Raw genomic sequence first — 57188 nt, 5'->3', positions numbered from 1 at the left:
AACGCCTTTCGCACCGACTCCATCGACCAGCTTCCCCTCGACGACGACGAGCGCGGCTCGACCCTGAGCGACCGGCTCGGCCGCGAGGAGGGTTGCTACCGGCTCATCGAACGCTCCTCGGTGGCCCGCCCGCTCATCGCCCGGCTGCCCGCCGCGGACCGGGAACTGCTGTGCTGGCGCTACTTCGAGTCGCTGTCGCAGAGCCAGATCGCCGAGCGACTGGGCTGCTCGCAGATGCAGGTCTCGCGACTGCTGACCCGCGTCCTCGAGCGGCTGCGCGAACAGGCCGATCTCACCCCCGCCGGACTGCCGAAAGCTGCCAGCTGAAAGTAAACATTTGTAAAGTGCCGGAGAACCACCCGTTTCGGAAGGTTCACCGGCGCCCCGGCACCCCGCTCCCCGAGCGGGGCTTTCCGGCGTCGGCGCAGGTCGAATCGGCACCGCGCGTCCCGCACAGCCCGACTGTGGTGAACGTGAGGTTTCTCCGCCCTCACAGCTCACCCCCGCGCCGGGAGCGTTGTGAGAGAGGGGTTTTGCGCTGCTCGGGGGCGTCCTTACTGTCGAGACCGACAGCATGGTGGCACTCTCGTCTGGGGGCGTTGTGGTTAGTTCTCCATCCCGTGGTTCGGCGCCCTCCGATCCCTCCGCCGGGGACGCGTTGCTGCGTCTGGGCCGCTACTTCGCGCGCGGCGAGGTGTCGGAGGATCTGCGCACGGTGCACCGGGTCGGCGGCCGCTCGGCCGACGACTTCTATCGCGAACGCTGGGCGCACGACAAGGTGGTGCGCTCGACCCACGGCGTCAACTGCACCGGCTCGTGTTCGTGGAAGATCTACGTCTCCGACGGCGTGATCACCTGGGAGTCGCAGCAGACCGACTATCCGTCGGTGGGCGCGGACAAGCCCGAGTACGAACCGCGCGGCTGCCCGCGCGGGGCGTCGTTCTCCTGGTACACGTATTCGCCCGCGCGCGTTCGTTATCCGTACGTGCGCGGCGTCCTGCTCGAGCTGTACCGCGAGGCCAAGGCGCGGCTGAAGGATCCGGTGCTGGCGTGGGAGTCGATCGTCGAGGACCCCGAACTCGCCGCCCGCTACAAATCCGCCCGCGGCAAGGGCGGTTTCGTGCGCGCGGAGTGGTGGGAGGCCGCCGAGATCGCCGCCGCCGCGCACGTGCACACCATCAAGCGCTACGGCCCGGACCGGATCGCGGGCTTCTCCCCCATCCCGGCCATGTCGATGGTCTCGCACGCGGTCGGCGCGCGGTTCATCTCGCTGCTCGGCGGGTCGATGCTGTCGTTCTACGACTGGTACGCCGATCTGCCGGTGGCCTCGCCGCAGGTGTTCGGCGATCAGACCGACGTGCCGGAGTCCGCGGACTGGTTCGACGCGGGCTATCTGATCATGTGGGGCTCCAACGTTCCCGTCACCCGCACGCCCGACGCGCACTATATGACCGAGGCCCGTTATCGCGGCCAGAAGGTCGTGGCGGTCTCCCCCGACTACGCCGACAACACCAAATTCGCCGACGAGTGGGTGGCCGCGCGGCCCGGCACCGACGCCGCGCTGGCCATGGCCATGGGCCACGTGATCCTGCGCGAGTTCTTCGTCGAGCGCGACACCCCCCGCTTCACCGACTACGTCAAGCGCTACACCGATCTGCCGTTCCTGGTCGAACTCGACGAGCGCCCGGGCGGTTTCGACGCCGACGGCGAGTACGTCGCGCACACCTACGTTCCCGGCAAGTTCCTCACCGCCGCCGACCTCGGCCACGAGGGCGAGGGCGTGGAGTTCCAGCCCGTGCTGCTGGACTCGTCGGGAAATCCCGTGGCGCCCAACGGTTCCCTCGGCCACCGCTTCACCGAGTCCGGGGCGGGCCGCTGGAATCTCGAACTCGGGGACACCGATCCTCTGCTGAGCCTGCACGGTCGCGCCGACGACGCCGCGCCCGTGCAGTTCCCCCGCTTCGACGGGCCGGAGGCGGGCGTGCTCACCCGCGGCGTGCCGACCACCGTCATCGCGGGCAAGCGGGTGACCACCGTCTTCGACCTGCTGCTCGCCCAGTACGGCGTGTCGCGGCCCGGCCTGCCCGGCAACTGGCCCACCGGCTACGACGACCCCACCGAGCCCTACACCCCGGCCTGGCAGCAGGAGATCACCGGCGTGCCCGCCGCGCAGGCCGAACGCGTCGGCCGCGAATTCGCCGACAACGCCGAACGCACCGGCGGCCGATCGATGATCCTCATGGGCGCGGGCACCAACCACTGGTTCCACTCCGACCAGATCTATCGCGCGTTCTTCACCCTCACCCTGCTCACCGGCAGCCAGGGCGTCAACGGCGGCGGCTGGGCGCACTACGTCGGCCAGGAGAAGTGCCGCCCCGTGACCGGTTGGTCCACACTGGCTTTCGGCCTGGACTGGCAGCGGCCGCCGCGGCAGATGCAGGGCACGGTGTTCTGGTACCTGGCCAACGACCAGTGGCGCTACGATCCGTTCACCTCCGAGGCGTTCGCCTCGCCGCTGGGCGCGGGCGCGTTCGCGGGCCGCACCGCCGCCGACAATATCGCCCTGGCCACCCGGCTGGGCTGGATGCCGTCGTATCCGACCTTCGACCGCAACCCCCTCGATCTCGCCGACGAGGCCGAGGCCGCCGGGCGGACCGCCGCCGAACACGTTGTGGCGCAACTGAAATCGGGTGATCTCCGATTCGCCTGCGAGGATCCCGACGCCCCGGAGAACTTCCCCCGCGTGCTGACGGTCTGGCGGGCGAATCTGCTCGGCTCCTCCGGCAAGGGCAACGAGTACTTCCATCGGCACCTGCTCGGCGCGGATTCGAACCTGCAAACCGGGGAGGCCACCGGGGTGCGCCCGCAGGAACTGGAATGGCGGGAGACCGCGGCCACCGGCAAGCTGGATCTGCTGCTGTCGCTGGACTTCCGGATGACCAGCACCACCCTGTTCTCCGATATCGTGCTGCCCGCCGCGACCTGGTACGAGAAGTACGACCTGTCCTCCACCGACATGCACCCGTTCGTGCACGCCTTCACCCCCGCGATCTCCCCGCCGTGGGAGGCTCGCACCGACTTCGAGGCGTTCCACCGCATCGCGCGCGGCTTCTCCTGGCTCGCGGAGAAACATCTGGGCAAGCGCTCCGACATCGTCGCGGTGCCGTTGCAGCACGACAGCCCCGACGCCCTCGCCCAGGCGGGCGGGCGCGTGCGGGACTGGAAGAAGGGCGAATGCGAGCCGATCCCCGGCAGGACCATGCCGAAACTGGTTGTGGTCGAACGCGATTACCCGCACATCGCGGAGAAGATGGCCGCGCTCGGCCCGCTCGTGGAGACCCTCGGCCTGACCACCAAGGGCGTCACCACGCTGCCCGACGCGGAGGTCGAGTACCTGAAGGGCGTCAACGGCGCGATCGTCTCCGGCGTCGCGCGCGGCCGCCCGTCGCTGGCCAAGGACACCCACGCCGCCGAGGCCATCCTCGCGCTGTCGGGCACCACCAACGGCCGCCTCGCGGTGGCGGGCTTCCACGCGCTCGAGCGGCGCACCGGGACCGAGCTCGCGGATCTGGCCGCGGAACACGAGGGTAAGCGAATCACCTTCGCCGACACCCAGGCCCGGCCCGTCCCCGTCATCACCTCACCCGAGTGGTCGGGCAGTGAGACCGGCGGGCGGCGCTACTCCCCGTTCACCATCAATGTCGAGCGCGCCAAGCCCTGGCACACCCTCACCGGCCGCCAGCACTTCTACCTCGACCACGACTGGATGATCGAACTCGGCGAGCAGCTGCCGGTGTACCGGCCGCCTCTGGACATGTCGGCGCTGTTCGCCGAGCCCGGCATCGGCGCGGTCGGCGCGAACGGGGTGACGGTGCGCTATCTGACCCCGCACTCCAAGTGGTCCATCCACTCCGCCTACCAGGACAACCTGCACATGCTCACGCTCTCGCGCGGCGGGCAGGCGATCTGGATGTCGGAGGTCGACGCCGCCAAGATCGGTGTGCGCGACAACGATTGGATCGAGGCGGTCAACCGCAACGGCATCGTGGTCGCGCGGGCCATCGTCTCGCACCGGATGCCCGAGGGCACGGTGTTCATGTACCACGCCCAGGACCGCGCGGTGAACGTGCCGCGCATCGAGGGCACCCCGGAGACCAACGGCGCCAAGGGCAAACGCGGCGGCATCCACAACGCGCTCACCCGCATCATGATCAAACCGTCGCACCTGGTCGGCGGCTACGCCCAGCAGTCGTTCGCCCTGAACTATCACGGCCCCACCGGAAATCAGCGCGACGAGGTCACCACGATCCGTAAGCGCTCGCAGGAAGTGGAGTACTGACATGCGTGTCATGGCGCAGCTTGCCATGGTGATGAACCTGGACAAGTGCATCGGCTGCCACACCTGCAGCGTCACCTGCAAACAGGCGTGGACCAACCGCTCGGGCACCGAGTACGTGTGGTTCAACAATGTGGAAACCCGCCCGGGACAAGGGTATCCGCGCCGCTACGAGGATCAGGAGAAGTGGAAGGGCGGCTGGACGCTGGACCGCCGCGGCCGCCTCACGCTGAAGTCCGGTTCCCGGATGAAGCGGCTGCTCAACCTCTTCGCCAATCCCGATCTGCCCACGATCGGCGACTACTACGACCCGTGGAGCTACGACTACGACACGCTGCTGTCGGCCCCGCGGATGGACACCACCCCGGTGGCGCGGCCCAAATCGCTGATCACCGGGGAGGACACCCAGGTCACCTGGGGCGCGAACTGGGACGACTCGCTGGGCTCGGGCCCGGAGCAGGTCGGCCGGGATCCGTTGCTGGCCAAGCTGTCCGACCAGGTGAAGCTCGAGTTCGAGCAGACGTTCATGTTCTACCTGCCGCGCATCTGCGAGCACTGCCTCAACCCGTCGTGCGCGGCGTCGTGTCCGTCGGGGGCGATCTACAAGCGGTCCGAGGACGGCATCGTGCTCGTCGACCAGGACGCCTGCCGCGGCTGGCGGCAGTGCGTCACCGGCTGCCCGTACAAGAAGATCTACTTCAACCACAAGACGGGCAAGGCCGAGAAGTGCACCTTCTGCTACCCGCGGGTGGAGGTCGGCATCCCGACGGTGTGCTCGGAGACCTGCGTGGGGCGGCTGCGCTACATCGGGGTCATGCTCTACGACGCCGACAAGGTGCTCGAGGCGGCGTCGGTCACCGACGACACCGAGCTGTACCCGGCGCAGTTGGGGGTGTTCCTCAACCCGCACGATCCGCGCGTGATCGCCGAGGCCGAGCGGTCCGGCATCTCCCCGGAATGGATTGCCGCCGCGCAGGATTCGCCGGTCTACAAGCTCATCGTCGACTACCAGATCGCGCTGCCGCTGCATCCGGAGTACCGGACCATGCCGATGGTGTGGTACGTGCCCCCGCTGTCGCCGATGGTGGACGTGCTGTCGCAGACCGGGCACGACGGCGAGAACGCGAACAACCTGTTCGGGGCGATCGACGCGCTGCGCATCCCGGTGGAGTACCTCGCCGAACTGTTCACCGCCGGTGATCCCGGCCCGGTGCGCGCCGCGCTGCAACGGCTGGCCGGGATGCGCTCGTTCATGCGCTCGATCAACCTCGGCCAGGAACCGGACCTGACCATCCCGGAGTCGGTGCGGCTCGAGCCCGAGGAGATCGAGGCCATGTACCGGCTGCTCGCCATCGCCAAGTACGAGCACCGGTACGTGATCCCCACCGGCGCGACATCCCGTGCGCACGAACTGGATTCGCTCGCGACCGGGTGCAGCCTCGACGTGGACGGCGGGCCGGGGATGACCGCCTTCGACGTCATGGCCGAGAAGTTCCACCTCACCGACACCAATCGGGCCGCGCCGCAGGAGAAGTCGAGCCGGATCAACCTGCTGGACTGGGACGGCAAGCGCACCGACGGGCTCATGCCGAGCGGGGAGACGAACGGAAACGGCCACGCGCCCGCCGACGCCCCGGCGGCCGTTCCCGGTGGAGCGCCGCGATGAACCTGCTGAAACCGCGCCGCCGCCCTGAACCGGTGGTGCCCATGCCCGACCGCGAGCGGCGACTGGTCTGGCGCATCGCCGCGCTGCTGCTGGACTACCCGGGCGCGAAGACCCTCGGCCTGCTCGACGAATTGTCCGGCGCGACAGCGGAATTGCCCGAGCCGGTGCGCCGGGAACTGGAACCGGTGCTGACCTGGCTGCGCGACACCACCCCGATCGCGGCGGCCCAGCACTACGTCGAGACCTTCGACATGCGCCGCCGCGCCAGTCTGCACCTGACCTTCTACGCCTACGGCGACACCCGCAAACGCGGGATGGCGCTGTTGCGGTTCAAACAGACCTACCGGCAGGCCGGGGTCGAACTCGGCGATCACGAACTGCCCGACCATCTGGCGGTGCTGCTGGAGTTCGCCGCGACCGTCGATCCGATCGGCGGGGAACGGCTGCTCGGCGAGCACGTACCGGTGCTGGAGCTGCTGCGATTGTCGTTGTCCGACAGCGGTTCCCCGTACGCTGGGATCCTCGCGGCGGTGACCGCGACGCTGCCGCCGATCACCACCGCGGATCGCCGCCGCATCGCCGAACTGGCCGCACAGGGCCCACCCGAGGAAGAGGTGGGCCTCGAGCCCTTCGCGATGGACCCGCTCACCCTCACCGGATCGGAATCCCGCCGATGACCACCACCCTGTGGACGACCCTGCCCTACATCGCGTTCACCTCGTTCGTGGTGGGCCATCTGTGGCGCTACCGCAACGACCAGTTCGGCTGGACCACCCGCTCCTCGCAGATCCACGAATCGCGGCTGCTGCGGCTGGGCAGTCCACTGTTCCACTTCGGCATGCTCGGCGTGATCGGCGGGCACGTGCTCGGCGTGCTGATCCCCGAGTCGTGGACCGCGGCGGTCGGGATCTCGGAGCGGTCCTACCACGTGCTCGCGGTCTCCGCGGGGTCGGTCGCGGGCGCGGCGGTGCTCGCCGGAATCGGCATCCTGCTGTACCGGCGCTGGACGGTTCCGGCCGTGCGCCAGGCGACCACCACCAACGACAAGGTGATGTACGCGCTGCTGGCGGGCGCGCTGCTGACCGGCGTGCTCAATACCGTCGGCAGCAATCTGCTGTGGGGGCGGCACAACTACCGCGAGACCGTATCCCCGTGGTTCCGAAGCCTTTTCACCGCGCACCCCGAGCCGGACCTGATGGTGGGCACGCCGTGGACGTTCCAGGCGCACGCGCTGATCGTGCTCGCCCTCATCGCCTTCTGGCCCTATACGCGGCTGGTGCACATGTTCAGCGCGCCGGTGGGGTATCTGGTGCGGCCGTACGTCGTGTATCGGAGCAAGGAGCTCGCCGCGCCGGACAAGCGGCGGTACGCGCGGGCGTGGGATTCGCCCGCGACTCCTCCATCGCGGTGAATTCGGGGCGTGGATTTCAGCTCACCGAAATTGCAGTTCACCTTTTATCACTAGAAGGCCGGTCGGTATCGACCGGCCTTTTCCTTTCATCCGGTATCTAATCGCCGCAAAGCTTTTCAATACGGAAGTGACCGGGTATTCTCGGCTGTGAACGGTTCAGCGAAAGTGCCGTCGAAAAGGGGACATCCTTCTTCACCCGACCATGCTCTGTGATCGATGATTGGTGAAGCCGTGAATTTACGACCCACGTCCGTGCTCGATGCCGCCTTCCTTTTCGGAGACACCCCGCAACATCCGATGCACGTTGCCACATTGCAATTGTTCGAACCGCCGCCGGACGCGAAAGACGATTATTTCCGAAAGCTTTTCGCGACCCTTTCCGTGCGTACCGACGCGACGCCGACATTTCTGCGGCACCCGGTCGCGCTGCCCGGGATCTCGCCGCTGCTGTGGACCCGGGACGAGAATCTGGACCTGTTCCGCCACCTCGTACACATCGCCCTGCCCGCCCCGGGCGGACAGGCCCAGCTGCTGGAGGTCGTCGACCGGCTGCACGGGCAGCCACTGGACCGGAATCTGCCGCTGTGGCAGGTATTCCTGATCGAGGGGCTGGCCGACGGGCGGTTCGCGGTGTACTGCAAATGGCATCACGCGCTGCTCGACGGCGCGGCCGCGCAGCGGCTGTTCGCGCGCACCCTCGACGCCGCGCCGACGAGCGCGCCACCCCGCGCGTTCTGGCAGCTCCCGCCCGCCAACGGGCATCGGCCCGAGCCGAATTCGCGGTCCGCGTCGCGACAGCTGCGGACGCTGCTCGACGCGGGCCGCAAGGTCGTGCTGGACCGGGCGCTCACCGTGCCGTTCGAGGCGCCGCGCTCCCCCTTCAACGTCCCCATCGGCACCGCACGGCGCTGCGCGGTGCTGTCCCTGCCGCGCGGGCGGATCGAGGCCGTGCGGCGGCGGACCGCGACCACCGCCAACGACGTCATCCTCACCGTCGTCGCCGGGGCGTTGCGCGGCTATCTCGATGAACGGCACCAATTGCCTGCTCGCCCTCTGGTTTCCATGGTGCCGATGACGCTGCGCTCGGCCGACGACCACAGCGGGGGCAACAAGGTCGGCGCGACCCTGTGCGCCCTGGGCACCGATATCGCCGATCCGCGGCGGCGGCTGGCGGCGATCAGCCGGTCCATGGCCGACAGCAAGAGCGTCTTCGCCGCACTGCCCACCCCGGGCGGTGTCGCGCTGTCGGGGCTCATGCTCAGCCCGCTGCTGATCGCGCTGCTCGCCGGGCGGCTGGCCACCCTGCTCCCGGCGTGCAATGTGGTGATCTCGAAGGTGCCCGGCACGCACGCCCCGCGCTATTGGGGTGACGCGCGGCTCGACGCGCTGTATCCGTTGTCGATCCCCCTGACCGGCCTGGCGCTCAACATCACCTTCACCACCACCAACGACCGGATCGATTTCGGCCTGGTGGCCTGTCCGGCGGCCGTGCCCGGACTGGACCGGCTGCTGGAATTGTTCGAGGAATCCCTGGCCGACTTGGAGAAAGCGGCCGTCTGAATTCATTCCGGGAGGTGCCCGATGAGCACGAATCCCACGGCGTTGCCCGTGCATATCGCGACCCGGTTCGACATCGGCGCACCGCGCTGGCCCCGAACCCATTGGCGCGGTGACGTTTCCATTCGGGCGTCCGACGGGGAGCTGCTGCTCGCCGATATCGGATTGCCCGCCGACGAACGGGGGGTGATCGACGCGCCGGTCCCGGCGGTGGTCTGTTTCACTCCCTACAACAAGACGCTCGTGCGGGCGTGCGGCGCGCGGCCCACGCGAAACCTGCTGCGCGCCTTGGCCACCGCGACGGCGGCCGGGACGGACCGCGCCGGGGTCGGCTTCCTGGAGCTCATCGGCGGAATCGGCCGCGGCGCGCTGGACACGATCACCACCAACGACACCCTGGTGTCGCGCGGGTACGCCGTGGTGCTGGTGGATGTGCGCGGCACGGGGTCCTCGACCGGGACGTGGGACTTCCACGGCGAGCACGAACAGCGCGACTACGCCGAGGTGCTCGCCTGGGTGCGCGAACAGCCCTGGTGCGACGGGCGAATCGCGTTGAGCGGCATCTCCTACCACGCCCAGGCCGCCCTGCTCGCCGCGGCGCGGCGGCCGCCGGGGCTCGGCGCGGTGTTCGCGATCGAACCGTCCGCGGATCCGACCCGCGAGATCGCGCTCAGCGGCGGGGTGCCCTCGCCGTTCATCCTCGCCTGGGCGGCGTCGATCAATCTCACCAAACTGGTTCCGTCGCCGGCGGTGCTGCGGCGGCCCCGGCTGCTGGCCCGGCTGGTGCGCGACCGGCTCGCGCACCCGATCCCCTGGCTCGGCCTGGCGATCGCGATCATGGCCTCCGACCGGCACCCGCACAGCTACCTCAACGAGATGTGGTCGCGAAATGTGCCGGACGCGAGCGCGATTCAGGTTCCCACCTTCCTCGTCGGGGCCTGGCACGACATCTACAGCGGGTCGGTGTGGCACATCTACGAGCGGCTGCCGCTGCCGCCCGGAGCCAAGCAGATGCTCATCGGGCAGGGCTACCACCTGTCGCCGGTGCCCGAACTCGGGGCCGCCGCCGCGCCGCCCGCGCTGAACGAACTCCAGTGCGCGTGGTTCGACCGCTGGATCCGGGGCATCGACAACGGCGTCGACCGGTACGGCCCGGTCACCCTGCGCAGTCAGGGCGACGGCTGGGTGCGGCGGCGCGCGTTCCCCGATCCGCGGGCCGGACGCCGCAAGTTCTACCTCACCGGCGAGTCCAGCGGTTCGGCCGCGCACGCGCACTTCGACGGGGCGCTCACCGCGACACCGCCGGAGACCGCGCGGCGGATCGAACTCGACGCCCGCACCCATCCCGCGTCGGACAACGCGGCCCGCGCCACCGCGGGGCTGGCGACCCTGATCGGGCGCAGCTACGGCCGCGACGAGCGCCGCGCCGAACGGGCCGCGGCCACCTTCACCACCGAACCCCTGCGCGACGACGTGATCCTCACCGGACCGATCGCCCTGCACCTGTACGTGGCGGCGGGCTCCCGCGACGCGTTCTGGGCGGCCACCCTCGCCGACATCGCCCCGGACGGCCGCTCGGTCGCCCTGTCCTCCGGCGCGATCCGCTCCACCATGCGCCGCCTCTCCCCCGGCACGCCCCGCTACCCCGACGGCGATCCCGTCGAACCCGCCCATCCCCTCACCGCCGCCTCCGAGATCCCGATCGAGCCGAACCAGCCGCACGCGGTCGACATCGACCTGCACGCCACCGAGGCCCGCGTCCGAGCCGGGCACCGGCTGCGAATCTCGGTGACCCGCGACAGTTTTCCCCGCTACCTGCTCACCCCGTCCATCCGCCGCGGCATCACCACCCAGACCCTCCTGCTCGACCCTTCCCACCCGGGTCACCTGAATGTCCTCGTCCTGGAACATGATTCGGCCACGGCCGACGAGGAGGAGATCTCATGACCGCGCGCCCGCCCGAACTCGACGCCGTGACCACGATGCTCGCCGAGAGCGCGGCGGCCCTGTCGATGGACATCGACGCCATCGACTGGGATCGCGGCTTCGACCCGGACCTGTTCTTCCTGCCCGAGCACCGGGCGTCGCTGTACGGCACGCGGCTGTGGGACCGGCTCACCCGGGAGCAGCGGATCGCGCTCACCCGCTACCAGTCCGCGTCGATGTACACCGTGGGCGCGTGGGTGGAGACGGTGTTCGGGCAGACGCTGCTGCGCCGGGTGTACGACGTCGATCCCCGGTCGTCGCAGGCCCGCCATCTCTACACCGAGGTCGCCGAGGAATGCCGCCACTCCACCATGTTCGGGCGGGTGATCGCGGCCATCGGCGGCTCCGACTATCGACCGGCCCGCTGGCTGCGGCGGCTGGGGAAGCTGCCCGGCGTGTGGGCGCCGCCGTTGCTCGTGCTGGGTCTCACCCTGTGTGTCGAGGAGTACTTCGACGCGCTACAGCGCGAGATCGAACTCGATCCCGCGCTGCAACCGCTGGTGCGGCAGATCTCCCGCGTGCACGTCGTGGAGGAGGCCCGGCATCTGACCTTCGCCCGCGCGGAACTGACCGCGCTGCTGCCGAATTCGCCGGTCGAGCGGGTACTGCTCGGATTCGCCTACGGTCCGGTGTTGTTCGTGCTCACCCGGTCGTTCGTCGCGCCCGCGGTCTACGCCGACGCCGGACTGGATGCGCGTGCGGCCGCCGCGATCGCCCGGGGCAATCCGCACTGGCGCGACACCCAGCGCTGGGGCTATGAACGGGCGATGCGCACCCTGGACCGGGTGGGGGTGCGCAACGCCTTCGGCGACGCCTGGTGCCGCCTCGCCGGAGCGCTCTGATGCCGCACGTCATCACCGGCGACTGCTGCGCCGACGCGCGCTGCGTCCGGGCCTGCCCGCTCGACTGCATCCACCCGCGCCCCGACGAGCCCGGTTTCGGCACCACCGATCTGCTCCACATCGACCCGTCGACCTGCATCGACTGCGGCGCGTGCGCCGACGCCTGCCCGGCCGCCGCGATCCGGCCGGGGTCGCGGCTGAGCGCGGACCAGCGGCCGTACCAGGTGTCGAGCGCCGCCTACTTCGCGCACCGCCCCGCCGTGCCGCCCCCGAAACCCGCTCCGCCGCAGCTGATTCCGCCCGGCCGCGACCTCCTCACCGTGGCGATCGTGGGCGCGGGACCGGCGGGGATGTACGCCGCCGCGGAACTGCTGCGGCACCGGCGGGTGCGTATCGACATCTTCGAGCGCCTGCCCGAGCCGGGCGGTCTGGTGCGCTACGGGGTCGCGCCCGACGAGGCCGGGGCCGAACGCATGCTCGTCGAATTCGCCTCGGTCGCAACGGATCCGCGGGTCCGGCTGCGGCTCGGCGTCGAGGTGGGCGTCGATGTGACGCTCGCCGACCTGCGCCGCCGCTGGCACGCGGTCGTTTTCGCCACCGGCGGCGGGGACGGGCGGCGGCTCGACGTCCCGGGCGCGGGGCTGCCGGGCAATATCACCGGGCACGACCTCGCCGCCTGGGCCAACGGCCATCCCGCCCACCGGCACCGCCGGATCGACCTGTCCCGGCCGCGGGCGGTGATCATCGGCAACGGCAATGTCGCCCTCGACGCGGCCCGGCTGCTGTCGGCCCGGCCCGGCGAATTCGCGTGGGCGCGGCTGCCCGCACACGTGCGGAACACCTTGGCCCGCAATGCCATTCGGCGGATCACCGTGGTCGGCCGCGGTGGCCCCGCCGCGACGCGCTTCACCGCCCCCGCGCTGCGGGCGCTGCTCCGGCACGACCGCATCCGGCGCGGCGGCCTGCGCTTCCGCTTCGACAGCACCCCCGTCCAGATCACGGGGACCGCCCGCGTCGCGGGCCTGATCGTCGCGAGCCCCGGGGGCGAGCGGGACCATCTCGACGCCGGTCTGGTGGTCCACGCCGTCGGCGCGGAGCGTCCAGTCCCGGTCGCCGAGACCGGCGTCTACGCCGTCGGCGCGGCGGGCGGCGAACCCGTCGGCAAGATCGGAACGAACCGGGCGTGCGCGCAGGCGACGGTGCGCGCGCTGATCGGCGACTTCCTCGCGGGGCGATCGTTATGAGGTCGCCGCTCGGCGCGCTCGCCCGGCTGCTCGCCGCGCCCCACGCACCCTCGGATTACGCGCGGTTGTTCGATCCGGCCTGGGGCGCGGGCCCGGTCACCGGGCGGGTGCGGGCGGTGCGGCGGTTCGGGCCGGACGTCGCCCACCTGTGGATCGAGGCGGATCGGCGGTGGCTCGGGCATCGGGCGGGGCAGTGGACGACGATCGGCACCGATGTCGCGGGGGTGCGCCGGCGACGGCCCTTCTCGATCTCGTGCCCGCCGCGGACGGACCGGCTGATCGAGGTGACCGTGAAAGCCGTTGCCGGGGGCGTGGTCTCGCCGAAACTGGTCCGCGACACCGCGATCGGCGACCTCGTGGAGCTGACCCAGGCGGCCGGGGACTTCGTGTTGCCGGGTGTGCCGCGGCCGCTGCTGTTCGTCACCGCGGGCAGCGGCGTCACGCCGGTGATGGCGATGCTGCGGGAGCTGGCCGCCGGACCCCGCGCGGCCGACACGGTGACGATGATCCATTCCACCCGCCGCGCGGAGGAGACGATCTTCGGACCCGAGTTGCGGGCCTTGCACCGGATGCTGCCGTGGTTCCGCTACATCGAACGGAACACGGTGCGCGCGAGCCGTTTCCGGCCCGCCGACCTGGACTCGCTGTGCCCGGACTGGCGGCGTCGCCGGGCCTACGCCTGCGGTCCGGGCGACCTGCTCGACGCGTGCGCCGACCACTGGGCGGCCGCGGGCCTCGCCGACCGGCTCGCGGTCGAACGCTTCCGGCTCCCCCGGCCCGCCGCCGCCACGGACGGCGGCACCGTGCGATTCCTGGCCAGCGGCAAGGAGTTCCGCGCGGACGGCGGCACCTCGCTGCTCGAGGCCGGGGAACGCGCCGGGCTCCCCCTGCCGAGCGGATGCCGGATGGGCATCTGCTTCACCTGCGCCGGACCGCTGCGCGCGGGGCGGGTGCGCGACCTGCGGACGGGGCGGGTGCAGCACGGCGAGGGGCAGCCGATCCGGACCTGCACGACCACGGCCGCGGGCGACGTGGCCATCGACCTGTAGGAGGGCCCATGACCACCGCGGACCTCGCGACCGAACTGGACGAGCTCCGGCACCGCATCCTCGACGATCTCGGCCCGGCCGACGCGCACTACATCCGCACCGTGATCCGCACCCAGCGCACCCTCGAACTCGCCGGTCGCGCGGTCCTGTTCGGCTCCCTGTTCCCGCCCGCGTGGCTGGCCGGGGTCGCCTGCCTGTCGCTGTCGAAGATCCTGGACAACTGGGAGATCGGCCACAATGTCATGCACGGGCAATGGGATTGGCTGCGCGATCCGCGGCTGAGTTCCACCGCCTGGGAGTGGGACATGTACATGCCCGCCGCGCAGTGGCGCGACAGCCACGTCGAACACCATCTGCACACCAACATCGTCGACCGGGACCGCGATCTGGGATTCGGTTACCTGCGCGTCTCCCCGGAACAGCCCTGGCATCCCGTGCACCTGTTCCAGCCGCTCTACGCGATCGGCCTGGCGGTGTTCTTCGACGCCATGCTCCTGCCCTACGACGCCGAACTCGAGCGAGTCCTCGCCGGGCGCAGGGACATTCGCGAGAGCGGCGGCAAACTCCGCGCGGGCGCGCGCAAGACGCTCACCCTCGCGACCAAGGAGTACCTGCTGTTCCCGCTGCTGACCGGCCCCTGCGCACCGGCCACCCTGGCCGCGAACCTCACCAGCGAGCTGGTGCGCAATCTGTGGTCGTCGGCGATCGTGCTGTGCGGACATCTGCCCGCCGGGATCGCCACCTTCCCCGAATCGTGTCTGGCCGACGAGAGCCGCGGCGACTGGTACGCCCGGCAGGTGCGCGGGTCGGCCGACATCCGCGGCGGGCGGCTGCTGCACGTGCTCTCGGGCCACCTGTCCTTCCAGATCGAACACCACCTGTTCCCGGATCTGCCGAGCAACCGCTACCCGCGGATCGCCCGGGAGGTGCGGCGGATCTGCGCCGACCACGGACTGCCCTACCACCGCGGCGGCCTGGTTCCGCAGCTGCTCACGGTGGTCGGCAAGATCCTGCGCTACTCGCTGCCCTCGCGAATCAGCGACGCCGCCTCCGTTTCCCGCAGCGCGGCGTCCAGCATGCCCGGGAAGCGGTCGAGTTCGGGGACCGCGCTGCGCACCGCGACCATGCCGAAATCGATGTGATCGGCGGCGATGGTCAGCGTGACATTGAGGGCCTGGCCGTCGAAGGGGATGGAGAGCGGATAGGTGGCCGTGAGGCGGGCGCCGTTGAGGTGCATCGGGCCGGGCGGGACCGGCATGCTCGAGACGACGATATTGAACGGCGGGGCGATCCGGGCCATCGGCCCGGGCAGGAAGGCCAGCGCCACGGGACTCAGCAGGGCGGCGGTGAGCGCCAGGGCCGCCGTCGCGGACAGCTCGCGGTAGATCTCCTTGTTGCGGCCCATCGCGGTCATGATCCGTTCGAGGCGGACGGCCGGATCGGCGGTGTCGGTGCCCAGCGGGCACAGCACCGCCGCCACCTTCACCCCGCCGGAACTGCGCGCCTCCGCGCCGCTACGCAGCGAGACCGGAACCATCGCCACCAGCGAACGGTCCGGAAGGGCGTTGCGGCGCAACAGGTATCGGCGCAGCGCCCCGCCCGTCACGGCCAGCACCACATCGTTGGTCGAGGCGCCGGCGGCGCGCGCGATCGCCTCCACGCGGTCCAGGGCGCAGGAGTACAGCTCGCAGCGGCGATCGCCGCCCGCGGGGACGTTCAACATGGTCGCGGGCGTCTCCCACGGCCGGACCAGCGCCGCGTCGGTGAGCACGGTCCGGGCCGCGCGGGCGGCGTGGGCCAGTGCGGTGAGCGCGCCCGGCGATCCGGTGCGGGGCGATGTGCCGCGTCGCGGGCGGGGCGGCTCGGCGTGCCACGGCCCGTACGCCTCGGGCACGGGCTCGGGGTCGAGACCGCGATGCAGCACATGCTGTCCCGCGACGCCGTCGGTGACGGCGTGGTGAATGCGCATGAACAGGGCCAGTTTTCCCCCGCGCAGCCCCTCGATGACATTGGCCTCCCACAGTGGGCGATCGCCGGGCAGGCGGCGGCCGTACAGCCACGACACCAGATCCAGCAGTTGTTCGGTGTCCCCCGGGGGCGCGGGAGCCCAGCGCGCCAGATGACCGCCGAGATCCAGCTCCTCGTCCCACCGCCAGAACGGCAGGGCGATTCCGCCGACCGACCGCGGGCGCTTGCGGAAGGTGCGATCGATCCGATTGTCCGACAACAGCTTCCGATAGGTGTCGAGCCCGAAATCCGGGCCCGCGCCGGGCGGCGGCTCGAACAGCTGGATCGCGCCCACGTGCATCGGGCGGTGCGGAGCCTCCCCGATCAGGAACAGGGCCTCGAGCGGCGATACCAGGTCGACCATGACGCGCGCCTCCGGAACGGGAGCGCCCGGCGAAGACCACGCTGTCCGGGAACGGGCGGTCGAAAAATGCTCTGAGCCAACAGATTACAACAGCCCCGTAGAAAACGGGCCGGTTTCACACCCGCTGATAGGCGCGCGTGACCGTGCGGTGCAACAGATCGTGCAACCACAGCGTGGTCGAGCCGTCGTCGGACCCGACCTGCTCGGACAGGCCCGATTCGAAACCCTCGTTGACCATGGTGTGCACCTCGTCGATCGGCACCCCGAGGCGCGCGCAGCGCAGGGCCGCGTCCTCGAGCCAGCGCAGCGTGAGCACCCCGGCGTCCTCGGCCGCGCCGACCACCGTGAGGGCCAGGCGGAACCCGGAGGCCATCGTGGCGATCGCCGGATCGGCCGCTGTGCCGACACTGTGTCCGTCCAGTTCCGAACGGCATCCATCAATGCTCACCTGTACCACCTCCCGCGAGGATTCCCCCGGCACTGACGGTACGGGTTACTGATCGGTAGCCCAACAAGGATTCAACGTTCTGTGAGCTGTAATAGAGCCCGGAGGACGCGTTTTCGCCACCCTCCCAGATTTGGCAGAGATTGCTGTGTATGCGCGTCACGTCATTGTTACGGTGACACTCTGTACCGGTAAGTTCCGCGGGGGGACTGGAAGAGGGAGTGTGCCGAGTGGCCGAATCCGCGCGACCCGTCGACGAACCCCCGACCGTGGCCGGACCCCAGGTGACCTCGCCCCTGCGGGACGTGCGCACCCTCTCGCGGAAGATGGTGGGGCACTTCCTCGACACCGTGGTGGCCTGCCGGACGATGCCCACCGACGCCATCAGCGGTGACTTCACCGCCACCACCCGGCTGTGCCTGGAACTGGCCGTGGCCATGTTCGACGGCGCGGACACCGGCGAGCAGATCGCCCGGCTCGAGGACGCCGCCGCCGGGTGGGCCCGGGAGGGCATCCCGCTGGGCGTGATCCATCACGCGGTGCACGAGGGGTTCCGGCTCGGCGTCGACCTGGTCCAGGCGCACCTCACCGCCGCCGATCTCGAGGACATCAAGCTCGCCTCCCGGCGGCAGATCGACGTGCTCGAGATCATCACCGCCACCATCTCCGACGCCTATGTCCGCGAATTGCGCGCCGCCGCGGGCGAACACCACCACGCCGCGCACACCCTCATCACCGCGCTGCTGTCCGGGCACTCCACCTCGACCATGGCCCGCGAGTGCGGGATCGATATCGCGCCCTCGTATCACGTTGTGGCGCTGGCGCTTCCGCCGCATCCCGACGAACACGACCCGACCCTGGACGGCCGGGTGGTGGCGCGGCGCAAGCTGCGCCGGGTGCAGGCGGCGCTCGCGGCCCGCTGCGGCGAGGCGGTGCTGTCGCTGTTGAGCGTGGACGGCGGAACGATTCTCGTGCCCACCACGAGCGTCGCGGACGCGGAACTGGACGAGTTCGTCGAGGCCCTGTCCGCGGCGGCCGGGGTGGCTGTCACCGCGACGGTCGTGGGCGCCGCACCCGAGGGCGTCCCCGAGGCCGCCAACCAGGCCCATCAGCTGCTCGACACCGTTCAGCACCTGCGCACCCGGCCCGGTCTGCACCGGCTCGACGATCTGGCGGTGGAGTATCAGATCACCCGCCCGGGGCCGGGTCGCGAGGTGCTCGGCGCGCTGCTCGCGCCGCTGGACGCCCACCCCGAACTGTTGCAGACCCTGACCCGGCATCTGGCCAACAATCTCAACCGCCGCCTCACCGCGCGGGATCTGCACGTGCACGCCAACACCGTGGACTATCGCCTCAAGCGCATCGCCCAGCTCACCGGCTTCGATCCGAGCACCCCGAGCGGGCTGTGGTATCTGCGGTCGGCGATCGTGGCCCGCACCTACACCACCAACCGGGCGCGCGACGCCCGGGGCCGGGGCACTGTGCGCGGACCGAATCGGGGCGCGAAATCCTCGTGACTCGTCCCAGGATCGGCGAACTCGCCACGCCCGCAAGCGCATTCGCCGGTACTGTGACGGGAGGTAGGACGTCTGGGTGCATTGGCGTCCTACCTCCCCAATCTTCTTGTGGCCCAGCGTATCCCGTCAGTCGTCGCCGACGGTGATCGCCGCGGCCTCGGTGGCGCTGTGCGGCGCGGGTTCGTGGTCGTCGACGTGGGCCAGGGCCGAGCGTCCGGCCAGCAGCACCAGCACGCCGATCCCGGTGCAGGCCGCGCCGACCCAGAACGGCAACGCCATCCGGTGCTCACCGAGTTTGCCCGCCAGATAGGGCGCGGCCGCGCCGCCGACGAACCGCACGAAGCTGTAGGCGGCCGAGGCGGTCGAGCGCTCCACCGGCGCCGAGATCATGACGGCCTCGGTGATCAGCGTGTTGTTCACGCCCAGGAACAGCCCCGCGAGCACGGTGCCCACGATGAGCACGGGCCGGTGATCGGCCCAGATCGCCATGACGGCCAGGTCCGCGGCGAACAACGCCAGCGCGGTCGCGATCATCGGCACGGTGCCGAAGGCCGCCTGCAACCGCGGCGCGAACACCACCGACGCCAGCGCCAGCAGCAGACCCCAGCCGAAGAAGATGACGCCGATGGCGTAGGTGCCCATGTCCAGCGGGAACGGCGTGTAGGCCAACAGGGTGAAGAACCCGTAATTGTACAGCAGCGCGGTGACGCTCACCAGCAGCAGGCCGGGGAAGCGCAACGCCTTGAACGGCGCGGTGATCGAGGTCCGCTGCGCGGGCGGCGGAGTGTCCGGCAGCAGCACCACGATCGCGACGAACGCGACGGCCATCAGCACCGACACCCCGAAAAACGGTGCGCGCCAGCTGAATCCGCCGAGGAAGCCGCCGACCAGCGGCCCGGCCGCGATGCCGATCCCCAGCGCGGCCTCGTAGAGGATGATCGAGCGGGCGACGCCGCCGGTGGCCGCGCCCACGATGGTCGCCAGGGCGGTCGCGATGAACAGCGCGTTGCCCAGCCCCCAGCCCGCGCGGAAGCCGACGATCTGTCCGACCGTGCCGGAACTTCCCGCCAGCGCGGCGAAGGCCACGATGATCGCCAGTCCGGCCAGCAGCGTCCGCTTGGCGCCGAACCGGCTCGAGATCACGCCGGTGATGAGCATGGCGACGCCGGTGACCACCATGTAGCTGGTGAACAGCAGCGTCACCTGGGACGGCGAGGCGTGCAACTGCTCGCCGATCGGTTTCAGGATGGGATCGACCAAGCCGATGCCCATGAAGGCGATGACCGAGGCGAAGGCCACCGCCCACACGGCCTTGGGCTGCTTGGCGCGGGTCGGCGCGTCGGTCTCGACGCGGGTGAGGGTGCTGGTCACAACGCTAACGCTCCTGTTCTTCGAATTCGGTTGCGGCGGTGGACACGAGGGCCGCGTGCAGGGCCCGCAGCTCGTCGCTCAGGCGAGCCAGCCGCTCGTGGTCGAACCCCGGGGACCGGGCGGCCAGAGCGGTGCCGATCGCGCGGCGGGACGCGGCCAGACGGGCGCGTCCCGCCGCGGTCGGCTCGACGACCACGGCTCTGGAGTCGCCGGGAACGGTGGCGCGGGCGACCAGTCCGGCCGCGACGAGGCGGCCGATCAGCGTCGTCGCCGTCGGCTGCGAACACCCGTCGATCCGGGCGAAGTCGCCGACCCGCATCGGGCCGTGCTCGTCGAGCACCGACAGCGCGCGCACCATCGCGCGCGGAAGCCCGTCACCACCGAAGCCGCTGGCCAGCCGGGACAGCCGCGCCACGGTCACGGCGATATCCACCAACCGCCCCTCGACCGTCGCACTCTCCTCGATCCGGCTCATCGACATGTTTTTAGTTTACATTTGCTAACTATCTATGTACATAGGCTAACTATCTCGGGACGCGTGAGGTCGCTCACCCGTTCGTCCGGCGAGCGGACTCCCCGGGATCCCTGATCAGCGGGTGAGGGCCTGCTCGAACAGCGGCCACGAATCGTGCAGGTCCTGTTGCCAGTAACCCCACGAGTGGGTGCCGGTGGGACGCAGGTTGAAGGTGGCGGGGACGGCGAGGGCGGCGAGGCGGGTGCGCAGGGCCTGGGCGCATTGGTTGGTGATGGCCTCGATGACCAGGCCGGTGGTGAGCTGGCTGAACAGCTTCTGCCCGTTGCCGTTGACGCCGGGGCCGTCGAGGGTGTCGAGCGGGCCGGGCAGGCCGGTGCCCGCGGAGACGTAGATCGCGGTGCCGCGCAACCGATCCGCGTGCAGGTAGGCGTCGTTCGCGGCCCAGGCCGGATCGCCCGGCGGGCCCCACATATTGACCGAGTTGCCCGCGTAGCGCCCCACGACCGCGGTCACCATCGCCTCGCCCTGCGGGCTGCTGGTCTGCACGCATCCGCTGTAGGAGCCGAGCGCGCGATACAGACCCGGTGCGGCCAAGGCCAATTGGAACACCGAGGTGCCCGCCATCGAGATCCCCGCGATCGCGTTCGCACCCGTGCCTCGGAAGGCCGAGTCGATGATGGGCGGCAGTTCCCGGGTCAGGAACGTCGTCCAGCGCTGCCGCCCCAGCACCGGATCGTCGGCGCGCCAATCGGTGAAGTAGCTGCCGCGCCCACCCATCGGGATGACGACGGTGACCTGCTTGTCGGCGAAGAAGTCCACCACATCGGTCTGCTCGTTCCAGCTGCTCGCCTCGGTGCCGCCATTGGCCCCGTTGAGCAGGTACAGCACCGGCGCGGGCCGCGAATCGTCCACGGGCAGCAGCACTTTCACGGTGATCACGGCGTCCATGGCGGCGGAGTGGATCGCCAGATCCACCGTCCGGCCCTGCCGCTCGCCGACCCCGACCAGGCGCGAACCGTCCGGCGACGCGGCCGCCGCGGCCGTGATCTCACCGGGTTCGGCCACCGCGGCGGGCGCGACGACCAGCGCCAACGCCAGCGCGATCACCGCGGCGGACAGCCCGATTCGCGTGCGGGCGGCGTGCGCGTCCAACCGTCTCCTCCCTCGGGCCTGCGGATCGTGTGGTCACGGTAGGAGCGAATACCGCTGAGCGACAAGGCCGTCGGAACGACATTGGTCTTTCGACCGCCTGACGACCGACGCCGTTGGCACTAATCACAAGGTTGTCCGCCCAGGCTGGCCGACCCGGTGGTAACTGCCGTTAACTCCCAAGGGCGTGGTCGGTGATACCTACCGAAACACGCATCGGCGAACCCGTCGCCACCGAGGCGTGAATAGAGGGACCCGTGGTCAATTTCGGCTTCTTCGACGATTGGCATCCGCAACCGGGCCGGATCACCAGCTGGTCGGTGTCCGAGGCCGCCCGCGCGGCGATGGCGGCCGCGCCGCCGCATCCGACCCCACCCTGCTACCAGCAGGAGGAATACCTCCGCGCCGCGCACCGGCAGGCGGGCACCCGGGCGCGCACCTCGCGGGTCACCATGATCTCCTTCGACATGCCTGGCGAGCCGGACGTGCCCGCGATGACCCGCGCGCTCACCGCGTTCGTGCGCCGCCACGACACCTTCGGCAGCCGGTTCGAGGTCGGGCCCGACAATCGCGTCGTCCGGCACGTACTGCCGCCCGAGCGGATCGACCTCGTCGCGACCGACCACGGCGACTTCGCCGACGCCGACGCGATTCGCGCGTTCGTGCAGGCGAATACGCCCGACGCGCGGCACTGGGACTGCTTCGGCTTCGGGGTGATCCGGCACGAGGGCTCGTTCACCGTGTACGCCGCGATCGACCATCTGCACACCGACGGCGTCGGCCAGGCGATCACCTGCGTCGATCTGCTCATGCTCTACGGCAGCGAACTCGGCGGCACGCCCGCCCCGCTCGCGGCGGTCGAGGGGCATCTCGGCTACTGCGACCGCGAACGCGCCCACAACGAGGCCCTCACCGAGGACTCCCCCGAGGTGCGCGCGTGGGTGGATCTGTTGCGCCGCAACGGCGGTGACATGCCGTCGTTCCCGCTGTATCTCGGCACCGCGGGCGGTTCGGCCTACACCCGCGGCGCGCAGATCACGCTGCCGCTGTTCGACGAGTCGGACGCGCAACGGTTCGAACACGTCTGCGAGGCCCAGGGCGGGCGGTTCGTCGGCGGCCTGTTCGCCGCCCTCGCGCTGACCGAACTCGAATTGACCGGCGCCGATTGGTATTTCGTGCTCACCCCCGTCAACACCCGCACCACGGCGGGCGAGGCGAATTCGATCGGCTGGTACACCAACCTGGTGCCGGTGGCGATCGAGGCGGGCATCGAGGCGGGCGCGGACAACCACTTCACCGGCCTGGTCGCCGCCGCGCAGCGCGCCGCCGACTCGGCCCGGGAACTCGGCGCGGTGTCCCCGCACCGGGTGGTCGAACTCGCCTCGCAACGCCACGGCGTCCGGACCCGGCCGGGCTGGGCCGCGATGATGATGTCCTACATCGATCTGCGCAAATTCCCCGGCGTCGAGATGTTCGACCGGATCAACGGCGGCATGTTCGCCAACGACGACTCGCCCGGCGAGGTGTACGTGTGGGTGAACCGCTTCCCCGACGTGACCAAGCTCAGCCTGTTGTTCCCCGACACCCCCGAGGCCCGTCAGGCCGTGGACCAGTACATCAAGACGCTGCTGTCGATCGTGGGCGCGGTCGCGCACGACGGGGACTACACCGTCGGTGTCGCCGTCTGACCCATGACCGTTCGCACCCTCGGCGCCCACCGGGCCTGGCTGGCGCTCGGCGCGTGCCTGTTCGCGGTCTTCATGCAGATGCTCGATCTCACCATCGTCAACACCGCGCTGCCCGCCCTGGCCCACGAGCTGGCCGCCTCCGAATCGCTGCAACTGCTCGTGGTCACCAGCTACGGGCTGTGCTTCGCCTGCGCGCTGCTCACCGCCGCGCGGCTCGGGGACCGATTCGGCCGTCGCACACTGTTTCTCGCGGGCATGGGCGTGTTCACCCTCGCCTCCGCGTGGTGCGCCGCCGCGCGCTGGCCCGCGGAACTCGCGGTCGCGCGCGCGGTGCAGGGCGTCGGCGCGGCGGCCGTGGCCGCGCAGACCATCGCCATCCTCACCACCGCCTTCCCGCCCCGGCGGCGGGCGCTGGCCTTCGGCGTCTACGGGGCGGTGGCGGGCGCGGCCGGGCTCGCGGGTCCGCTGCTGGGCGGGGCGCTGGTCACCGCGGACGTGGCCGGGCTGAGCTGGCGCGCGATCTTCGTGATCAATCCCCCGCTCGGGATCGCCGCGCTGCTCATGGCCCATCGCGCGGTCGGCGACGCGCGCGCGGAGCGACCCGAACCGGTCGACGTGCTGGGGGCCGCGCTGTCGGCGGCCGGGCTGGGCCTGGTGCTGTTCCCGCTGGTCACCACGCGCGACGCGGGCTGGCCGCCGGGGTCGGTCGCGACGCTGGTCGCCGGACTGGTCGTGCTCGCCGCGTTCTGGCGGCGGCAACGGTCCCGGGCCCGGATCGGGCAGGACGCCCTGGTGCCACGAGAGTTGTTCGCGGACCGGCCGTTTCGGATCTGCTCGGTGCTGATGCTGGTGTTCTACGGGCTGTTCACGGCGCTGCTGTTCGTGGTGTCGGTGACCGCGCAGACCGGGCTGGGCTGGTCGGCGTGGCAGACCGGGCGGCTGATGCTGCCGTTCGCGGTCGGCGCGCTGCTCACTGCCGTCACCTCCCCGCTGCTCGTGGCCCGGCTCGGCGGCCGGACGCTGACCCTCGGCCTCGGCCTGTTCGCGCTGGGCATGGGCGCGCTGGCGCTGTGCCTGCATCCGCGCGCGGGCGGCCTGGATCCCGATTCGGTGGTGCTCCCGGCGCTGCTCGCCGGGGCCGGGATGGGCTGGTTCTCCCCGCCGCTGCCCGCGATCATGGTGGCCGGGCTCGGCGAGCGGTCCACCGGCGCGGCCTCCGGCGTCGCGCCGACCGTCCAGCAGCTCGGCAGCGCGCTCGGCACCGCGCTGCTGGGCACGGTGTTCTTCACCCGGGTCGGCGCCGATTCGGTGGAACCGCTCGGGCCGCAACGCTTTCTGGCCGCCTGCGGCACGGTGCTGTGGATCATCGCGGCGGTGGCCGCCGTGCTCACCGCGGTCACCGCGGCGCTGCCGACTTCCCGCTCGTCGACTCCCGCGGAGGTATCGCGATGATCGTCCCGAAGGCGCCCAGCTGGTTCGACCGGCCGTGGTCGATTCCCGAACTCGTCGAACGCAAGGACGGACGGACCGTCTCGGTGGTGTTGCCCGCGCTGAACGAGGAGGCCACCGTCGCCGGGGTCGTGGCCTCGGTGCGGCCGCATCTGGGCGGGCTGGTCGACGAACTGCTCGTGATCGACTCCGGCTCCACCGATCACACCATCGCCCGCGCCCGCGCGGCCGGGGCCACCGTCTACACCCGCGAGGAGGCGCTGCCCGGGGTGCGCCCGCGGCCCGGCAAGGGCGAGGTGCTGTGGCGGTCGCTGGCGGTGGCCGCCGGGGATCTGATCGTGTTCGTCGACTCCGATCTGGTCTGTCCCAGTACACGATTCGTGCCCGCGCTGCTCGCGCCGCTGCTGTTCGATCCGAACCTGAAGCTGGTCAAGGGCTTCTACCGCCGCCCGCTGAGCGGGGACCACGCGGGCGAGGCCGACGGCGGCGGGCGCGTCACCCAGCTGGTGGCCCGGCCGCTGCTCACCGCGCTGGCGCCCGCGCTCGGCGGCGTCGTGCAGCCGTTGGGCGGGGAGTACGCCGCCACCCGGGACCTGCTCACCGCCATCCCGTTCGCGCCGGGGTATGGGGTAGAGATCGGCATTCTCATCGACTGCTGGCGACGGCACGGCGTCGACGCCATCGGCCAGGTCGACCTCGGCACCCGGCGGCACCGCAACCGGCCCACCCACGAACTGGCGGTGATGAGCCGTCAGGTGGTGGCCACCCTGCTGGATCGGCTCGGCGTCGCCGACTCCGGCGTCGGGCTGACCCAGTTCATCCCGGAGGGGGCCGCCTGGCGGCGGATCACCACCGAACTCGACGCCGCCGACCGGCCCCCGATGGCGCGGGTGTCGGACCGGTTCCCCGAACTCGACATCGCCTGAAACATCGTCCGCCCGAAGGATTTTCGTCATGCGCACACCCCGGAGCCGTAGACTCCCGTGGCGGCCGCCCGCCGTGGTGACGGCGATCGCGGCCCTCACGGCCGCCACCGCGATCGCCCTGACCGGACCCGCGGCCGCCGCACCGGACGGCTCCCGTCTGGACCACCTCGAGGACGGGCCGGGCCGGGTCACGGACATGTACGTCTACTCCGCGGCCATGCGCACGGTCGTGCGCGCGCAGGTGCTGCGCGCCGCCGACCCCACCCGGCCCGCGCCGACGCTGTACCTGCTCAACGGCGCCAACGGCGGCGTCGGCGGCGGCTGGTACGACGAGACCGACGTGTCCCGGTTCTTCGCGGGCAAACAGGTCAACGTGGTGATCCCGATCGGCGGCGCGGGCAGTTACTTCACCGACTGGCGCACCGACGATCCCGTGCTCGGCCGCCCGCGCTGGAAGACGTTCCTCACCGAGGAGCTGCCGCCGATCGTGGACGCCACGCTGAACGGCAACGGCGCCAACGCGATCGCGGGATTGTCCATGGCCGCGACCGCCGTGTTCCACCTCGCCGAGACCGCGCCCGGACTCTACCGGGCGATCGGCGCGTACAGCGGCTGCGTGCGCACCAGCGATCCGGAGGGGCAGGCCATGGTGACCGCCGTGGTGGGCCGCTGGGCGGGCAACGCGACGAACATGTGGGGGCCGCCGGGGGATCCGGCGTGGGCGGCCAACGACCCGTATCTGCACGCGGATCGGTTGCGCGACACCACGATCTACGTCTCCAGCGGCACCGGCGTCCCCGGCGCCCTGGACACCCTCGAGGGCGTGCACGGCGATCCGGCGCAACTCGCCTGGCAGCTGATGTTCGGTTCGCCGCTCGAGGCGGTGATGCACCACTGCACGGTGAACCTGCGGGAACACTTGGCGCAGTTGGGGATTCCCGCCACCTTCGACTTCCGGCCGGACGGCACCCACTCCTGGGGGTACTGGGAGCAGGATCTGCACCGGTCGTGGCCGGTCATCGAGGCGGCGTTGAACCGGCCCTGACCCGCAATGCGATCAGGCCGGACCGCAGATACCAGGCCGCGCGGGGATCGGCGGGCGGCAGCCCGGTCAGCTCCTCCACCCGGCGCAGCCGCCGCCGCACCGAACTCGGGGAGATGCCGAGGTGGCGCGAGGCCGCCTCGGGTCGATCCTGCGCGGCGAAGTGGGCGCGCAGGGTCTCCAGCAGCTCCGGTTCGTCGCGCAGCGGGTCCAGCAGCGCCCGCAGCCGGGTGCGGCCGAGGCCGGGGCGGGTGAGCTGATACTCGCAGGCCAGATCCTCGAACCGGTGCAGCCCCGGTCCCCGGCCCAGGGTCAGCGCCAGATCCAGCACCTCGTGCGCGCGTTCGCCCGCGCGGTCCAGTTCGCCGCCCGTCGCCTCGGAATACGTTGCGGTGATCGGGGTTTCGGCGGCCCGCGCGAGGCGAGCGACGAGCGCCGAGAGCCACGAATCGACCGGCTCGGCGGCGGACTCCCGGGGCACGATCGCGGTGCCGCCCACACCGCTCAGCGTGGCCGACACCGCGCCGGGCACGGCCCGGCCGAGTTCGCCGCGCACCCGCGCGGCGCGGCGGCGCGCGACCACACGCGCGTCGAGTCCCGGATCGCGGTCGTCGGGATGCGGGGCGAATTCCATTGCCAGCACGAGGAATCGGCCGGTCCGCTCGGTCGTGTCGCGAGGGGTGTCGATCGGTCCGGCGGCCAGCCGGGTTCCGGCCGCGTAGCCGCGCGACACCGCCGCCGACAGCGCGCCCAGCGCGTCCAGCAGCGCCGAACCGTTGCGGCGCACGGCATCCGGGCTCGACCACTCCAGCGTGGGGGCCGTGGCCTCGAAGCCGCGATCGATCGCGATGCGCACGGTGCGGTGCAGCACCGCGACCGGCGCCGCGCGCTCGGCCCAGCCGGCCGCGACGCGTTCGAGCACGAGCAGCGTGTCCGGTGCGATCGCGTCGTTCGCGCAGACCCGCGCGAGCGCGGTCAGGCAGCCGCGGGCCACCGCCGTCAGGTCGCCGCGCGCGCCGGAACCGTCCGGCCCGCAATCGGATTCGATCTCGTCCACGATCGCCCGCAGCAGCGCGCGCGGCGCCGGTTCGGTTCTCGCGTCGAGCACCGCTGTCATGACACACCTCGTTCGGGCACACGTCCGGTCTTCGCAGTTCGGCAACTCTATCGGGGATGTCCGCCCGGGGAACGGGCCGAAGCGCACAATCTCGGGGGCCGCCGATGTGCACTGTGGCCAAGGCGCGCCGCGGCGTTGTGAGAGTTCAGGAAACCGGCGCGGTCCGTCCGAGAACGCTCACGATCTCCAGCGCCAGGGCGACCTGTAACGCGCTGTGCTCGAGCGGGCGGGGCAGCAGGGCGCGGGCGCGGTCGAGCCGGTAGACGATGGTGTTGCGGTGTGCGAACAGTATCCGCGCGGTGCGGGCGGCGTTCCACCCCTGTTGCAGATACACCCGCAACGTTTGCAGCAGTTCGGGTTCCGCGCCGATCAGGTCGCCGAGGGTGCGGGTGACGAACTCGTGCGCGCGTTCCTCGTCGTCGGCGGTGAGCGCCACCACCTCCACCTCGTCGTAGGTCGCCAGCCGGGTGGGCGCCCGCAGTCGCCGCATGAGCCGCTGGGTGGCGACCGCGTCGAGATGGCTGCGCCGGAAACCGGCGGCCCCGGAACCGATGGAGCCCAACGCCATTCGGGTACCCGGCGCGCTCTCCAGCGCCTTGTGCACGAGGTCGGGGTCCGGCCGGGTGGCGGCGGGGACCCACACCCACAGCGTGGCCGGGCTCGGCGTCACGGTGAGCGGGTGGGCCGCGCCGGTCATCCGGGCCAGCGCGTCGGCCGCGGCGTCCAGCGCCTCGGGCACCAGCGGATACGAATCGCTCCACACGATCGCGGCCAGATGCGGTCCGTCCAGCGGGTAGCCCAGCCGCCGGGCGGCGCGGTCGGCCCCGATCGGGGCCCCGGCCAGCACCAGGTTGATCGTCTCCATCCGCTCGGTGTGGTCGAGGTCGGCGAGCTGGCGGCGTTCGCGCTGGATCAGGTCGAACACGCCGGTGAGGGTGGCGTCGACGAAGGCGAAGATGGACGCCATCATGAGGTCGAGCAGTTCGCGGATCTCGTGCGGATCGGTGCTGAGCAGGAACGCGAACTGGGTGAAGGTGCGCACGGCGGCGTTCTGCCCGGCGTGGAAATTCGTCACCAGCATCTCGTCGAACCCGTGCCGCACCACCGCGCGGGCCAGATCCACGTTCTCCGCGGACAGATTCGCGCTCACCGGAACGCCCGGCGCGTGCAGATTCGCCGCGCACCAGTGCCCGAGGTTGGCGCGCACGCAGGCCCGGATCGCCTCGGCCACACCCGGTTCGACGGCCACCGGCGGCCCGGCCGCCGCCAGCGACGCCTCGTCGATGACCCGGTAGATGGACTCGGGGTCGACCAGCACCATCTCCACGGCCGTGCGCAACAGTTCGGCGATGCGCGGCGTGGGCGGCTCCCAGTACCGGGAGCCGTTGCCGTACGGTTCACCTGCCATCCATTCGGACGCTACGGCACGAGTTCGGTTGGACGGGCGGGCTTTTCCGCCGTTCGTGGCGCGGCACAATCCCGCCGCGCGGAATCGGGAGATGTCACAGTCGCGAGATCACTTGCCGCCCAACGCCCCGTCGAGGCCGCCGACGTCGGTGACCTTCCAGCCCGCGGCGCGGTCGACGGTGACGTTGTAGGTGACGGTGGTGTGGCCGCCGTCGGGGGTCTGGGCGTTGGTGGAGGAGACGGTGAGGAAGACGTCGATCTTGTAGACCCCGCCCGCGTCGCCGAGCGTCTTGGCCGCGATGGGGGTGGCGGTGGAGGTCCATTTCAGCGGCAGCAGTATGTCGCGCAGCTTGGGGGCGGTGGCGTCGAACTTGTTCGCCAGCTGCGGGGAGGTGTTGGCCTTCAGCCGGGTGAACCAGTCCTCGACGTGGTTGTAGTCGATGGTGGACGCGCCGAGCGCGTAGTCGGTGGCGACCTGTTCGGCGTGGCGCTGGTCGGCGGCCGCGGCGTCGCGGTCGCGCAACTCCCCCCGCGCGCCGAGCCAGGCGACCGCGAATCCGACGATCAGCGCCACGGCGAGCGCCAGCGCGGCGGCGGCGAGGACCGTGGACATCCGGATCGACACGCTCAGCGAGCGCCCGCGGCGGGGCGATTCCGGTTGCGCGGCAGCGGTTTCGGTGGTCATGGCTTTCCTCCCACTGGGCGGCGTCAGCGCACGCCGACGCGCACGTGTACGGCGTTCTCGTCCAGGCCGAGCAGGACCTGGGAGATGAGGGCGCTCAGGTCGATTCGCGGGAACGCCCGCACGGCGATGTCGCGCAGCGGCGCCAGCATCGGGGCCAGCGGCGCGAGATCGGGCCCGATGGCGTCGATGCGGGCGGTGAGCTTGTCCAGGAACGGCACCAGGCCGTTGCCCTCGAGGTACATGCGCGGGGAGTCCCCGGTGGTGAACAGCCGTCCCACCGCGTCGGCGATGGCGTCCACCCGCTGCCCGAATTCGATGAACGGCGGCGAGGCGGCCGTCATCGCCGGACCGGTCCAGTCCATATCGGGGGCGATGGACTGCAAGGCGGTGATCGTGCGGCCCAGCGCGGCGGAGCGGTCGCTGATCAGCGCGGCCAGCAGATCGGTCGAGCGCGCCAGATCGGGGACCACCCCGGCGTTCCCGGCGTACCCGGTGACGACGGTGTCGATCAACCGGCCCACCGCGTCCGGGCGCAGCTGGCGCAGCAGTTCGGCCGCCATCCGCGCCATCCGCGCGATCGAGATCGCCGGGCGGACGCGATCGGGCGGAATCGTCTGCCCGTCGGCCAGATACGGGCCGTCCGCCGTGCGCGGGACGATCTCCACATAGGGTTCGCCGAGCACCGACAGGTTCTCGATGACGACCCGGCTGTCCAGCGGCACCCGATGCTCCGCGTCCAGCCGCAGCCGCACCCGCACCCCGGCGGGCGCGGTGTCCACCGCGGCCACGGTCCCGATCCTGACGCCGGTGAGCAGGACCGCCGAACCTTCGCCGAGCCCGCCCGCGTCGGGCAGGTCCATGAGCGCGGTGGTGTGATCGGCGAACGCGTCCCGGTTCACCACGCCGAAGGCGAGATACGCGCTGCCCAGCACCGCCACCGCGACGATCGCGCCCAGCGACAGCAGCGAGCCGATCCTCATCGCACCACTCCGATCATGCGCAGGCTGTCGATGATCCGGCCCACCTGATCGTCGGCCGATACGGGCGCCCCGGCGGCGGTCACCGCGGCACGGGTGATGTTCACCTTCGGTCCGTGCTCGACGAACGGAATCACCTTGTCGCGCAACCACGCCACGAGCGCGTTGAGATTCGAGGGGGCGTCCAGATCCAGCGGGCGGCTGGTGAACAGCAGCGGCACGAACGCCTCGGCCGCCTTGTCGCCCGCGTCGGCGATCGGGGCCAGCCACAGCAGCGCGTGCGCGACCGACCCGAGCGCGCCCAGCACCCCGATGACCCCGACGATCGAGGACACCGCGTCGGTGATGTGCTGCACCTCCTGCTCGGTGAGCATGGTGGCGAGCACATCGATCTGATCGCGCATGACCTGCGAGTCCGCGGTGAACCCGTTCAGCAGCGCATCCACCTCGTCGAGATTGCGGGCCAGATCCATGGTGTCCGCGCCGACCGTGTTCGCCAGCCGCGCGGTCTCCTGCGGGGTGGGCGGCAGGATGGTGTTGAACCGATTCACGATGTCCTGCAACTGATGTACCGCGCCGCCCTCGAGGAACGTCGCCAATCCCGCGAGGGTGTCCTCGATCTGGATGGGCCGCCGGGACTGCCGCAGCGGGAGGAGCCCGCCGTCGCCGAGGGCCGGGGCCGCGTCGCCGGCGGGGAAGGCCAGCGCCAGATGCATATCACCCAGCAGCGTGGTCTGCCGCAGTTCGGCGGTCGAATCCGCGGGCAGCCTAACCGATTTCGCGATATCGGCGTAGACGACCACGTGCCCGCCCGCGCCCGGCTCGGCGGCCCCGGGATCCACCACGGCCACCCGCGCGACGGTGCCGACCCGGGTGCCGTTGGCGATGACCTTGGCCTTGGCGGGCAGATTCAGGGCGCTGGCCAGTTCGATGCGGACGGTGTAGGTCGGCTCGGCGGTGGTGGGCAGCGGGATCGGCACGCTGCCCGGATCGATGCCGCAGCCGCAGCCGAACAGGGCCACCGTTCCCAGCACGCCCCAGCGGGCGCGGCGGAACACGCTGTGTGCCATGGTCATCGGGCACTCACCGTCCCCAGCACGAGGGTCACGAGGTCCACGTCGGCCATCCCGTTCTCGGCCCCGGTGCAGCGGCCGGGGGCCACGGCGTTCACGGCCCCGCACACCGCGTTCGCGTCCGGGGCGGGCAGCGCCACCCGGGGCGGGCGGTAGGTCACGCCGGGCTGGCCGCTGTTCGGGTCGAAGACCGTGCGCAACGCGTCGAGCAGCGGCGGGATCATGGCGAGGATGTCGCCGATGACGCGGATGTTCGCGCCGATGAACCGGGTCAGCGGCACGGTCGCGTCGAGCAGGGTGAGGATGGCGCTGCCGAACATGGTGGTGATGTCGTTGATCATGGGCAGCACCCGCCGGAAGCCGTCGATGATGGTCACGGTCTCGCTGAACAGTTCGTTGTTGACCTGATCGAGCACCTGGGCCAGCCGGGTCAGCATGGATTTGATGTCGCCCCAGTGCGCGGCCACGGCCTCTGACAGCCGCGACAGCGAATCCACCACTCCCGCAAGGTGACCGAGGGCCGCGTCCGGAGAATCCAGCGCCACCCCCAACCGCCGGATGAGGTCGTTGATCTGCTGACCCGTCCCCGCGGTGGCGTTATCCAGGCCCGCGACCGCGCGACCCAGCGGGGGCGCGGCGGTGCCGTCCGGGCCGACGACCTGTTCGGCGAGCCGGGTGAGCGCGTCGAAGGTTTCGCTGATGCTCTTGGGAGTGAGCGTCTTCGTGACGCACCCGTCACGCGGGGTAGTGGGCCAATCCTCTTGCAGCACAGCCAATTCGCGGTCCGCGACCACCGTGCGCGCGACCGTGGTGGCCGCGGCGTCCGGGCCGACCGGATAACGGGTGTCGACGGTGAAATCGACGCGGACCTTGTCCCCCTGCGGGGCCACCCCGGTCACCCGCCCGACCGTGATACCTCGCATGGTGACGTGATTGCCGGGATACAGGCCGATGGCATCGGGCATGAGCGCGCAGTAGGCGTGGGCCGGGCGCGGCGGCTCGACCACCAGATATCCGGCGACGGTGAGCGCGCACAGGGCCAGCGCGCCGACGGCGGACATGAATCCGCGCGAGGCGAGCAGGCGGCGCGTGGACGGTCCGACCATCAGCACGCCTTCCCCGGCACCGGAACGCACACCTCGGACACCAGGCGTTCGCCGGAGTCGTCGATCCCCACGGTTCCGTCGGGTCCGATCAGCGCGGTGAGCTTGCGCCCGATCTCGTGGACCGAATTCACCATGGCGACAAGCTTTTCCCCGATGGACTCGAGTTCGTGCAGCGCGTCCGCCAAGGGCTGGGCCATCGGTTTGAACGTCCCCTCCCACGCCGGTTGCAACGCGCCGATCCGGTTGATGACGCGGTTGAGCGCGCGCACGGTCTCGCGCACCTCGTCGCGTTTGTCGCTGATCATGGTCTCGAGCAGATCCACCTTCTCCACCAACCGCCGCAGCTCCGACTTCCCGGTGGTGACCGCGTCGAGGTATTCGTCGGCGATCGCGGTGGCCTTGGACACGTCCGCGCGCTGCTGTTCGAGCACCTCGACAAAATGCCCGACGCCGTCGAGCACCCGGCGCACGCTCTCGGGGCCGGTTTGCAGCCCGTCGGCGAGGGAGGCGAGGTTCTTGCGCAGCGTGTCGCCGTCGATCTCGCGGACCGGGGCCACCGCGTCCTCGAAGACCTGCATCAGGTTGTACGGCAGTCGCACCCGGTCCGCGGGAATCGGCATGCGCCCCAACGGTTGTGACCCCGCGGGCGTCACCGCGACGTAGTGTCCGCCGACCACGGTGAGCATCCGGATGTCGAGGGTGGTCTCGCTGCCGAGGAACACGCTCGAGTCGACCGCGAACCGCATCTCGACCCAGCGCGGGCGCAGCTCCAGCGAACGCACCGACCCGACCGGGATACCCGCGACGCGCACGTCGTCGCCCGCGCGCACCGACTGCCCGTCGGCGAGATAGGCGGTGTAGACGGTCTGCCCGACCGGCACCGCGTACAGCACCGACACCGCCAGCAGCAGCGCCGCCACCGCCAGCGCCCCGCCGATGCCCAGCCACAGCTGTCGTCGCCGCTCCCGCACGGCCGCGGGCAGCGGCCGCCGAATCAGGGTCCGCCGAATCCTCAACGCTTGCATACCGATACCCTCCGGCCGTCGACGAGCACCCGCAGCGGCGCGGGCACCTCGGCGTCACCCTTCGCGCAGACCCGCGTCGACCCCGGAATGGGCGACGGGATCGCGGCGTCCAGTCCCTCCAGCAGCGCGGGCAGCCCGGCCAGCAGATCGGCGATCGCCTTCGGGTCGGGGAGGTAGCGCCGCACGATCTCGTTCACATCCGGGTTCTCCCCCACCGTCAGCCCGATCGTGGCCAGCAGCCGGTCGGCCGGGTACAGCACCGGCGGCGCGGTCAGCGCGAAGTCGATCAGGCCCTCGAGGTTCCTCTGGAGGGATTCGAAGACGTCGGAGACCTTGCCGAGGAAATTCACCAATTGTGGTGAGCGCCCGCCGATCCGGTCCGCGATCTCGGACAGATTGCGCACCAGCGTGGTCAGCACCCGCTGCCGGTCGCCGACGTAGGCGCTGAGTTCGCCGAGCGACGCCAGCGCCGGGGCGATGCCCTTGCCCTCCCCCTCGAGCACGGCCAGCATGCTCGTGGTGAACCGGTTCAACGCGTCCGGCGACAGGGTTTGCAGCACCGGCTCCAGGCCGTTGAACAGGGCGGTGATATCGAACGACGGCACGGTGTGGTCGGCGGGCACGAGCGCGCCGGGTCGGATCCGCGCGCCCGGGGCCGGGTCGTGCTGGATGTCGACATACCGTTGGCCGGTGAGGTTCTGGTAGCGGATGGCCAGGTGGGTGTTGTCGTAGAGCGGGGTGTCGGTCTTCACCGTCAGCCGCACCCGCGCCAGCGTCCCGTCCAGCCGGATGCCCTCCACCTTGCCGACCTGCACGCCGTAGACGCGCACGTCGTCGCCGACGCGCAGCCCGTTGGCGTCGGTGAACAGCGCGTCGTGCGTTTCCGTGGCCCCGGCGACCGGACGCTGAATCATGGTGAGCACCACCGCGAATGCCGCGATCATGGCGATGGTGAACAGCGCCAGCCGCCACAGCGAACCGGAGGTGGTCGTCATCGCGGACCTCCCGGCAGGCCCAGCGGCACGGCCACGGCCGGGACGCCGGACAGGTCGAGATCCAGATTCAGCACCGGCCCGTCCGGGGTGTCGGGCATGGCATTCCGCAATCGCCGGATGATCTCGCCGACTTCCGCGCCGGACCGTTGCGGTGTCGGCACCATCTGGGCGAGCACGGTGAGAAACGGCACCACCAGATCGGTGAATCCGGCGAAGGACGTACCCGCGTGGTTCAGCGTCGTCTCCAGCGTGGGGAACAGTTGGTGTACGACCATGGCGATCCCGGTGTCGACCTTGTCGCGTTCGGTGCGCAGCGCGGTGTTGGTGTCGAGGCTGTAGAGCACCTTGATGATCGCCCCGATCAGATCGGCCCCACCGGTGAGCGCCTCCCCGAACCGCCCGACCACCAGCGACAACTCCTCGCGCTGGGTGTCCAACACGATGCGCGCGAGCACCACCATCGATTCCAGCAGCGGTGTGAACGAGCGCAGATCCGAGCCGAACCGCGCGATGACACCGGCCAATTCGGGAGTGAAGACGCGATCGCCGACCTGGGACAGCCCGCGCAGCAGCGAACCCATGGTGGCGTCGTCCACATCGGCGGGCCGGGCGGTGAGATCCACGACCGTGCCCGCGCGCAGCGGAGTACCACCGGGACCGCGATGCAACTCGATCTCGCTGACGCCGAACAGGTTTCCCGGCGCGTACTGCACGCGCAGACTGTCGTCGAGCCCGTGCAGCCGGGAACCGTCCAGCCGCAGCGTGATTCGCTGCGACCCGGCGGCGGCGGGCTCGATCGCCACGACATCGCCGACCGGCACCCCGTCCATCCGCACCCGCGCCCCCGCCACGATGCCGTCACCGACTTGCTTGGCGCGCAACGTGATGCGCAACCCGTCCGGCGGTCGCAGCGCTTGATATCCGGCGATGCCCCCAGCCACGAGCGCGGCCACCAGCACCGCCGCCAGCCCGGTCGAGCGCGCGCGGCCGCGGCCCACCGTCACACCGGGCATTCCGTAATGCGGCATCGGCTACCCCTTGAACTCGATCGCGGTGTGAAAACCCCACAGCGCCAACGTCATCGCCATATCCAGGGCGATGATCGCCACCGACGAGGCGCGCACCGCCCGCCCCGAGGCGATGCCCACCCCCTCCGGGCCGCCCGCGGCGAAGAAGCCGTAATAGCTGTGCACCAGGATCACCGCCGTGGTGAAGATCGCGACCTTGACCACCGCGGCGAGCACGTCGAACCCGGACACGAACTGGAAGAAGTAGTGGTCGTACACGCCCGCGGACTGGTTGTGCACCACCGTGATCAGGCCGCGGCAGGCCAGATAGCTCAGGATCAGCCCGATCAGGAAGGTGGGCACCATCGCGATCGCCCCCGCGATCACCCGGGTGGTCACCACGAACGGCGCCGACCGCAGGCCGAGCGCCTCGAGCGCGTCGATCTCCTCGGAGATCCGCATGGCCCCGATCTCGGCGGTCATCCGGCAGCCCGCCTGCCCGGCGAAACCGATCGCCGCCGCGATGGGCGCGAGTTCGCGGGTGATCGCGTACGCCGACACCACCCCGGTGACCGGGCCCATGCCCAACATGTCGAGCGTGGTGAACGATTCGACCGCGACCGACGCGCCCATGACCAGCCCGAGCACGATCATCATCGGCACCGTGCCGCCGCCCACGATGACCGAGCCCGCGCCCCAGGTCATATCGGTGACCGCGCGCAGCGTCTCGGCGCGGTAGCGCCGCAGCGTGAGCGGGATCGCGGTCAACACCTGCCACACGAAGGCCAGCGCGAACCCGATCGACTCCACCCACCCCAGCGGCGAAACCCGGTGCGGCGCCGCGGTTCTCATGCCAGCCTCGTCGGCAGGAACATGGCGGTGAGCTGGGTGGCCGCCAGATTCACCACCACGATCGACACCATCGACAACACGACCGCCGCGTTCACCGCGTCGGCCACCCCGCGTGGGCCGCCGCGGGCCTCGAGACCGCGCTGACAGGCGATGACCACCACCAGGAACCCGAAGACCACGGCCTTGAGCAGCGACAGCCACACGTCGGCGACGGTGGTGAACGCCCCGAAGGTCGCCCAGTAGCTGCCCGGGGTGACGTCCTGCCCGCCGATGGCCACCGCGTACCCGGACAGGATGCCGACGAAGATGATCAGCACGTTCAGCAGCGGCGCCACGAACAGCATCGCCACCATGCGCGGAATCACCAGGTGCCGAACGGGATCGATGCCCATGGTGTCGAGCGCGTCGATCTCCTCCCGGATCGTGCGCGCCCCCAGATCCGCGGCGATGGCCGCCGCGCCCGCCCCGCCGAGCAGGAACCCGGTGGCCAGCGGCGCGCCCTGCTTGATCACGCCCAGTCCCCCGGTCGCGCCCAGCAACGAGTCCGCGCCCAGCGCGTGCACGAGATTGCCCACCTGCACCGAGACGATCACCCCGAACGGAATCGCCATCAGCACAGCGGGAATCGCGGTCACCGCCACCAGCCGCCACGCCTGCCGGGCCGCCTCGCGCCACGGGAACCGGCGGGCGACGGCCTCGGTCACGCACCCGGCGGCGGCCCCCTGCGCCACCCCGACCGCGCGGCCGAAGGTTCGCAACGAGGCCACCATCGTGTCGGAGAAGTTGGTCCGCAGCACCCCCACGATTCCGGCGTCCGCCACAGCCGCCACACCTCCATCCGTCCCGGCATCGTCGCAGTGCCAGGTATTACAGCCGGACGGAAACCGCAGCCCACGGCTTCGCGGCGGGCTTGCCGAGAATTCACAACCGGTGGCGGCGGCCGTGACCGTGCGTCACAGGAGGCCGGGCGGTCTCATTCCTCGCGCGAGTCGTCGGGCTCGGTCAGCTCCGGCGCGAGTTCGCGCGTGGCCATGCCGCCGTCGCGGCCCTGATCGGTCGGCCCGGGGCGGCCGCCCCGCGGCTCCTTCGAACGGTCCTTCTCCTCGTGCTCGTCACGCGGCATGATCTCCCCTTTCGTCGTCGAGGAGAGCTACCCGGCCCGGCCGATTCCAATCATGGCCGGAAATATGGATTTTCTGACCCCGAGTGCGAGTCGTCCCGGCTGGTCCAGGGCTTAGCGTGGGGCCATGAGCACACCCTCGATCGTCATCATCGGCAGCGGATTCGGGGGGCTCGGGGTGGCGATGGAACTCCAGCGGGCGGGGCTGACCGAGTTCACGTTGCTGGAACGGGCCTCGGATGTGGGCGGCGTGTGGCGGGAGAACACCTATCCGGGGGCGGGCTGTGATATCCCCTCGCCGCTGTACTCCTACTCCTACGCGCCGCGCACCGACTGGCCCAAGCGGTTCTCCGAGCAGCCCGACATCCTCGCGTATCTGCGCCGGGTCGCGCGCGAGCACGGGCTGCTGCCGCACATCCGGTTCGACACCGAGGTCACCGCGGCGGAGTTCGACGAGGGCGCCGGGCGGTGGACCGTGCGCACCGCCGACGGCACCGAATTGCGCTGCGACATCCTGATCTCCGCGGTCGGGCAGTTGTCGCGGCCCGCGCTGCCCGACATCCCGGGCGTGGAGACCTTCCGCGGCACCGCCTTCCACTCCGCGCAGTGGGATCACGACGCGGATCTGACCGGTAAGCGGGTCGCGGTCATCGGCACCGGCGCGAGCGCGGTGCAGTTCGTGCCCGCGATCGCCTCGCGGGTGGCGCATCTGACGCTGTTCCAGCGGTCGGCCGCGTGGGTCATGCCCAAACCCGATGTGCGGTACAAGGATTGGCATCATCGAGCGTTCCGGCTGCTGCCGATCACCCGGCTGACCGAGCGGTTCGCGTTCTGGCTGTTCTGCGAGTTCCTCGCGCTGGCCATCGTCGACGTCCCGCTCATCCGGCGGCTGGTGACCTGGATCGGCCTGCGGCACTTGGCGAATCAGGTGCCCGATCGGGAGCTGCGCGCGAAGCTGACCCCCGACTATCCGGCGGGCTGCAAGCGAGCGCTGTTCTCCAACGACTACCTGCCCGCGCTCACCCGCCCGAACGTGACGGTGGAGACCACCGGCATCACCGAGATCACCCCCAGGGGCGTGCGCACCGCCGACGGCGCGCTTCACGAGGTGGACGCGATCGTCTACGGCACCGGCTTCAAGGGCACCGAATTCCTCTGGCCCATGCGGATTTCCGGGCGCGGCGGCCGCACGCTGTCCGACGAGTGGACGGGCGGCGCGCGGGCGTTCAAGGGCATGACGGTGCCGGGCTTTCCGAATCTGTTCCTGGTGTACGGCCCCAACACCAATCTCGGCGTCGGCTCGATCGTGTACATGATCGAGTCGCAGGCCCGCTACATCCGTCAGGCCATCCAGCACCTGGCCGCCCGCCCGGGCCGGCTGCTCGAGGTGCGGCCCGGGGTGGCCGCCGAATTCGATCGCCGCGTCCAGCGCCGCCTGGACCGCAGCCCGTGGACCTTCTGCTCGAGCTGGTACCGCGACGCCGCCGGGCGGATCACCAACAACTGGCCCGGCACCGTGACCGCCTACCGGTGGACCACGCGCCGGATGGACCCCGCTGACTACGAACTGGTGGAGAGCAGATGAGTTTCGACTACGACGTGGTGGTCGTCGGATCCGGCTTCGGCGGCAGCGTCACCGCGCTGCGCCTGACCGAGAAGGGGTACCGGGTCGGCGTGCTCGAGGCGGGCCGCCGCTTCGCCGACGACGAGTTCGCCGAGACCTCCTGGAAGGCGCGGCGCTACCTGTGGGCTCCGGCGCTGGGCTGCTTCGGGATTCAGCGCCTGACCCTGTTGAAGGACACCTTCATCATGGCCGGGGCGGGCGTGGGCGGCGGTTCGCTGGTCTACGCCAACACCCTCTACGAACCGCCGGACAAGTTCTACCGCGACCGCCAGTGGGCGCACATCACCGACTGGAAGGCCGAACTCGCCCCGCACTACGACCAGGCCAAGCGCATGCTGGGCGTCACCACCAATCCCGCGACGACCCCGTCGGACCGGGTGCTGGCCGAGATCGCCGAGGACATGGGCGTAGGCGCCACCTACCGCAGCACCCCGGTGGGAGTCCTGTTCGGCGGCAGGGACACCCGGCCCGGCCAGCCCGTACCCGATCCGTACTTCGGCGGCGTGGGCCCCGAGCGCGCGACCTGCACGCACTGCGGCGAGTGCATGACCGGCTGCCGCCACAACGCCAAGAACACCCTCGTCAAGAACTACCTGTACCTCGCGGAAAGGGCCGGGGCCCAGGTGCTTCCGCTGACCACGGTCACCGATGTGCGGCCGCTGCCCGGCGGCGGCTACGAGGTCGCGACCGTGCGCACCGGCCGCTGGGTGCGCACGGCCCGGCGCACCGTCACCGCCGAACAGGTGGTGTTCGCCGCCGCGGCGCTGGGCACCCAGAAACTCCTGCACCGGCTGCGCGACCGCGGCTCGCTGCCGGACATCTCCCCGCGCCTGGGCGAGCTGTCGCGCACCAACTCCGAGGAGCTGCTGTCGGTGCGCAGCCGCCGCACCGACGTCGACTTCACCAAGGGCGTGGCGATCACCTCCTCGATCCACCCCGACGCCGACACCCACATCGAACCGGTCCGATACGGCAAGGGCAGCAACGCGATCGGCCTGATCGGCACCGCCATGATCGATCCGGACGGCCGCACCGGCAAGGTCCGGCTGTGGGCGCGCACCATGCGCCGGATCGGATTCCGCGACGCCGCCCACCTCCAGAACCCGCACCGCTGGTCGGAGCAGATGATCGGGCTGCTGGTCATGCAGTCGGTGGACAACTCCATCACCACCTACACCAAGCGCGGCCTGTTCGGACGCCGGATGACCACCAAACAGGGTGTGGGCGAACCGAATCCGACCTGGCTGCCCGCCGGGCACGAGGTCGCCCACCGGGTCGCCGAGAAGATCGACGGCATCCCCGGCGCGGGTTGGAGCGCCCTGTTCGACATCCCGATGACCGGCCACTTCATCGGCGGCTGCGTCATCGGCGACTCCCCCGACACCGGCGTGGTCGACCCCTACCACCGCATGTACGGCTACCGCGGCCTGCACATCATCGACGGCTCCACCATCTCCGCGAACCTCGGCGTGAACCCGTCACTGACCATCACCGCCCAGGCCGAGCGCGCGGTCGCGCTGTGGCCCAACAAGGGCGAGCCCGACCCGCGCCCGGAGCCGGGCCAGCCCTACCGGCGCGTCGCCCCCGTCCCGCCGCGCGCGCCGGTCGTTCCGGCAAGCGCGCCGGGCGCGCTGCGCCTGCCGATCGTCGAGATCACCGGTCCCGCAACGGAATCCGACGACGCTACACGCCCTTGACCGCGGCCCGGTCCATGAATCCGAACAGATACCCCGCCACCCGCCGCATCTGGATCTCCTCCGCGCCCTCGGTGATCCGGTAGCGGCGGTGGTGGCGGTAGATGTGCTCGAACGGCGTGTGCCGCGAGTAGCCGAGCCCGCCGTGCACCTGCATGGCGCGGTCGGCGGCCTCGCAGCACAGCCGGTTGGCCCAGTAGTTGCACATCGACACCTGCTCCGACGCCGCGAAGGTGCCGTGGGTGTCCATGGTCCAAGCGGTCTGGCGGATCAGCGCGCGCAGCATCGCGCACTGGGTGTGCAGTTCGACGAGCGGGAACTGGATGGCCTGGTTCGCGGCCAGCGGCTTGCCGAACGGCTTGCGCTCCTTGGCGTACGCGACCGCCCGGTCGATACAGTATTGCGCCGCACCGAGACTCGACGCCGCCTGCCGGATCCGGTTCTCGTTGAAGAAGTGCTGCACCACGCCCAGGCCGCGCCCCTCCTGCCCGAAGACCGCCGTATGCGGGACCCGCACGTCGGTGAGTGAGACGCGGGCGTGGTCGGTGGGCATGTTGAACGTCCACAGGTATTCCTCGACCAGGAAGCCGGGGGCGTCGGTGGGCACCAAAAACGCGGTGATGCCCGTGCCGTCACCCGCCCGCCCGGCGGTGCGGGCGAAGATCAGATCGGCCTCGGCGATGTGCACGCCGGTGTTGAAGGTCTTGGCCCCGTTGATGATCCACTCGTCGCCGTCGCGCACGGCGGTGGTCTCCATGTGGGTGGCGTCGGAGCCGTGCTCGGGTTCGGTGATGCCGAAGGCGAAGAACTTCGTCCCCGCCGCGAGGCCGTCCACCCAGTGCCGCTTCTGCTCCTCGGAACCGTACTCGAGCATGAGCAGCAGGCCCACGTTGTTGGCGACGATGGCGTGCTCGTTCTGGAGATCGCAGTGCAGGCCCAGCCCGCGATGGGCCAGGTGTTCGCGGATGACGGCCATGCCGAGGTTGGTGCCGTCGCGCCCGCCGAACTCCGCCGGGAAGGCATAGCGGTAGTGGCCCGCCGCGTCGGCCCGGCGACGCGATTCGGCCAGCAGCGCCTCCCAGTCCGCGGCGGGCAGGCCGCCGCGGTCCCAGTCGGTGCGGGCGTCCTCGCGGCGGTGGTCGAAGAAGCGGATGTTGTCCTCGGCCTGTTCCAGCGGCGTGATCTCGGCGTCGATGAACTCGTCCAGCTCCCGCAGGTACGCGCGCAGGTCCTCGGGCAGGTCGAAATCCATACTGTCTCCTGGCTTTTCGCGTCGTTCGATCGCCGGCCTAGATGAGCGGTTTGCCCTTGCGGATTCGGCGGCGGACGTCGCGCATGAGGTTGTAGGTGCCGCCGAAGCGGATGAAGCGGGGGATGAAGCGGTTGACGAAGCCGACGAACAGGAACAGGTGCTCGAATCGGCGCTGGTCGGCGGTGGTCCAGGCGATGCCCATCTGCTCGCGGAAGTAGGGCGCGAGGAAGCCCGCGGTGAGGAAGCGCAGCAGCCCGCCGAACACCACGCGGAAGTACCAGGGGATCATTCGCAGGTGCAACAGGTCGTCGACGTAGGCGCGCACCTTGTCGTCGAGCACGGCCTGTTCGGCGGCCTCGTTCCAGTACACGTCGAACTCCGCGCGGCTGGCGGGCCACATGTCCTGCGGCACTTGCAGAGTCGTGCCGAGCGTGGCGGAGGTGCGGTAGAACGCCTCGGCCTGTTCGGGATTCAGCTTGCCGTGCAGCAGCTGGTAGGAGTCCTCGAACCCGATGTACAGGCAGGCCGCCACCCACAGTTGCAGCTCCCGGTCGAAGGCGTTGTAGCGCACCGGCGCTCCGGGTTCGGAGCGCACCTGCCGGTGCGCGACGTTCACCGCCTCCCGGAACTCCCGCTTGTCCTCGTCGGAACCGAGCACGGCCACCGCGAGATAGGACGCGGTGGTGCGCAACCGTTTCCACGGATGCGCCATCAGCGCACCGGATTCCACCTTGCTGTCCGCCACGCCGTGCCCGACGCCGGGACGCGCCATCTGCATGGCGACATTCGCGGCCGCCCCGGCGAACTGCCAGAAATCCAGCGCGTCCTGCAATCGCGGCGGGCGTTTACCCTCGGGATGCGGGCCAACCGGGATGGCGATGCGGGTCCGCTCGGAGGTCAGCGGCCGATGCGATTGCGGTTGCGCGGCTGCGGTCATATCGGGGTTTCCTTCGTGGTGACGTCCGCGAACATTGATACGTTCACCCGATCAATAAGAACGGAGAACTTCCATAAACTTATCCCGCATCCTATCCCGCTACACGCGCACTTGCGAAGAGAATGTCGGATAACATACGCTCCGATCTCGAGGCCCTGCTGTGACCGGGGGCACGCGTCGGAAAGGATGCAGCGCGGCATGCTGAAGAAGCTGGATCGCCTACTCGCCTACGAGATGAAGGTCTCGGAGTTCCTCGGAACCCTGATCATTCTCGCGGTCCCCTACGGCCTGATCGGACTTATCTGGTCGCTCACCCACACCGCGCACCTGAGGCAACTGCACGGCATCGATGTGGTGGTCTCGTTCCTCGGCGCGATCGTATGCTGGCCGGTCCTCACCTTCTCGAATGTGTGCATGACGTAATGATGGCGCTGGTGTGGCTCATCGACGTCCTGGTCGTGGTGATCAAGATCCTCGGTGGCCGGATGAAGGTCAATCCCGTTCTGCGCCTGGGCCTCTGGGTCGCGGTGCTGTGCCTGCTGGCGGCGGGACTGTGCGCGGTGGGGGCGTTGCTGGTGCTGGTGCAGCGCGCGCTGGAAGGTCCGGCGATATGACCGCGACCGAGTCGGAGCTGGCGCGCCTGGGCACCTCGGTGGGGACGCTGTGGCGGCGACATCCGCAGCAGTCGCTCGAGACCCTCGGCCGTCAGGTGCTGCTGGGCCGGGACGCCTTCCTCGCGCTGTTCGTCTCGATGGCGAAGGGACGATTCCCCTTCAAGGAGTTCCTCAAGCAGTGCGCGTTCATGTCCAATGTGTCGGCCGCGCCCACGGTGCTGGTGGCGATTCCGGTGGCCGTGGTGGTCTCCATCCAGCTCGGCGCGCTGGTGAACCAGGTCGGCGCGACCACCTTCATCGGCGCGGTCGCCGGGCTGGGCGTCATCCGCCAGGGCGCGCCGCTGGTGTCGGCGCTCATGATCGCGGGCGCGGTGGGGTCGGCGATCTGCGCGGATCTCGGCTCGCGCACGATCCGCGAGGAGATCGACGCCATGATGGTGATGGGCGTGGATCCGGTGCGGCGGCTGGTCGCGCCGCGCCTGGCGGCGGCGGTGCTGGTGAGCGTATTGCTGTGCGGCTTCATCGTTTTCGTCGGTTTCGCGACCGCGTACCTGTTCAACGTGTACGCCCAGCACGGGACGCCGGGCTCGTTCGTCGGCTCGTTCGCCTCCTTCGCCGTCGCGAACGATCTGCTCGTGGCGCTGGCGAAGTCGGCGATCTTCGGGGCGCTGACGGCCGTCATCTGCTCCGACACCGGGTTGCACGCCCGCGGTGGCCCCGGCGGGGTGGCCAACGCGGTCAACTCGGCGGTGGTCAGCTCGGCGCTCATGCTGTTCGCCACCAATATCGCGCTGACCCAGCTGTACAACACGTTCCTTCCCTCGAAGGTGGTCTGACGGTGGGCGGTACCTACATTCCCTCGAAGGTGGTCTGACCGTGGGCAGTACCTACACTCCCCCGGTGCTGCGGCCCGTGCGCGCGGTCGCGGGCGTGGCCGCCGCGCCGGTGCGGGCCAATCAGCGCCTGGGCCATCACGCCCTCACCTTCGTGCAGGCGCTGGCCGCGATTCCCTTCGCGGTCAAGCACTATCGGCGCGAGGTGGCGCGGCTGGTGGCCGATGTGAGCTGGGGCAACGGCTCGTTCATCGTGGGCGGCGGGACCATCGGCGTGGTGGTCGTGCTGTGCTCGTTCGGCGGGATCATCGTCGGGATGGAGTCCTACACCGCGCTGAACCTGCTGACGATGAACCCGCTGACCGGCGCGATCTCCGGCTTCGCCACCACCCGCGAGCTGGCCCCGATCCTGGCCACCCTCGCGTTCGCCATCCAGGCCGGGTGCCGGTTCACCGCGCAACTGGGCGCCATGCGCATCGCCGAGGAGATCGACGCGCTGGAATCCATTGCGATCCGGCCGCTTCCGTATCTGGTGAGCACGCGCATGATCGCCGCGACGCTGACCATCGTCCCGCTCTACACCGTGGGCCTGGCCGTGGCGTATCTGGCGACCAAACTGATCGTGCTGGTCCTCGGCGGCACCTCGCCGGGCACCTACGACCACTACTTCTTCCAGTTTCTGCTGGGGCCGGACCTGTTCTACTCGCTGCTGAAGGTCGTCGTGTTCGTGCTGCTGTCGTCGTTCATCCAGTGCTACTACGGGTTCACCGCCACCGGCGGACCCGAGGGCGTGGGCGTGGCGGCCGGACGCGCCATCAAGATGGTGATCGTCGTCATGGTGTTCGCGAATCTGTTTCTGACCCTGGCCATCTGGGGCATCGACCCCGGCTTCCGGATCTCGGGATAGGGGGACACGATGCTGCTGGATCCCAGTGGGCGCGGGCCCACCGCCCGCCAACTCACGCTGTCCGGACTGACCCTGATCGCGGTCGTCGCGCTGCTGCTGTATCTGCTCGGGCTGCGCTACACCGGCAGATTCGAGGACCGGGTCCCGGTGGTCGCGCTGCTGACCTCCACCGGCGACGGGCTGCCCGAGCACGCCGACGTGAAGTACCGCGGCATGGTGGTGGGCGCGGTGACCGGGGTCGAGGTGGTCGCCAAGGGTGAGCGCCAGCGCGCCGCCCTCGACCTGAAACCCGCTGTGGCCGGGTCGATTCCGGCGAATGTCACGGCGCGGGTGATCCCGAACAACATCTTCGGGGTCACCGCGATCGAACTGGTCGACAACGGCCCGTCGAGCGCGACGCTGCGCGGCGGGGCCACCATCGCCGAGGACACCAGCACCGGCACCGTCCAATTGCAGACCACGCTGAACATCCTGCGCACCATCCTGGATCGCATCCAGCCCGAGAAGCTCGGCCGCGTGCTGGCCACCCTGTCGGCCGCGCTCGATCCGTCCGCGCGCATGCCCGGATCGACGATCGAGCGACTCGACCTGTGGCTCACCGACATCCACGACACCCCCGGCATCGGCGATATGCTCGGCAATCTCGGGCGGGCGGTGACCGCGCTGAGCGTATCCGCGCCGAATCTCGTTGGGGTGCTGTCGGATTCGGTGACCACCGCGCGCACACTCGCCGATCACCGCGGCCAGTTGGAGGCGCTGCTCACCGACGGCGGCACCACCGTCGACGCGGTCAACACCCTGTTCGCGCGCAATCCCGATTCGGGTAAGTTCCTGGTCGCGGGCCTGGACCAGCTGTTCGGCGGGCTCGCCCGCGATCCGGAGGCCATCCCCTACACCACGGCCAACCTGAACCAGGCCATCCACGCCCTCATCACGACGTTCCGCTTCGGCCCGCACCGGCAGATGGTGTGGCACATGGACGTATCGTTCACCCCGTTCCAGCAGTACACCGCCAAGGACTGCCCGCACTACGGCGACATGTACGGCCCGCGCTGCGGCGGCCCGACGGTCCCGGTGGCCGCCCCGGAACAGGTCTACCCGCCCCAGCAGGCGCCGCAATGGCTCGGTGCGGCCGGTCCCGCCCCGCGCCCCGCGGCCGCACCAGGCATCCCCGGCATCCCGGCCCTACCCGGCCTGCCCGCCCTCCCCGGCATCCCGAGCATCCCGGCCATCCCCGGAATCACCACTCCCGCAACCCCTTCGGGGACAGCGGGAACTCCGGGAGCCCCGGGGACAGCGGGAACCACGGGAGCCGCAGGGACAGCGGGAACCACCGGAGCCACGGGCGCGACGGGCACCCCGGGCGCAGCTCCCGCGAGCTATTCGGGCGCCACCGAGCTGCGCGGACCGGCGGCGGTGGCCGCGGTGGTGGGCGGGATGCCGAACACCGCGCAGTTGTTGTTGCTCGGGCCGGTGCTCGCGGGCGGGTCGATCGATGTGGGCGAGGCCGCGAAAGGTGGTGCCGGACAGTGAGACTCGGGAAAGGGTGGATCGGGTTCGGGGTGTTCGCCGTGGTGGCGATCGTGCTGACCGGCACCATGTACTCCACCTTGCAGCGCTCGGTGACCGGCCGGACGAACTCCTATTCGGCGATCTTCTCCGACGTGCTGGGCCTGCGGGTCGGCGACGACGTGCGCATGGCCGGGGTGCGGGTGGGGCGGGTCGACGAGATCGACTTCGACGACGGCTACAAGGCGCGGGTGGCGTTCCGCGTCCAGGACGGCCAGCACCTGACTACGACCACCAAAGCCGTTGTGCGCTACCAGAATCTGATCGGTCAGCGGTACATCGCCCTGCTCCCCGGCCCCGGCGCGGGTCAGGCGCTGCCGCCGCACGGGCGCATCCCGCTCGAGCGCACGGAACCGTCGTTCGACGTGTCCGCGCTGCTGTCCGGATTCGAACCGCTGTTCTCGGTGCTGCAACCCGATCAGGTGAACTCGCTCTCGGAGACCCTCATCCAGGCGTTGCAGGGCAACGACGTCTCCCTCGGCGCGCTGATCACCCAGGCCGCCCAGCTCGCGCAGACCTTCGGCCAGCGCGATGAGATCCTCGGCCAGGTCGTCTCCAATCTCAGCAGTGTGATCGGCGGCCTCGCCCATCGCGGCACCGAACTGGAAACCCTGATCACCCAGGCCCGTTCGCTCATGGACGGCCTCTACGCCCAGGGCGAGTCACTCAAACACGCGGTCGATCAGGCGGCCACCTCCACCACCTCGCTGGTGAATCTCATCGGCACCGTCAAGCCCGACGTAGCCGCCGCGCAGAACGACGCGACCACGGGTGTGGCGCTGCTGCTGACCAACGGCGCGTCCCTGGACAGGGCCGCGATCGAACTGCCCGACATGCTCAACGGCCTGGCCCGCATGACCAGCTACGGCGCCTACGGCAACGCCTACATCTGCCGCCTGGACGTCTCGCTGTGGGGCGTCCTACTGCCCCCGGGACTGTTCTCCCAGGTCGGCGGCGAATCGCAATCGGAGGTGTGCCGATGATCCGGGGTTTCCTGCGCAACCGGTACCTGCGCCTCGGGGTGCTGGCCGCCGCGTTCGTCGTGGTGCTGCTGGTGGCGTCGAGCGTGCTGGTTCAGGCGCGGTTGGGCGACAAGACGATTCACGCCGAATTCGCGCAGGCCGCCGGGCTGCGCGCGGGCGCGACCGTGGACGTGTCCGGGATCGAGGTGGGCGCGGTCCGCGCGGTCCGCCTCCAGGGGAACAAGGTGGTCGCGGATCTGAAGGTGCGCCGCGATCTGCGGCTGGGACCGGACGCCCGCGCGGCGATCAAGCTGTCGACCTTCCTCGGCAGGCTGCACGTGGATCTGATCCCGGGTGACGGAAAAGGGCTGCCCGGCAACACGATTCGACTCGACCGCACCGATGTGCCCTACAACCTGGGCAAGGTCATCGAGGACCGGCAGTACAAGAACTCCTTCGAGCGCGTCGAACGCCTCGACCCGCAGAAGCTGCGCCAGGCCCTGGATCTGGTGAATCAGCAGACGGGTTCGTCCCCGCAGCTGGCCGTGCAGGCCCTGGACAGCATCGGCTCGCTGGCCAAGGTGATCGACGATCGCCGCGACGAGGTGGACACCCTGCTGAAGAGTATGGACCAGGTCGCACAACTGGCCTCGGACAACCGCAACAGCGTGCTGCTGTTGCTGACCCGCGGCGAGGCGATCGGCGACGCGGTACAGAAGCGACAGGCGCTGTTGAAGCAGCTGCTCGACAATGTCGCCGCGCTGTCGAAGTTGTTGCAGGACATGGGTTTGGAGAACAACGACCAGCTCGCACCGCTCATCGCGAATCTGAACACGATGTCGGAGGGCCTGACCAAGAACCGGCAGAACCTCGACCAGCTGTTCCAGATCATGCCGGTGGCCGTGCGGCAGTTCGACAACGCGGTCGGCAACGGACCCTACGGCGACGTGTACGCGCCGTGGATCTTCCCCGACAACTGGCTGTGCTTCGCCCAGGCCGTACGGGGGTGCAACTGATGCGGATCCGGCACGCGTTCAAACTGGCCGCGCTGTGCTGCGCGGCGTCGCTGGCCACCGGCTGCGGCCTGCTGCCCGACAGCCTCACCGCGCTGCCCGACGCCTACCTCGGCGACCACCTGCGCATCAGCGCCGATTTCGACAGTGTCGCCGGGCTCTACGCGGGCAACGAGGTCGACATCCTCGGCGTGCCCGTCGGGCGGATCGACTCGATCGAGGCCAAGGGCTCCTACGTGCAGGTGGTCATGCTGCTGGACAAGGGCACCAAGGTGCCCGCGGACGCCATGGCGGCGCTGGTGAATCCGCAGCTGATCACCAACCGGCACGTCGAGCTGTATCCGGCGTACTCCGGCGACGGCCCGGCCATGGCCGACGGCACCCATATCCCGTTGCCGCGCACCCGAACCCCGGTCGAACTCGACCGCATCCTGAAGACCTTCGACGAACTCGGCCAGGGCCTGAAGGGCGACAACCAGACCGGGCCGATGGCCAGCCGCGTGCTGTTCCCGCTGCTCGACGGCAACGGCGACAAACTGCGCGCGACGCTCGACGCGCTGTCCGCGGCCTTCGAGACCACCCTCGCCAACAAGGACCAGATCTCCGACACCATCGTGAAACTCAATGAGATCACCCAGGTGATCGCCGACAACGACCGGACCGTGCGGGATTTCAGCGGGCGGCTCACCGAGCTGCTGACCCTCATGGGCGATCAGGCCCCCGGGCTCCAGGCGGTGCTCACCCAGCTCGACGCGTTCGTCACCAATACCGCGACGCTGGTCGGGCAGAACAAGGATCAGCTCGCGGGCGCGCTCGGCCGGTTCGTCGCCATCAGCGATCAGATGCGCGCCAACGCCCGCAACCTCACCGAGATCACCGACGTCACGCCGCTGATGTTCCAGAACCTGTCCAACGCCACCAGCCGCGAGGACCGCGCGCTGCGGCTGCACGGGCTGTTCGACAAGGTGGTGCTCGACGGCGAGGCGCTGTCGCTGTTCTGCGAACGCGTCGCCATGCGCCTGGACGGCTGCCGCACCGGCAGGATCGCCGACATGGGCCCCGACTTCGGGCTCACCGCGGCCCTGCTCGGCATCGAGGGCGTGAAATGAGCAGGCGCGCAACCGTTCTCACCGCACTGCTCGCGGCCTCGGCGATCACCACCGCGTCCGGATGCGCGGTCACCGTGCAGAACCTGCCGATGCCCAAACCCGGCATCGGCGCGCCCGGCTACCGCATCCACGCCACCTTCCGCGACGCGCTGAACCTGCCCGACCACGCGCACGTCAAGATCGGCGGCACCGACGTCGGCACCGTCACCGCCATCGGCACCACGAACTTCCTCGCCGATGTGGAGATGCTCATCCGCGACGACGTGCGGCTGCCGCGCGGCACCATCGCCGAACTGCGTCAGGCCACCCCGCTGGGCGATATGTTCGTCGCGATCACGCTGCCCTCGAATGCCGAGGCGGGACCGCCCCTTTCGCAGGGCGACGTGATCGACACCGAGCACACCTCGAGCGCGGCGTCGGTGGAACAGCTGATGATGTCGGTGTCGATGCTCGTCAACGGCGGCGGCATCAATCAGGCCGCGCAGATCACCACCCAGCTCAACTCCATGTTCGACGGGCGCGCCCCGCAGTTGCAGCATCTGATCACCGAGATGACCGCGGTGCTGACCGCGCTCAACCAGCGCACCGGCGATATCGACAGCGTGCTCACCGGACTCAACACGCTCTCGGGCGAATTGGCCAGGCGCAAGGCCGAACTCGGCAGCGCGGCCGACACCTTCCCCCAGATGCTGGGCCTGCTCAGCGAGAACAATCAGCGCATCGTCGACCTGCTGAACAAGGTGTCGGTGACCATGGCCGCGCTCGGCGACTTCACCGACACCACCGGACCGCAGTTCATCAGCCTGTTCCACAGCATCCAGGCGCTCATGTCCGGGTTCACCCGGATGGGCGACAACCTCGCGGGCACCCTCGAGGGGATGCACGAGCTGTACCCGGGTTTCATGGCCAGCCTGCGCGGCCCGCAGCTCGCGGTCGCGGCCACGCTGTCCTACATCGATATCGGCGCGGTCACCGACCCCAAGGGCAGCCGCTGGCCCGAGATCGGCGACGTCCCGGCCTTCATCGGCAGCCTCGCCCAAGTCCTGGAGAAGGTCTTCGGCCGACTCACCGGCCCGCCCGGCCCGCCGACCGGCACCGGACCGACGCCCGGCCCGACCGGAGGAGACCGATGAACCCGCCGTTGTGGCAGTGGCTGGTCCGCAACCGCGTGGCGCTGGCGAACTTCAGCCTGCTCGTGGTGCTGGTGCTCGGTGCGGGTTATCTGGGCACGTATGTGCTTCGGTACCAGCCGATTCCGCACACCTACCGGGTGACGGTGGAGCTGGCGACCTCGGGCGGGCTGGCGGCCGGAAACGACGTCACCTTCCGGGGACTGCGGGTGGGCCGGGTGAGCGACGTGCGGATCTCCGGCGACGGGATCGCGGCGGTCGCCGAGATCGACGACGCCGCACGGATTCCCGTGGGCGGGACGGTGGCCGTGGGACGGCTGTCCGCCGCGGGCGAGCAGTACCTGGACTTCCGGCCCGAATCCGATTCCGGCCCATACCTTTCCGACGGCGCGGTCGTCGACCGATCCCGATCGAGCAGCCCCGTAACGGTGCAGTCGGTGCTGGGCAATCTCAGCGAGTTCATCGGCGGCCTCAATCCGGATCGGCTCGACGTCATCGTCGACGAACTGGACAAGGCCCTGGCCGGGGGCCCGGACCGGCTGCGCAATGTGATCGCGGGCCTGAGCCGGGCCACCGCCGGACTCGGCGATCTGCTGCCGCAGACCGAGAAACTGCTCGAGCACCTCGAGGTGATCGCCGAGACCACCTCGCACGCCCAGCCCGACCTCGGCACCCTCACCGCCGCGGGCAGCGCCCTGTTCGAACAGGCCGAGGCCGCCGACCAGGAGGTGCGGCACCTGCTCGAGCAGGGGCCCGGCCAGCTGCGGCTGTTCGGTGACTTCCTCACGAGCAATCAGGACCCCATCACCCGTCTGGTCACCAACTTCGTCGCGATCACCAAGGCCGCCAAGCTTCGCCAGCCTGCGATCGAGGCGCTGTTCCCGGCGCTGCGGGAAGGCTCGGAGGCGCTGGGCATTCCGGCCCACGACGGCGCCTACAACACCCTCGTCGACATCTGGCCGCGGCCCACCTGCGACTACCCGGCCACACCGCTCATCCCGACGCTCGCGACCACCGACACCCGGGTGCGGCTCTACAACTACTGCGTGACCGACAATCCCGCGCTGCTGGTCCGGGGCGCGGCGAACGCGCCGCGACCCGACGTCCCCGACAACGGCGCGACCGCCCCGCCCGGCGTCCGCGGCGACGAACTGTCCGAACCGGGCCGATAGGAGGGCCATCATGACCGACACCACCGACGACAAGACCGACGAGCCGACCACCGAGGAAACGGAAACCCCTGCGGCACAGCGCCATTCGTGGGTCGGCAAGGCCCGCGCGGCCGTCTCCGGGCGGCGTGGGGTGGTCGCCGTGCGCGCCGCCGCCGCGATCCTGGTCGGCGCCTCGGTCGGCGCGGCGGGCTACTTCTACGTCCAGGACGCGCACCATCGTGACCTGCTCGACGCCCACGAGGCGGCCCGCACCGCCGCCTGCGACTACGCGCCCGTGCTCGCGAACTACGACGCCAAGAACCTCGACGCCTACTTCTCGGCGGTGCTCGCGGGCGCGACCGGCGACTGGAAGAAGCAGTTCGACTCCACCAGCAAGGATCTGCGCGATGTGCTCGGACAGGGCCAGGTCGTGTCGCACGCCACCGACGTGCAGTGCGCGCTCGAGAGCGGCGACGAGCGATCGGCCGAGGCGATCGTGGTGATCGGCCAGTCCGTCACCAGCACCGGCACCCAGGGCAAACCCGCGCCGGGTCAGCTGTCGATGGTGATGTGGCTGGAGAAGTCGGGCGACCGCTGGCTGGTGAACAAGCTGAATTCGCCTCTGGCCAAGCCGAATCCGTAGCCCCTCACTCGACCAGCTTCTGACTCTTCAACCAGTCGTAGGCGACGTCGGCGGGGTCCTCGCCCTTGATGTCGACGCGCCCGTTGAGATCCCGCAACAGGTCGTCGGTGAGGCGTTCGGAGATCGTGCCGAGCAGCGTGCGCAGTTCGGGATGGCTCTCCAGCACCGACGCCCGCACCACGGCGGTGCCGCTGTAGGGCAGGAAGAACTTCCGATCGTCGTCCAGCACAACGAGATTCAGGTTCTTCACCCGGCCGTCGGTGGTGTACACCATGCCGAAGTTGCAGGGTGCGCTGCGGGCGGTGGCGGTGTACACCACGCCCGCGTCCATGCGGGTGACGTTTCCGGCCGGGACGCCGTTCGGATCGTTGTACGGGATACCGTACTTCGCCAGCATCGGGATGAAACCGTCGGAGCGGCTGAAGAATTCGTCGTCCACGCAGAAGGTTCGGTCGGGCACCGGCAGCGCGGCCACATCCGACAGCGACTTCACCTTCAGCCGTTCGGCCGTGGGGGTGGACGCGGCGAAGGCGTAGGTGTCGTTGAAGTTGGCGGGCGGCAACCACTCCAGGTCGTAGTCGCGCTTCTCCACATCGTGCACCCGCCGCCACAGCTCCTGCGGATCGGCGATGGTCTCGGTCTGGTTGTGGTAGTTGACCCAGCCGGTGCCGGTGTACTCCCACAACACGTCGGCGTCGCCGTGCAACTGGGCCTGCCGCGAGGACGCCGACCCCGGCGCGCCGGTCATATCGATGACCTTCGCCCCCGCCGCGGCCAGATAGGTCGCGGTGATCTTGCCGAGCAGAATGCCCTCGGTGAAGCTCTTGGAGGTGACCACCACCTTGGCCCCGGCCAACGGTCGATCGTCACCGGGCAGCCGGGCGTCGTGGAACGTGCCCGACGAGCTGACCAGCCCGCAGCCGGCGAGCAGCGTCAGCGTCACGGCCAGGACCGAGACCAGGTGGGCGCGTGGCCTTCTCATGAGATACCTCGCGGGGTCGCGGCCAGTTCGACGAGGCGGCCGAGCCAGTCGATGAGCAGTGCCAGCAGCCCGACGAGGATCGCGCCGGAGACGAGCAGTTTGGGCAGGAACAGCGTCACCCCGGTCGTGATGAGCGTGCCGAGGCTGGTCGCGCCGATGAACGTGCTCAGTGTGGCGGTGCCGACCAGGATGACCAGCGCCGTGCGCACCCCGTTGAGGATCACCGGCACCGCGAGCGGCAGCTCCACCTGCACCAGCGTGCGCGCCGCGGAGAACCCGATGCCGCGCGACGCCTCGATCGTGCGCTGATCCACCTGCCGCAGTCCGACGATGGTGTTCTGGAGGATGGGCAGCACCGCGTAGACCACCAAACCCACGATCGCCGTGCGGAATCCGGTGCCGAGCCAGAAGGTGAACAGCACCAGCAGCCCGACCGCGGGCGCGGCCTGCCCGATATTGGCGATATTGACCGCGAGCGGTTCGAACCGTTTCAGCGCGGGCCGGGTCAGCGCGATGCCCAGGGGAATCGCGACGACGACCACGATGATCGTGGCCACCACGGTCAGCTTGACGTGCGCGAGGATCGTGGTCTGGAGGTTCGACCACGCCAGCGACGCCTTCTCGGTCGCGGTGAACGTGGTCGACCGATACCAGATCAGGTAGCCGACGCCGATGACGAGGATGATCAGCGGTTCGAACCACACGTCCATCGGCAGGCGGCGCAGCCGGTTCATGAGCGCGCTTCCGATTCGGATTCGTCGTCGGCGGCGACCACCGGCGTCGGGGTGGTGTCGGTGCCGTCGACGTAGCTCTCGTAGGACAGATCCGGTTCGGCCGCACGGCCTTCCGCGAGTTTGGCCTGGATCAGATCCGTGAGCGCGCCGATTCCGAGCGAGCCGAGGACCGCGCCGCGCCCGTCGGTGATCAACGCCGCGCCCTGACTGGCCGCGAGCATGGCGTCGAGCGCGTCGTTGAGGGTGGAGGACTGGGCCACCACCGGCAGGCGGCGGTCGAGGTAGTCCGACACCTCGGGTTTGGTCGCGAGTTCGGTGAGCGAGGGCCAGGATCGGGGCCGTCCGGCGTCGTCGACCACGACCACCCACGTCTGCCCGGCCGCCTTCGCGCGGTCGATCACCGCCTGCGCGGATTCGCCGATGCGCGCGGTGACCACCTGATCGAAGGGGACGTCGCGCACCCGGGAGACGGTCAGATACGCCAGTTTCGCGCCCGACCCGACGAACTCCTCCACGAACGGGGTGGCCGGATCGGTGAGGATCTCCTCGGGGCTGGCGTACTGCTCGATGTGCCCGCCCTCGGACAGGATGAGCACCTTGTCGCCGAGTTTTGTCGCCTCCTCGAAGTCGTGGGTGACGACCACGATGGTCTTGCCGAGTTCGTGCTGGATCGCGATCAGGCTGTCCTGCAAGCGAACTCGCGTGATCGGATCGACCGCGCCGAACGGCTCGTCCATCAGCAGCACCGGCGGATCGGCGGCCAGCGCGCGGGCCACGCCGACGCGCTGCTGCTGACCGCCGGACATGTCCTTGGGCAGCCGGTCGGCGAAGGTGCCCGGGTCCAGGCCGACCAGATCGAGCAGGTACTCGGTGCGTTCGGCGATGCGCTTGCGGTCCCAGCCGAGCACCCGCGGGATCGCCCCGACATTGCGGGCCACCGTCCAGTGCGGGAACAGGCCGCCGGACTGGATGACGTAGCCGATGGATTGCCGCAGCTTGTCCGGATCCTCCTTGGTGACGTCGCGGCCGTCGATGAGGATGCGGCCCTCGGTGGGTTCGATGAGCCGGTTGATCATCTTCAGCGTGGTCGTCTTGCCGCAGCCCGAGGGGCCGACGAAGGCCACGATCTCGCCCGCGGGGATCTCGAGGTCGAGCCGCTCCACGGCGGGCCGGTCCTGGCCCTTGTAGCGCTTGACGACCGAATCCAGCTCGATGGACGCGCCGGTCACGTTCCGCTCGGTGGTCATGACAGTCCTTTTGCGATCGTGAGGCGTCCCAGCAGGACGAGCAGGGCGTCGAACACCAGCGCGATGACGACGATGAGAATGGTTCCGGTCAAGGCCATTTCGAGCGCGTTCGCGCCACCGAGCCGGGACAGGCCGGTGAATATCAGCGAACCCAGGCCGGGCCCGAGCACATAGGCGACGATCGCGGCGACGCCGACGATCATCTGCGTCGACACCCGGATTCCGGTGAGGATGACCGGCCAGGCGATCGGCAATTCGACGGTGAGCAGAATCCGCCAGCGGGAAAAGCCGATGCCGCGGGCGGATTCGACGACCGACGGCGGCACCGATCGCAATCCGACGATCGCGTTACCGATCACCGGCAGCGCCGCGAAGAACGCCAGCATCACGAACGAGGGCACCACACCCAGCCCGAACGGCACCAGCAGCAGTGCCAGCAACGCCAGCGACGGAATCGTGAGCGCGACCCGGCTCGAGGTCAGCGACAGCTGCGCGACCAGCGGCAGCCGATAGACCGCGACCGCGATCAGAATCGCGACGACCGTGCCCACCAACACCGTCTGAAATGCCAGGGACGCATGCTGATACGTGAGGAAGGCCAGAGTTTCTCCGCGTCCTCGGACGTAGTTCCATAAATCCACGGGATTCCCCTCGTGAGCCGAAGACCGGTTCGCCGCCGCGGTCGAAGAATAGTCGATTCGGGACGCGCCGAGCGGATTTCCACCCGACGCGTCCTCGAATTCGTTCCCCGATCAGGCCGCGCGCGGCAGCGGATCGATCGTCGAATAGCCCCGGGCGTCCCCGGCGATCGGCGTGCTGGGCACGCCGTCCACGCCGACCGGGATGTCGCCCGCGAGGGTGATGCGGGTCAGCTTGCGGTGCTCGGCGCCGTCGTAGTC

At 70.1% G+C, this 57188-nt stretch carries 51 protein-coding genes and 2 pseudogenes (1 of these 53 running past the window's edge); 29 read left to right on the top strand and 24 right to left on the bottom strand.

Annotated elements, in window-relative coordinates; translation table 11 throughout:
* From ACWDSJ_RS11075 to ACWDSJ_RS11025, 11 genes are all read left to right on the top strand, one after another.
* Window positions 1-327: the final stretch of a SigB/SigF/SigG family RNA polymerase sigma factor gene (locus tag ACWDSJ_RS11075; protein WP_450031132.1), read on the top strand. The gene continues 492 nt to the left of window position 1, outside the view; the window shows 327 of its 819 coding nt (coding positions 493-819); its start codon lies off the left edge, out of view; its stop codon occupies window positions 325-327.
* Window positions 328-574: 247 nt separating this feature from the next.
* Complete coding sequence (locus ACWDSJ_RS11070; RefSeq protein WP_450031130.1) at window positions 575-4339, top strand: nitrate reductase subunit alpha; 3765 nt, start codon at window positions 575-577, stop codon at window positions 4337-4339.
* A gap of 10 nt (window positions 4340-4349) precedes the next feature.
* Window positions 4350-6002, top strand: a complete 1653-nt coding sequence (gene narH, locus ACWDSJ_RS11065; RefSeq protein WP_450031550.1) for a nitrate reductase subunit beta — start codon at window positions 4350-4352, stop codon at window positions 6000-6002.
* Window positions 5999-6679, top strand: a complete 681-nt coding sequence (narJ, locus tag ACWDSJ_RS11060; protein ID WP_450031128.1) for a nitrate reductase molybdenum cofactor assembly chaperone — start codon at window positions 5999-6001, stop codon at window positions 6677-6679. The genes narH and narJ overlap by 4 nt, the downstream gene beginning before the upstream one ends.
* On the top strand, window positions 6676-7413 hold the full coding sequence (gene narI, locus ACWDSJ_RS11055; protein WP_450031126.1) for a respiratory nitrate reductase subunit gamma: 738 nt from the start codon (window positions 6676-6678) through the stop codon (window positions 7411-7413). Before narJ ends, narI begins: the two co-directional genes overlap by 4 nt.
* A gap of 216 nt (window positions 7414-7629) precedes the next feature.
* Window positions 7630-8973, top strand: coding sequence for a WS/DGAT/MGAT family O-acyltransferase (locus ACWDSJ_RS11050; RefSeq protein WP_450031124.1), 1344 nt, complete (start codon window positions 7630-7632; stop codon window positions 8971-8973).
* A 21-nt stretch (window positions 8974-8994) separates the two neighbouring features.
* Window positions 8995-10917, top strand: coding sequence for a CocE/NonD family hydrolase (locus ACWDSJ_RS11045; protein ID WP_450031123.1), 1923 nt, complete (start codon window positions 8995-8997; stop codon window positions 10915-10917).
* Window positions 10914-11798: an AurF N-oxygenase family protein gene (locus ACWDSJ_RS11040; protein ID WP_450031121.1), complete on the top strand. Its 885-nt coding sequence runs from the start codon at window positions 10914-10916 to the stop codon at window positions 11796-11798. Before ACWDSJ_RS11045 ends, ACWDSJ_RS11040 begins: the two co-directional genes overlap by 4 nt.
* Complete coding sequence (locus ACWDSJ_RS11035) at window positions 11798-13042, top strand: FAD-dependent oxidoreductase (RefSeq protein ID WP_450031119.1); 1245 nt, start codon at window positions 11798-11800, stop codon at window positions 13040-13042. Before ACWDSJ_RS11040 ends, ACWDSJ_RS11035 begins: the two co-directional genes overlap by 1 nt.
* Complete coding sequence (locus ACWDSJ_RS11030; protein ID WP_450031117.1) at window positions 13039-14091, top strand: ferredoxin reductase; 1053 nt, start codon at window positions 13039-13041, stop codon at window positions 14089-14091. Before ACWDSJ_RS11035 ends, ACWDSJ_RS11030 begins: the two co-directional genes overlap by 4 nt.
* Before the next feature lie 8 nt (window positions 14092-14099).
* Window positions 14100-15233 carry a fatty acid desaturase family protein gene (locus ACWDSJ_RS11025; RefSeq protein WP_450031115.1) on the top strand — a complete coding sequence of 378 codons (1134 nt, stop codon included), beginning with the start codon at window positions 14100-14102 and terminating at the stop codon, window positions 15231-15233.
* Here ACWDSJ_RS11025 and ACWDSJ_RS11020 read toward each other — a convergent pair.
* Window positions 15194-16462, bottom strand: a pseudogene (locus tag ACWDSJ_RS11020) (wax ester/triacylglycerol synthase family O-acyltransferase); the annotation flags it as partial. The gene ACWDSJ_RS11025 and the pseudogene ACWDSJ_RS11020 sit on opposite strands and share 40 nt — an antisense overlap.
* Before the next feature lie 115 nt (window positions 16463-16577).
* A complete protein-coding gene (locus ACWDSJ_RS11015) occupies window positions 16578-16910 on the bottom strand; it encodes a hypothetical protein (RefSeq protein WP_450031113.1) in 333 nt (110 codons plus the stop codon).
* Between the two features lie 323 nt (window positions 16911-17233).
* Here ACWDSJ_RS11015 and ACWDSJ_RS11010 point away from each other — a divergent pair, with 323 nt between their 5' ends.
* Window positions 17234-18424, top strand: coding sequence for a PucR family transcriptional regulator (locus ACWDSJ_RS11010; protein ID WP_450031548.1), 1191 nt, complete (start codon window positions 17234-17236; stop codon window positions 18422-18424).
* A gap of 126 nt (window positions 18425-18550) precedes the next feature.
* Here the strand turns inward: ACWDSJ_RS11010 and ACWDSJ_RS11005 are convergent, their stop codons facing one another.
* From ACWDSJ_RS11005 to ACWDSJ_RS10995, 3 genes are all read right to left on the bottom strand, one after another.
* On the bottom strand, window positions 18551-19795 hold the full coding sequence (locus ACWDSJ_RS11005; RefSeq protein ID WP_450031112.1) for an MFS transporter: 1245 nt from the start codon (window positions 19793-19795) through the stop codon (window positions 18551-18553).
* Window positions 19796-19799: 4 nt separating this feature from the next.
* On the bottom strand, window positions 19800-20276 hold the full coding sequence (locus tag ACWDSJ_RS11000; protein WP_450031110.1) for a MarR family winged helix-turn-helix transcriptional regulator: 477 nt from the start codon (window positions 20274-20276) through the stop codon (window positions 19800-19802).
* 108 nt (window positions 20277-20384) lie between these two features.
* Window positions 20385-21422: an alpha/beta hydrolase gene (locus tag ACWDSJ_RS10995; protein WP_450031108.1), complete on the bottom strand. Its 1038-nt coding sequence runs from the start codon at window positions 21420-21422 to the stop codon at window positions 20385-20387.
* A 254-nt stretch (window positions 21423-21676) separates the two neighbouring features.
* Here ACWDSJ_RS10995 and ACWDSJ_RS10990 point away from each other — a divergent pair, with 254 nt between their 5' ends.
* From ACWDSJ_RS10990 to ACWDSJ_RS10975, 4 genes are read left to right on the top strand one after another with little or no spacing between them, the layout of a single operon-like run.
* A complete protein-coding gene (locus ACWDSJ_RS10990) occupies window positions 21677-23107 on the top strand; it encodes a condensation domain-containing protein (RefSeq protein ID WP_450031106.1) in 1431 nt (476 codons plus the stop codon).
* 3 nt (window positions 23108-23110) lie between these two features.
* The gene (locus ACWDSJ_RS10985) at window positions 23111-24559 is read left to right on the top strand and encodes an MFS transporter (protein WP_450031104.1); all 1449 of its coding nucleotides are present in this window, start codon (window positions 23111-23113) and stop codon (window positions 24557-24559) included.
* On the top strand, window positions 24556-25482 hold the full coding sequence (locus tag ACWDSJ_RS10980) for a glucosyl-3-phosphoglycerate synthase (RefSeq protein ID WP_450031102.1): 927 nt from the start codon (window positions 24556-24558) through the stop codon (window positions 25480-25482). Before ACWDSJ_RS10985 ends, ACWDSJ_RS10980 begins: the two co-directional genes overlap by 4 nt.
* A 28-nt stretch (window positions 25483-25510) precedes the next feature.
* On the top strand, window positions 25511-26527 hold the full coding sequence (locus tag ACWDSJ_RS10975; RefSeq protein WP_450031100.1) for an alpha/beta hydrolase: 1017 nt from the start codon (window positions 25511-25513) through the stop codon (window positions 26525-26527).
* Here the strand turns inward: ACWDSJ_RS10975 and ACWDSJ_RS10970 are convergent.
* The 12 genes from ACWDSJ_RS10970 to ACWDSJ_RS10915 all read right to left on the bottom strand — a co-directional run bounded on the left by ACWDSJ_RS10970 (window position 26499) and on the right by ACWDSJ_RS10915 (window position 37891).
* Window positions 26499-27641, bottom strand: coding sequence for a helix-turn-helix domain-containing protein (locus ACWDSJ_RS10970; protein WP_450031098.1), 1143 nt, complete (start codon window positions 27639-27641; stop codon window positions 26499-26501). The genes ACWDSJ_RS10975 and ACWDSJ_RS10970 overlap by 29 nt on opposite strands.
* A 145-nt stretch (window positions 27642-27786) precedes the next feature.
* Window positions 27787-29049: a helix-turn-helix domain-containing protein gene (locus ACWDSJ_RS10965; RefSeq protein ID WP_450031096.1), complete on the bottom strand. Its 1263-nt coding sequence runs from the start codon at window positions 29047-29049 to the stop codon at window positions 27787-27789.
* 108 nt (window positions 29050-29157) lie between these two features.
* Window positions 29158-29733, bottom strand: coding sequence for a hypothetical protein (locus ACWDSJ_RS10960; protein ID WP_450031094.1), 576 nt, complete (start codon window positions 29731-29733; stop codon window positions 29158-29160).
* Between the two features lie 23 nt (window positions 29734-29756).
* Window positions 29757-30713, bottom strand: a complete 957-nt coding sequence (locus ACWDSJ_RS10955) for an MlaD family protein (RefSeq protein WP_450031092.1) — start codon at window positions 30711-30713, stop codon at window positions 29757-29759.
* Complete coding sequence (locus ACWDSJ_RS10950; RefSeq protein ID WP_450031090.1) at window positions 30710-31786, bottom strand: MlaD family protein; 1077 nt, start codon at window positions 31784-31786, stop codon at window positions 30710-30712. The genes ACWDSJ_RS10955 and ACWDSJ_RS10950 overlap by 4 nt, the downstream gene beginning before the upstream one ends.
* A complete protein-coding gene (locus ACWDSJ_RS10945) occupies window positions 31783-32889 on the bottom strand; it encodes an MlaD family protein (protein WP_450031088.1) in 1107 nt (368 codons plus the stop codon). The genes ACWDSJ_RS10950 and ACWDSJ_RS10945 overlap by 4 nt, the downstream gene beginning before the upstream one ends.
* Entirely contained in the window at window positions 32889-33914 is a 1026-nt protein-coding gene (locus ACWDSJ_RS10940; RefSeq protein WP_450031086.1) for an MlaD family protein, read from the bottom strand. The genes ACWDSJ_RS10945 and ACWDSJ_RS10940 overlap by 1 nt, the downstream gene beginning before the upstream one ends.
* Window positions 33902-34909 carry an MlaD family protein gene (locus tag ACWDSJ_RS10935; protein WP_450031084.1) on the bottom strand — a complete coding sequence of 336 codons (1008 nt, stop codon included), beginning with the start codon at window positions 34907-34909 and terminating at the stop codon, window positions 33902-33904. The genes ACWDSJ_RS10940 and ACWDSJ_RS10935 overlap by 13 nt, the downstream gene beginning before the upstream one ends.
* Window positions 34906-35937, bottom strand: coding sequence for an MlaD family protein (locus tag ACWDSJ_RS10930; RefSeq protein ID WP_450031082.1), 1032 nt, complete (start codon window positions 35935-35937; stop codon window positions 34906-34908). Before ACWDSJ_RS10930 ends, ACWDSJ_RS10935 begins: the two co-directional genes overlap by 4 nt.
* Window positions 35938-35940: 3 nt before the next feature.
* Window positions 35941-36768 carry an MlaE family ABC transporter permease gene (locus tag ACWDSJ_RS10925; protein ID WP_450031080.1) on the bottom strand — a complete coding sequence of 276 codons (828 nt, stop codon included), beginning with the start codon at window positions 36766-36768 and terminating at the stop codon, window positions 35941-35943.
* Window positions 36765-37538 carry an ABC transporter permease gene (locus ACWDSJ_RS10920; protein WP_450031547.1) on the bottom strand — a complete coding sequence of 258 codons (774 nt, stop codon included), beginning with the start codon at window positions 37536-37538 and terminating at the stop codon, window positions 36765-36767. Before ACWDSJ_RS10920 ends, ACWDSJ_RS10925 begins: the two co-directional genes overlap by 4 nt.
* Window positions 37539-37741: 203 nt before the next feature.
* Window positions 37742-37891 (bottom strand): hypothetical protein, encoded by a 150-nt coding sequence (locus ACWDSJ_RS10915; protein ID WP_450031078.1) that lies wholly within the window; start codon window positions 37889-37891, stop codon window positions 37742-37744.
* Window positions 37892-38015: 124 nt separating this feature from the next.
* Between ACWDSJ_RS10915 and ACWDSJ_RS10910 the strand changes: the two genes are divergently transcribed.
* Window positions 38016-39473: a flavin-containing monooxygenase gene (locus tag ACWDSJ_RS10910; protein ID WP_450031076.1), complete on the top strand. Its 1458-nt coding sequence runs from the start codon at window positions 38016-38018 to the stop codon at window positions 39471-39473.
* The gene (locus ACWDSJ_RS10905; protein ID WP_450031074.1) at window positions 39470-41209 is read left to right on the top strand and encodes an FAD-dependent oxidoreductase; all 1740 of its coding nucleotides are present in this window, start codon (window positions 39470-39472) and stop codon (window positions 41207-41209) included. Before ACWDSJ_RS10910 ends, ACWDSJ_RS10905 begins: the two co-directional genes overlap by 4 nt.
* On the opposite strand, the gene ACWDSJ_RS10900 is transcribed toward ACWDSJ_RS10905, so the two are convergent.
* Together ACWDSJ_RS10900 and ACWDSJ_RS10895 are read right to left on the bottom strand one after the other, a co-directional pair.
* Complete coding sequence (locus ACWDSJ_RS10900) at window positions 41196-42458, bottom strand: acyl-CoA dehydrogenase family protein (protein WP_450031072.1); 1263 nt, start codon at window positions 42456-42458, stop codon at window positions 41196-41198. The genes ACWDSJ_RS10905 and ACWDSJ_RS10900 overlap by 14 nt on opposite strands.
* 37 nt (window positions 42459-42495) lie before the next feature.
* Window positions 42496-43395, bottom strand: coding sequence for an oxygenase MpaB family protein (locus ACWDSJ_RS10895; protein ID WP_450031071.1), 900 nt, complete (start codon window positions 43393-43395; stop codon window positions 42496-42498).
* 198 nt (window positions 43396-43593) lie between these two features.
* Here ACWDSJ_RS10895 and ACWDSJ_RS10890 point away from each other — a divergent pair, with 198 nt between their 5' ends.
* From ACWDSJ_RS10890 to ACWDSJ_RS10840, 11 genes are read left to right on the top strand one after another with little or no spacing between them, the layout of a single operon-like run.
* Entirely contained in the window at window positions 43594-43818 is a 225-nt protein-coding gene (locus ACWDSJ_RS10890) for a hypothetical protein (protein ID WP_450031069.1), read from the top strand.
* Window positions 43806-44009, top strand: a complete 204-nt coding sequence (locus tag ACWDSJ_RS10885; RefSeq protein ID WP_450031067.1) for a hypothetical protein — start codon at window positions 43806-43808, stop codon at window positions 44007-44009. Before ACWDSJ_RS10890 ends, ACWDSJ_RS10885 begins: the two co-directional genes overlap by 13 nt.
* The gene (locus ACWDSJ_RS10880; protein WP_450031065.1) at window positions 44006-44845 is read left to right on the top strand and encodes an MlaE family ABC transporter permease; all 840 of its coding nucleotides are present in this window, start codon (window positions 44006-44008) and stop codon (window positions 44843-44845) included. Before ACWDSJ_RS10885 ends, ACWDSJ_RS10880 begins: the two co-directional genes overlap by 4 nt.
* A gap of 40 nt (window positions 44846-44885) precedes the next feature.
* Window positions 44886-45749 carry an ABC transporter permease gene (locus tag ACWDSJ_RS10875; RefSeq protein WP_450031063.1) on the top strand — a complete coding sequence of 288 codons (864 nt, stop codon included), beginning with the start codon at window positions 44886-44888 and terminating at the stop codon, window positions 45747-45749.
* Between the two features lie 9 nt (window positions 45750-45758).
* A complete protein-coding gene (locus tag ACWDSJ_RS10870; RefSeq protein ID WP_450031061.1) occupies window positions 45759-47282 on the top strand; it encodes an MlaD family protein in 1524 nt (507 codons plus the stop codon).
* Window positions 47279-48301: an MlaD family protein gene (locus ACWDSJ_RS10865; RefSeq protein WP_450031059.1), complete on the top strand. Its 1023-nt coding sequence runs from the start codon at window positions 47279-47281 to the stop codon at window positions 48299-48301. The genes ACWDSJ_RS10870 and ACWDSJ_RS10865 overlap by 4 nt, the downstream gene beginning before the upstream one ends.
* Window positions 48298-49296 (top strand): MCE family protein, encoded by a 999-nt coding sequence (locus tag ACWDSJ_RS10860; RefSeq protein ID WP_450031057.1) that lies wholly within the window; start codon window positions 48298-48300, stop codon window positions 49294-49296. The genes ACWDSJ_RS10865 and ACWDSJ_RS10860 overlap by 4 nt, the downstream gene beginning before the upstream one ends.
* A complete protein-coding gene (locus ACWDSJ_RS10855; protein ID WP_450031055.1) occupies window positions 49296-50402 on the top strand; it encodes an MCE family protein in 1107 nt (368 codons plus the stop codon). Before ACWDSJ_RS10860 ends, ACWDSJ_RS10855 begins: the two co-directional genes overlap by 1 nt.
* Window positions 50399-51535, top strand: coding sequence for an MCE family protein (locus ACWDSJ_RS10850; protein WP_450031053.1), 1137 nt, complete (start codon window positions 50399-50401; stop codon window positions 51533-51535). The genes ACWDSJ_RS10855 and ACWDSJ_RS10850 overlap by 4 nt, the downstream gene beginning before the upstream one ends.
* Complete coding sequence (locus ACWDSJ_RS10845; protein WP_450031051.1) at window positions 51532-52704, top strand: MCE family protein; 1173 nt, start codon at window positions 51532-51534, stop codon at window positions 52702-52704. Before ACWDSJ_RS10850 ends, ACWDSJ_RS10845 begins: the two co-directional genes overlap by 4 nt.
* A gap of 10 nt (window positions 52705-52714) precedes the next feature.
* On the top strand, window positions 52715-53326 hold the full coding sequence (locus tag ACWDSJ_RS10840; RefSeq protein ID WP_450031049.1) for a hypothetical protein: 612 nt from the start codon (window positions 52715-52717) through the stop codon (window positions 53324-53326).
* 4 nt (window positions 53327-53330) lie between these two features.
* Here ACWDSJ_RS10840 and ACWDSJ_RS10835 read toward each other — a convergent pair whose 3' ends face one another.
* From ACWDSJ_RS10835 to ACWDSJ_RS10815, 5 genes and pseudogenes are all read right to left on the bottom strand, one after another.
* Window positions 53331-54308, bottom strand: a complete 978-nt coding sequence (locus tag ACWDSJ_RS10835) for a glycine betaine ABC transporter substrate-binding protein (RefSeq protein ID WP_387364437.1) — start codon at window positions 54306-54308, stop codon at window positions 53331-53333.
* On the bottom strand, window positions 54305-55042 hold the full coding sequence (locus ACWDSJ_RS10830; protein WP_450031047.1) for an ABC transporter permease: 738 nt from the start codon (window positions 55040-55042) through the stop codon (window positions 54305-54307). The genes ACWDSJ_RS10835 and ACWDSJ_RS10830 overlap by 4 nt, the downstream gene beginning before the upstream one ends.
* On the bottom strand, window positions 55039-56289 hold the full coding sequence (locus ACWDSJ_RS10825) for an ATP-binding cassette domain-containing protein (protein ID WP_450031045.1): 1251 nt from the start codon (window positions 56287-56289) through the stop codon (window positions 55039-55041). Before ACWDSJ_RS10825 ends, ACWDSJ_RS10830 begins: the two co-directional genes overlap by 4 nt.
* Entirely contained in the window at window positions 56286-56930 is a 645-nt protein-coding gene (locus tag ACWDSJ_RS10820; RefSeq protein ID WP_387364446.1) for an ABC transporter permease, read from the bottom strand. Before ACWDSJ_RS10820 ends, ACWDSJ_RS10825 begins: the two co-directional genes overlap by 4 nt.
* 111 nt (window positions 56931-57041) lie before the next feature.
* Window positions 57042-57188, bottom strand: a pseudogene (locus tag ACWDSJ_RS10815) (taurine catabolism dioxygenase); the annotation flags it as partial.

It is taken from the genome of Nocardia sp. NPDC003482 (genome assembly GCF_053588115.1).
This window is presented reverse-complemented; position numbering and strand designations above follow the sequence as displayed.

Coding starts and splice junctions, on each gene's coding strand:
- ACWDSJ_RS10895 (WP_450031071.1), bottom strand. CDS start 43,395: ATGACCGCAGCCGCGCAACCGCAATCGCATCGGCCGCTGACCTCCGAG.
- ACWDSJ_RS11000 (WP_450031110.1), bottom strand. CDS start 20,276: ATGTCGATGAGCCGGATCGAGGAGAGTGCGACGGTCGAGGGGCGGTTG.
- ACWDSJ_RS10965 (WP_450031096.1), bottom strand. CDS start 29,049: ATGGCAGGTGAACCGTACGGCAACGGCTCCCGGTACTGGGAGCCGCCC.
- ACWDSJ_RS10950 (WP_450031090.1), bottom strand. CDS start 31,786: ATGACCATGGCACACAGCGTGTTCCGCCGCGCCCGCTGGGGCGTGCTG.
- ACWDSJ_RS10960 (WP_450031094.1), bottom strand. CDS start 29,733: ATGACCACCGAAACCGCTGCCGCGCAACCGGAATCGCCCCGCCGCGGG.
- narJ (WP_450031128.1), top strand. CDS start 5,999: ATGAACCTGCTGAAACCGCGCCGCCGCCCTGAACCGGTGGTGCCCATG.
- ACWDSJ_RS10955 (WP_450031092.1), bottom strand. CDS start 30,713: ATGAGGATCGGCTCGCTGCTGTCGCTGGGCGCGATCGTCGCGGTGGCG.
- ACWDSJ_RS10910 (WP_450031076.1), top strand. CDS start 38,016: ATGAGCACACCCTCGATCGTCATCATCGGCAGCGGATTCGGGGGGCTC.
- ACWDSJ_RS10935 (WP_450031084.1), bottom strand. CDS start 34,909: ATGACGACCACCTCCGGTTCGCTGTGGCGGCTGGCGCTGTTCACCATC.
- ACWDSJ_RS10915 (WP_450031078.1), bottom strand. CDS start 37,891: ATGCCGCGTGACGAGCACGAGGAGAAGGACCGTTCGAAGGAGCCGCGG.
- ACWDSJ_RS10975 (WP_450031100.1), top strand. CDS start 25,511: ATGCGCACACCCCGGAGCCGTAGACTCCCGTGGCGGCCGCCCGCCGTG.
- narI (WP_450031126.1), top strand. CDS start 6,676: ATGACCACCACCCTGTGGACGACCCTGCCCTACATCGCGTTCACCTCG.
- ACWDSJ_RS11045 (WP_450031123.1), top strand. CDS start 8,995: ATGAGCACGAATCCCACGGCGTTGCCCGTGCATATCGCGACCCGGTTC.
- ACWDSJ_RS10970 (WP_450031098.1), bottom strand. CDS start 27,641: ATGACAGCGGTGCTCGACGCGAGAACCGAACCGGCGCCGCGCGCGCTG.
- ACWDSJ_RS10855 (WP_450031055.1), top strand. CDS start 49,296: ATGCGGATCCGGCACGCGTTCAAACTGGCCGCGCTGTGCTGCGCGGCG.
- ACWDSJ_RS11040 (WP_450031121.1), top strand. CDS start 10,914: ATGACCGCGCGCCCGCCCGAACTCGACGCCGTGACCACGATGCTCGCC.
- ACWDSJ_RS10870 (WP_450031061.1), top strand. CDS start 45,759: ATGCTGCTGGATCCCAGTGGGCGCGGGCCCACCGCCCGCCAACTCACG.
- ACWDSJ_RS11050 (WP_450031124.1), top strand. CDS start 7,630: ATGATTGGTGAAGCCGTGAATTTACGACCCACGTCCGTGCTCGATGCC.
- ACWDSJ_RS10845 (WP_450031051.1), top strand. CDS start 51,532: ATGAACCCGCCGTTGTGGCAGTGGCTGGTCCGCAACCGCGTGGCGCTG.
- ACWDSJ_RS10920 (WP_450031547.1), bottom strand. CDS start 37,538: ATGGTGGCCTCGTTGCGAACCTTCGGCCGCGCGGTCGGGGTGGCGCAG.
- ACWDSJ_RS11070 (WP_450031130.1), top strand. CDS start 575: ATGGTGGCACTCTCGTCTGGGGGCGTTGTGGTTAGTTCTCCATCCCGT.
- ACWDSJ_RS11010 (WP_450031548.1), top strand. CDS start 17,234: ATGGTGGGGCACTTCCTCGACACCGTGGTGGCCTGCCGGACGATGCCC.
- ACWDSJ_RS10900 (WP_450031072.1), bottom strand. CDS start 42,458: ATGGATTTCGACCTGCCCGAGGACCTGCGCGCGTACCTGCGGGAGCTG.
- ACWDSJ_RS10830 (WP_450031047.1), bottom strand. CDS start 55,042: ATGAACCGGCTGCGCCGCCTGCCGATGGACGTGTGGTTCGAACCGCTG.
- ACWDSJ_RS10890 (WP_450031069.1), top strand. CDS start 43,594: ATGCTGAAGAAGCTGGATCGCCTACTCGCCTACGAGATGAAGGTCTCG.
- ACWDSJ_RS10880 (WP_450031065.1), top strand. CDS start 44,006: ATGACCGCGACCGAGTCGGAGCTGGCGCGCCTGGGCACCTCGGTGGGG.
- narH (WP_450031550.1), top strand. CDS start 4,350: ATGGCGCAGCTTGCCATGGTGATGAACCTGGACAAGTGCATCGGCTGC.
- ACWDSJ_RS11030 (WP_450031117.1), top strand. CDS start 13,039: ATGAGGTCGCCGCTCGGCGCGCTCGCCCGGCTGCTCGCCGCGCCCCAC.
- ACWDSJ_RS10850 (WP_450031053.1), top strand. CDS start 50,399: ATGAGCAGGCGCGCAACCGTTCTCACCGCACTGCTCGCGGCCTCGGCG.
- ACWDSJ_RS10905 (WP_450031074.1), top strand. CDS start 39,470: ATGAGTTTCGACTACGACGTGGTGGTCGTCGGATCCGGCTTCGGCGGC.
- ACWDSJ_RS10940 (WP_450031086.1), bottom strand. CDS start 33,914: ATGCAAGCGTTGAGGATTCGGCGGACCCTGATTCGGCGGCCGCTGCCC.
- ACWDSJ_RS10860 (WP_450031057.1), top strand. CDS start 48,298: ATGATCCGGGGTTTCCTGCGCAACCGGTACCTGCGCCTCGGGGTGCTG.
- ACWDSJ_RS10985 (WP_450031104.1), top strand. CDS start 23,111: ATGACCGTTCGCACCCTCGGCGCCCACCGGGCCTGGCTGGCGCTCGGC.
- ACWDSJ_RS10980 (WP_450031102.1), top strand. CDS start 24,556: ATGATCGTCCCGAAGGCGCCCAGCTGGTTCGACCGGCCGTGGTCGATT.
- ACWDSJ_RS10945 (WP_450031088.1), bottom strand. CDS start 32,889: ATGGTCGGACCGTCCACGCGCCGCCTGCTCGCCTCGCGCGGATTCATG.
- ACWDSJ_RS10930 (WP_450031082.1), bottom strand. CDS start 35,937: ATGCCGCATTACGGAATGCCCGGTGTGACGGTGGGCCGCGGCCGCGCG.
- ACWDSJ_RS10840 (WP_450031049.1), top strand. CDS start 52,715: ATGACCGACACCACCGACGACAAGACCGACGAGCCGACCACCGAGGAA.
- ACWDSJ_RS11025 (WP_450031115.1), top strand. CDS start 14,100: ATGACCACCGCGGACCTCGCGACCGAACTGGACGAGCTCCGGCACCGC.
- ACWDSJ_RS10835 (WP_387364437.1), bottom strand. CDS start 54,308: ATGAGAAGGCCACGCGCCCACCTGGTCTCGGTCCTGGCCGTGACGCTG.
- ACWDSJ_RS11035 (WP_450031119.1), top strand. CDS start 11,798: ATGCCGCACGTCATCACCGGCGACTGCTGCGCCGACGCGCGCTGCGTC.
- ACWDSJ_RS10925 (WP_450031080.1), bottom strand. CDS start 36,768: ATGAGAACCGCGGCGCCGCACCGGGTTTCGCCGCTGGGGTGGGTGGAG.
- ACWDSJ_RS10825 (WP_450031045.1), bottom strand. CDS start 56,289: ATGACCACCGAGCGGAACGTGACCGGCGCGTCCATCGAGCTGGATTCG.